Genomic DNA, 57,671 nt, shown 5'->3' with positions numbered 1-57,671 from the left:
ATATAAGGTACCCGGGGCCATCCTTACTCTTACTTAAATCTTTCTATATATAAGGCATTCATTCTAAAACGAACGGAGGAGAGCGATATGGAAGAACGGCAGGCGCTGGCAAAGCTTGTCATTATCACGGGAATGTCGGGAGCCGGCAAAACCATCGCGGTCCAGAGTCTCGAGGACCTCGGCTTCTTCTGCGTCGATAATCTTCCGCCGGTTCTCATTCCGAAATTTGCGGAGCTGATCGAGCAGTCGAACGGCAAAATCGGCAAGGTGGCGCTTGTCATCGACTTGCGGGGCCGGGAATTCTTCCGGGCCCTGTCGGAGTCGCTTCGCTTCATTCAAGACAACTACACCCTTTCCTACGAAATACTGTATCTGGACGCCACAGATTCTGTTCTGGTCCAGCGTTACAAAGAAAGCCGCAGGCGGCATCCCCTTGCGCCAACAGGAGCGCCTCTAGAAGGCATTCAGCAGGAACGCAAGCTGCTGGAGGAGCTGAAGGGGCTCGCGACCCAGGCGATCGACACGAGCAATCTGAAGCCGGCCCAGCTGAAAGAAAAAATCACGGCCCGCTTTAACAACATTGAAGGGGACGGGTTGTCCGTCAACGTCATCTCCTTCGGATTCAAATACGGCATGCCGATCGACGCCGACCTCATCTTTGATGTGCGGTTTCTGCCGAATCCCCATTACGTGGAAACCTTGCGTCCCCACACCGGCCAGGACTCCGATGTTTACGACTATGTCATGAAATGGCCGGAAACCCAGGAGTTCCTGACGAAGCTTCTGGATATGCTTCAATTCCTTATGCCCCAATACAAAAAAGAAGGCAAAAGCCAGGTCGTCGTCGGAATCGGATGTACGGGCGGCAAGCACCGCTCCGTCGCCATTGCCGAATACCTGGGCAAAGCTTTGGGAACCAGCGAAACGGAGCAAGTGCGCGTCAGCCACCGGGATGCGGAACGCGACCGCCGATAAGAGGGTGATAAGATGAGCCGCAAGGCCACAAACCGCATGAGCCCGCCCCGGATCGTCGTTATCGGCGGCGGAACGGGTCTATCCGTAATGCTGCGGGGACTGAAAGAGAAGCCCGTTGCCATAACGGCCATCGTCACAGTGGCGGATGACGGGGGGAGCTCGGGGATTTTGCGCGACGAGCTGCAGATTCCTCCACCCGGAGACATCCGCAATGTGCTCGCGGCCTTGGCCGACGTGGAGCCGATGCTGTTCAAGCTCCTTCAGCACCGCTTCAGCACCGGCAACGGATTGGCTGGCCACAGCCTGGGCAACCTAATTCTCGCAGCCATGAGCGAAATTACCGGAGACTTCGTGTCCGGTGTCAAAGAGCTTAGCCGCGTCTTTGCCGTACGGGGCCGGGTGCTTCCGGCGGCCGACCGCGGAATTCTTCTGAAGGCGGAGATGGAGGACGGGAGCATCGTTGTTGGGGAATCAAAGATCCCGAAAGCGGGCAAGCGCATCAAGCGGGTATTCATCGACCCGCCGGATGTTCTCGCCTTGGATGATGCCAAGCGGGCCATCGAGGAAGCCGATGCCATCCTGATCGGACCGGGAAGCCTCTACACGAGCATTCTTCCCAACCTGCTCGTTCCCGATATTGCGAAGGCGGTACTGGAATCGCAGGCCGTCAAAATCTTCATCTGCAACGTGATGACCCAGCCGGGAGAAACGGATAACTACTCGGTCGGGGATCATCTTAAGGCGATCCAGGAGCATGTGGGCCACCCCCTCTTCGATTACGTGATCGTCAACAACGGAGAAATCCCCATCGGGGTTCAACAGCGGTACGCCGAGGAAGGGGCCAAAGCCGTTCATCTGGATATCGAGGACGTGACGCGCCAAGGCTTCCGGGTCATAGCCGACCGATTCGTCCTCTTCCGCACGTACCTTCGGCATGACGCCGAGAAATTAAGCGACCATATCCATCAGCTGGTGGAAAGCTGGATGATCGAGAAAAGGTGAGTGCCATGTCCTTTGCGGCAGCAACCAAAAAAGAATTAACGATGATGGAAAGCGAAGCGTGCTGCGAGAAGGCCGAGCTGGCCGCTTTGATCCGCATGAACGGGGCCGTTCAGCTTTCCAATCAGCGTGTGATTCTAGACATCTCCACAGAGAACGCCGCCATCGCCCGCCGGATCTATTCCTTGACGAAGAAGCTGTTCAACGTGCATACGGAGCTTCTCGTCCGCAAGAAAATGCGCCTCAAGAAGAATAATGTTTACATTGTGCGGGTGCCTCAACAGGTCCAGACCATCCTGTCGGATCTTCGAATCGTTTCGGAAGGGTTTCAGTTTACCCCGGGCATCGACAAGAGCCTGATCAAAAGCAACTGCTGCAAGCGGTCCTACCTGCGGGGAGCGTTTCTCGCCGGTGGATCGGTTAACAATCCGGAGGGTTCCTCCTATCACCTGGAGATCGCCTCCATGTACGAAGAGCACTGCCACGCCCTCGTGCAGCTGGCCAACAAGTTCGATCTGAACGCCCGCTGTATCGAAAGAAAGAAAGGCTTCGTCTTCTACATCAAGGAAGGCGAGAAAATCATCGAACTGCTCAGCTTGATCGGCGCTCACCAAGCGCTTCTGCGGTTTGAGGATGTCCGGATCATGAAAGACATGCGCAATTCCGTAAACCGGATCGTTAACTGCGAAACGGCCAACTTGAACAAAACGATCGGGGCGGCGGTCCGTCAGATCGAGAACATAAAGCTCCTGCAGAATGAAATCGGACTGGAGAACCTTCCGGAGAAGCTGAGGGAAGTGGCCGAGGTGCGTCTGATGCATCCCGACGTGAACCTGAATGAGATCGGCGATCTTCTGAAGGGATCCGTCAGCAAATCAGGAGTGAACCACCGGCTTAGAAAAATTGACGAAATGGCGGAAAAGCTTCGAAATTCCCGCGTTACGTGAAAATACATTAGTTTTTTCTAGTGTACTTTTGGGAAAAATGGTATAATGGATGAAAATTCGGATGCTATCGGTTCCAGAGGACATCATTTACGCAAACAAAAGTATGTAGGGGGTATAGATTCATGTCGTCCAAACGACCCGTTGTCGTTAAATTAAAAACAGGTCTGCACGCAAGACCGGCAGCATTGTTCGTTCAAGAAGCCAATAAATTTTCTTCGGAAATTTTTGTAGAGAAGGATGAGAAGAAAGTGAACGCCAAGAGCATCATGGGGATCATGAGCCTGGCGATCAGCACGGGGACCGAGGTATATATCAGTGCGGAAGGCACCGACGCAGATCAGGCTGTAAACGCTTTAACCCAGCTAGTCAGCAAGGAAGAGCTGGAGAACCAATAAGAGGCAAGCTTCCGGTTCCGGGAGCTTTATTCATATTACCTTTACATAGTTTTGGACAGAACGAAACCTTTTTCCTTATTCTTGCGTCTAACGTGAGGATATCCCGAAAAGGGTTTTTTTGGTGTTTATCTGGAGAGGGGAAGAGAGAACATGACACTGTGGAGAAAATGGGGGGCGGCGGCCGGGGCGGCACTGATCCTCCTGGGGGCGGGAGGGAGCCAGACGAAGGCGGTCTCCACCACCACCATGCAGATTACGCTCGGGCTGGACCAGCCGGAAGCCGTGGTGAACGGCGCGGCGGTCCCGGTAGACCCGCCGGCCGTTATTTTGGAGGACAAGACGTTCGTCCCCGCTAAATTTCTGGGGGACACGATGGGCGTCAAGGTCGAGTGGAACGCCAAGACGGGCCGGGTGGAGATGGACGTGCCGAAGGTAAAGGTGGAGTTCGATCTCGCCCGGAAGCTCGTGTTCGTTAACGGGGTGCAGAGCCCGTTCGAGCAGGTGGCCGCCCTGGTGAACGAGCGGCTCATGGTGAAGCTGTCGTGGTTCGGGGACTTGGTGGGGGCCAAATACTCCTATGACCATACGACGAGATCCATCGGAATCGTATACGTTAAGAAGCCGGACGACCTCTACAATGGGGAGCTCGACAACTCGCGGCCGGTGGCGAAATTCACGTTTGCCAAGCCGAGCTACCGGCTCGGGGAGCCCGTCAAGTACGTGGACCTGAGCTACGATCCCGATGCGGAAGGGATTGTCTCCTACGAGTGGACAGGCAAGCAGGAGGCCTTCTTCACGCCGGGCACCTATCCCATCTCCTTGAAGGTGAAGGACAGTAAAGGGCATGTCAGCGCGACCTATACGCGCCAACTCATCATCGAGCCGACCCCTTACCTGGATGAGCTGTCGTACAAGCTTCAGTTCTGGCCGGCCGGCTCCCGGATCAAGACAGACTGGGGAATGATCTACAGCCATTTCTACGGCCTTCCCGCGCTCCCGGCACGGGTGGCGGAGGATCGCTCCCGCCCGCTTATTGTGAGTGACAGCCCGGAGAGCATCAAGGAGAAGGGCATCCTGTACCAGGAGAAGGTGCACGGCAAAGCACGGCTCTATGCCGATCATGTCAACGAGATGGCGGAGAAGGTGCAGTTCGTCATCATGGCGAAGAACACATCCGGCAGGCCGGTCAAAGTGACGACGACGAACAAGGGCGAGGTGTTCCCGTCCAGCTATGCGAACCTCATCGGGCATGAGGCGTCGGTGGATTTTATGCTGCATGATCCGATTCGTGAGGAGCTCGTCATTCCGGCTGGCCAAAGCTATGTTTACGTGCTTATGCCGGATTTCTATCCCGGGCAGGGGGTCAACGTATTCTACGATGTGGAGACCGACGGGGAGGTCGAATTCCAGTTCATCGCAATGGACAATATCGCGAGCCCCAACGCGTACTCGGTGTCGATCTACCGGCCGCTCGATTACGTGGCCAATGTGCGCGGAACGTTCCCGGTCTCCGAGAAGACATGGAACGTCAACCTGAACGGCCTGGCCAAGCCGGCCCGCCTGACGATCGGCGACGGCAAGGAGGATCCGTTCGACAAGGGCTACGACAACCAGCGCAAGCAGGAGGTCTACAACGAAGGCAATTACGGGATGATCTACAAGATTCATGCGGAGCGTCCGGGACGAATGGCGGTGCTTCTGCTGCCCCGGGGAGGTCCGTTCAAGGGGCCATTCAAGGTGAACGGCGAATTCACGATGGCTCCGACCTCCGGGGTGCTGGGCGCCTTCGAGCAGGTCCAGCTGCTGGCCCGGACGACGGGCGAGGAAGAGACCTTCGAGATGGAATTCACCCCGCCGGCCGGCTCGGCCTTTCCGGTGGATCTGATCTTCTACCCGCTGGACGAAGTGAAGCCTTAGAAGACAGGCGGCTTGCCGCTTACCAACCGAAGGAACGAGGTGGGAAAATGAAAGAAGTCATGTTAGGGGAAGAACGGGCCTTCGGCGAGCTGCCGGCGGAGATCGAGATCGACAACCGGCCGTTTTACCTGCTGAAGGACGAGGAGGGGTATCGGCTGCTGTCCCGGACGTGCCCGCATGCCGGCTACCCCGTTGAATTCGAGGACGGGGAGCTGGTGTGCCCGCTGCACGGCTGGACCTTCGAGTATCACTCCGGGAGATGCCAGAACGTGCCGAGCACGGGCTTGGACAGCTATTCCGTCACGATAGTAGAAGGACGCCTGGTAGCCCGCCTGGAGGGCTGACCGCCCTTGCATAAAGCGAAGTAAGCAACAAAAAAACCCGGGGTGCCGGTCCGCTGATAGCGGTTCCGAATCCCGGGTTTTTGTTTTGGCTTGCCCTTGTCCCGTGAGTTTGTTGTCTCGGATATGGGGGCAAGAGGAGAGTAAGGCCTCCAGCTTCTTACAGAACGTCCTTATTGGCCGTTTCGATGACCTTGTCGATACAGCCGTAAGCCAGAGCTTCCTCGGCGGTCATGAAGTAGTCGCGGTCCGTGTCCTTGTCGATGCGCTCGATAGGCTGTCCGGTACGCTCGGCCAGAATCTTGTTCAGCTTCTCGCGAAGCTTGATGATCCGCTTGGCCCGGATTTCGATGTCGCTCGCCTGGCCTTCCGCGCCTCCGAGGGGCTGGTGGATCATGACTTCGCTGTTAGGCAATGCGAAGCGCTTGCCTTTGGCTCCGGCGGTCAGCAGGAACGCTCCCATGGAAGCGGCCATCCCTACACAGATCGTGGAGACGTCGGGCTTGATGAATTGCATCGTATCGTAGATGGCCATTCCCGCGGTGATCGAGCCGCCCGGGCTGTTGATGTAGAGATGAATGTCCTTCTCTGCGTCCTGAGCGGTCAAGAAGAGGAGCTGGGCGATGATCGCATTCGCTATCTGGTCGTTGATGGGGCTTCCGAGAAAAATGATCCGGTCCTTCAGAAGACGCGAGTAAATGTCATAGGCGCGTTCACCGCGTGCATCGGGTTCTACTACCATTGGAATGAAACTCATGAACATGTTCCCCCTATCGTTAAAATATAGTATTGTCAAGCGGGTCCGTTTCTATAAGGCGAGGAAACGGGAAAGAGCAAAAACCTCTGTAAACCATATAACCATAATAACGGATAATGGAACAAAGGTCAAGAAAGGTCAAATGAAGGGACAAAAAAAATCAGCCTACGCTGATCATTCCGGCTTCTTCTTTATGTAAGTGGCGCGCCCGCGAGGAATCGAACCTCGATCTCAGGCTCCGGAGGCCTACGTCATATCCATTGGACCACGGGCGCACAATGCAGTCATCCGATTCAAGAAGAACGGAAGAAGCAAGCAAGAGTTATTATATGATACCCCAAACAAAATTGCAAGACGGAAATTTCAGGAGAGAGAAACAGGCCCCGCGGTTCGCTTTCCGGGTCCGCTGCCTATATAATAAAGGATGAAGGACAACAGTACTTTATCCGCAACAAGATTACCGGATAAGGCACCAGCTTGGAGGGAATGGATTGAAACGCTATCCTCTATTGATTGCCACTGTCATAACCTCTGCCTATCTGCTTGCCGGGTGCGGACAAGCCGATAAGCAAGCCGGTCATGATGATCATACGGTGCATCTCTCGAATCCGGACTCCTCCGGAGCCGGAGCGGTGCCGCTGAAGGCAGGCCAGGTCCAGCTTCCTAACGGCGACCTGCAGGAGAAAACGGCTTCGGCCGACCAGCTTCCGGCCTTCCTGAAGGGACAGCCCGACCGGATGGTGAAGGCCTATCAGGCGGCGGCGAAGAACACCGACCTGCTCCGCTATATCCCCTGCTACTGCGGATGCGGGGAAAGCGCCGGCCACGGAAGCAACCAGAACTGCTTCGTGAAGGAAGTGGCCGCCGACGGCTCCGTCGTATGGGACGATCACGGCACCCGCTGCGGCGTCTGTGTGACGATTGCGGAGACCGCCGTTAAAATGAAGCAGGACGGCAAGCCGGCGAAGGAGATCCGGGCCGCCATCGACAAGGCCTACGGCAAAGGCTTCGCCCCGCCGACCAAGACCCCTCTGCCTTCTTAAGGAGGGCCCCACGGATAGAGACGGAGCCACGTTATCCGGTAGAGGAAACCTGGCTTTCATCGCTTTCGGCCGAGGCCGCCAGAAGCTCTGCCTTAGGGCAGGGCTTCTTTGCTTTCATAAAGGAACCAAAGGCCGGGACAGGCTTCCGGGAGCAAGGTCTGAAAAATATTTTGAAAGAAACCGTTTCCGAAGGCGGCTGCGGTTTGCAATTCATGCCAGGATTCGCTACAATAATGGTGCAGCTAATTTTTTTTGCTCTACCTGGGACTTAAAATGTGTATGCGGGACTTTTCGTGTCCAGCCTATCGCAGGAGTGATGGATGATGAGGGCGATTCTAAATATTCAGAAGCAGCTTATGCCCGATCTGCTGGACGTCATGAAGAAACGGTACACGATTTTGCGTCATATCGCGGCTTCCCGGCTTATCGGAAGGCGCACCCTCGCCGCTTCGCTCAACATGACGGAGCGGGTGCTGAGGGCGGAAGCGGATTTTCTGAAGGAGCAGGGGCTGGTGGACATCGACCCGGCGGGCATCCGCCTCACGGAGGCGGGCCAGAAGGTGCTCGATGAGATGGAGCCGATGGCGAAGGAGCTCTTCGGGCTGTCCGAGCTCGAGGAGAAGATCCGTGACACGTTCCATATCAGCCAGGTGATCATCGTACCGGGCGATTCTGACACTTCTCCTTATACGAAGAAGGAGATGGGCCGGGCCGGCGCTTCCGCCCTGCGCCGCTATGTAAGCCAGGAAACGGTCATAGCCGTTACCGGCGGCTCGACGATGGCCGAAGTAGCGACTCACCTGTCCCCGACAACGGCGCTTAAAGGCAGCTGGTTCGTGCCGGCCCGGGGCGGATTGGGAGAAAGCGTGGAGTTCCAGGCGAACACCATTGCCTCGACGATGGCGAAGAAGACCGGCGGCCAGTACCGGCTGCTGCACGTCCCCGACCACCTGGGGGAGGAAGCCTATCAATCTCTTATCCAGGAGCCGAACATCCGCGAGCTGATCGAGGTGATCCGCTCGGCACGGATTGTCCTGCACGGAATCGGGGAAGCTAATGTTATGGCCAAACGCCGCCGTGCGGACGAGGCCACTTTTAGCGCGCTTGCCCGGGAAGGGGCTCTCGCGGAAGCTTTCGGCTACTATTTTGACAGAGACGGTGTCGTGGTACATAAGATGCCCACCGTCGGACTCCGGCTGGAGGATATCCAGCAGACCGAAACGGTCATTGCGGTGGCCGGAGGGAAGAGCAAGGGGGAAAGCATCGCTTCCGTGCTCCGGTTCGGGCACGAGGATGTGCTGGTCACCGATGAGGCGGCCGCACGGGAGATGCTGAACTACACTTAAGTGATCTTGACGGTCTTTTGCCGTCTTGAGATAAATGCAGCATACAAAACATTTTCTAGGAGGAATTTACTCATGGTTAAGGTTGGTATTAACGGTTTTGGACGTATCGGTCGTAACGTATTCCGCGCCGCACTGAACAATCCCGAAGTGGAAGTTGTAGCGGTTAACGATTTGACGGACGTGAAAATGCTTGCTCATTTGCTCAAATATGACACCACTCACGGCAGACTGGACGCAACGGTAGAAGCAGGCGAAGGCGAGCTGATCGTTAACGGTAAATCCGTTAAAGTTTTTGCTGAGCGCAATCCGGAAAACCTTCCTTGGGGCTCCCTCGGCGTTGAAATCGTAGTAGAATCCACGGGGATCTTCACGGACAAGGCGAAAGCCGAAGCCCACAAAAAAGGCGGAGCCAAGAAGGTTATCATCTCCGCACCGGCTACGAACGAAGACATCACGATCGTTATGGGCGTTAACGAAGACAAATACGATGCGGCCAGCCACGACATCATCTCCAACGCTTCTTGTACGACGAACTGCCTGGCTCCTTTCGCCAAAGTTCTGAACGACAAGTTCGGCATCGTAAAAGGCATGATGACGACCGTTCACTCCTACACGAACGACCAAAGCGTACTCGACCTGCCGCACAAAGACGCCCGCCGTGCCCGTGCCGCTGCCGAGAACATCATTCCTTCGACGACCGGTGCCGCGAAAGCCGTATCCCTCGTCCTGCCTGAGCTGAAAGGGAAGCTGAACGGGATGTCGTTCCGTGTTCCGACTCCTAACGTTTCCGTAACGGATCTGGTTGTTGAAGTCAGCCGGAACGTAACGGTGGACGAAGTGAACAGCGCTCTGCAGGAAGCGGCTAACGGCCCGCTGAAAGGCATCCTGAACTACTCCGAAGAGCCGCTCGTTTCGAGCGACTACAACGGCGACCCGGCTTCCTCCACGATTGACGCTCTGTCCACCATGGTGGTAGGCGACAACATGCTGAAGGTCGTTTCCTGGTATGACAACGAATGGGGCTACTCGAACCGCGTGGTTGACCTGGCTGCGTTCATCGCCAAGCAAGGCCTGTAATTCATAACCGGCGGCAAAAGGGAGAAGCGATTCTCCTTTTTGTCGTTCCATCCATCCCCACTATCACGAGGAGGTTCCCATGAACAAGAAGAGTGTACGCGACGTGGAAGTAAGCGGCAAAAAAGTGTTCGTGCGCGTGGATTTCAACGTTCCCCTGGAGAACGGCAAAATCACCGACGATACGCGGATCCGTGAAACGCTTCCGACGATTAAGTATTTGTCCGATAACGGAGCGAAGGTTATTCTGGCGAGCCACCTGGGCCGTCCGAAGGGCCAAGTCGTGGAAGAGCTGCGCCTGACACCTGCGGCGGAGCGCCTGTCCGAGCTGCTCGGCAAGCCGGTGGCGAAAGCCGACGAAGCAACGGGCGACGCCGTTAAGGCGCAGATCGCGAAGCTGAACGACGGCGACGTGCTGCTGCTCGAGAACGTCCGCTTCTACCCGGGTGAAGAGAAGAACGATCCGGAGCTCGCAAAGCAGTTCGCGGAGCTGGCGGACCTGTACGTGAACGATGCGTTCGGAGCGGCTCACCGCGCCCACGCTTCCACGGAAGGGATTGCGCACCACCTTCCGGCAGTATCCGGTCTTCTGATGGAGAAGGAGCTCGAAGTGCTCGGCAAAGCGCTGAACAATCCGGAGCGTCCGTTTACCGCCATCATCGGAGGAGCGAAGGTTAAGGACAAGATTGATGTCATCGAGAACCTTCTGAACCTCGCAGACAACATTATCATCGGAGGCGGTCTCTCCTACACGTTCCTGAAGGCCCAAGGCTATGAAATCGGCAAATCTCTCGTGGATAACGAGAAGCTCGACCTGGCCCTCGGCTTCATCAACAAGGCGAAGGAGAAGGGCGTAAACTTCCTGCTGCCGGTTGATATTGTTGTGACGGATGATTTCAGTGCCGACGCGAACACGAAGATAGTGGGAATCAACGAAATCCCGGCTGACTGGGAAGGCATCGACATCGGACCGAAGACGCGCGAAATTTATGCCGACGTCATTGCGAAGTCCAAGTTGGTTGTATGGAACGGGCCGATGGGCGTATTTGAAATCGAGCCGTTCTCGCACGGAACCCGCGCGGTAGGCGAAGCCTGTGCCAGCACCGAGGGCTACACCGTCATCGGCGGAGGAGACTCTGCGGCGGCAGCCGAGAAGTTCGGCCTGGCCGATAAGATGGACCACATCTCCACGGGCGGCGGCGCCTCGCTGGAGTTCATGGAAGGCAAGGCCCTTCCGGGCGTTGTGGCGTTAAACGACAAGTAAGCCGACAAGCTGAACGGATAGATTATAAGGTAGGGAAGGAGCCGTCATCCATGAGAAAACCGATCATTGCAGGTAACTGGAAAATGTTCAAGACGAACAAGGAAGCCGCTGCTTTCGCCGAAGAGGTGAAGGGACAGGCCGCGGTAGAAGGAGTAGAGAGCGTGATTTGCGCTCCGTACACAGCCCTGGCCACACTGGTCGAAGCGGTTAAAGGAACTGGGATCCAAGTAGGCGCCCAGAACATTCACTGGGAAGACAACGGGGCGTTCACAGGCGAGATCAGCGGGGAAATGCTGAAGGAGCTTGGCGTCACCTACGTCATCATCGGCCATTCCGAGCGCCGCCAGTACTTCGGCGAGACCGACGAGACGGTGAACAAGCGCACGAAGGCCGCCTTCAAGCACGGCTTGACGCCGATCGTCTGCGTTGGCGAGAAGCTCGAGGAGCGCGAAGCGGGCCGCACGAAGGACGTCTGCCGCGAGCAGACCGTGAAGGCACTCGAAGGCTTGAGCGCGGAACAGGTGGCGCAGGCTGTTATCGCGTATGAACCGGTATGGGCCATCGGAACGGGCAAATCCTCCACGGCGGAAGACGCGAACGAAGTCATCAGCTACATCCGCGAGCTGGTCAAGGAGCAGGCCGGTGCGGAAGCGGCCGCTGCGGTCCGCATCCAGTACGGCGGCAGCGTGAAGCCTAACAACATTAAAGAATACATGGCCAAAGAAGACATCGACGGCGCATTGGTAGGCGGAGCGAGCTTGGAGCCGGCTTCTTATCTGCAGCTGGTCGAGGGGGCTAAGTAACATGGCCAGACCAAAACCGGTAGCCCTCATTATTCTGGACGGCTTCGGGCTGCGCGGCGACGTTCAGGGCAATGCCGTGGCGCAGGCGAACAAGCCGAACTTCGACCGTTATTGGGCCGAGTACCCCCACACGACATTGACGGCATGCGGAGAAGCCGTCGGTCTTCCGGCGGGGCAGATGGGCAACTCCGAGGTGGGGCACCTGAACATCGGCGCCGGCCGGATCGTTTACCAGGACTTGACCCGGATTACGAAGTCCATCCGGGACAGCGATTTCTTCGACAATGAGACGCTGATCGCCGCCATCCGGCATGCCAAGGAAAACGGCAAAAAGCTTCACCTGTACGGCCTTCTGTCGGACGGCGGGGTGCACAGCCATATCGACCACCTGTTCGCCCTTCTGGATCTGGCGAAGAAGGAAGAGTTCTCGGATGTGTACATCCATGCCTTCCTCGACGGCCGCGACGTGGCTCCGGACAGTGCAAAGGCCTATATGGGCAGCCTGCTTGCGAAGATCAACGAAGTCGGCATTGGCAAGGTGGCCACTGTTCAAGGGCGCTATTATGCCATGGACCGCGACAAGCGGTGGGAGCGGGTGGAGAAGTCTTACTGCGCGATGGTATACGGGGAAGGGCCGAAATATACGGATCCGCTCGAAGCCATCACCGAGTCTTACGAGAAATCCGTCTTTGACGAGTTCGTCATTCCGACGGTCATCGTGAACGAGGATCAGTCGCCGGTAGGTCTTGTGGAGTCCGGGGACTCCGTTATCTTCTTCAACTTCCGTCCCGACCGGGCCATCCAGCTTTCTCAAGTATTCACGAATGAAGACTTCCGCGGCTTCGACCGGGGTGAGAAATATCCGAAGGACTTGTATTTCGTCTGCATGACCCTGTTCAGCGAGACGGTCGGAGGGCTGGTCGCCTACAAGCCGAAGAACCTCGACAACACGCTCGGCGAAGTGCTGGCCCAGAACAACCTCACCCAGCTGAGAACGGCCGAAACGGAGAAATACCCGCACGTCACGTTCTTCTTCAGCGGCGGCAGGGAAGCGGAATTGCCGGGGGAAACGCGCGTGCTGATCAATTCGCCGAAGGTGGCGACGTACGACCTTAAGCCGGAGATGAGCGCGTACGAGCTTGCGGAGTCGACGGTGAAGGAAATCCAGTCCGGCAAGCATGACGTCATCATCATGAACTTTGCGAACCCGGATATGGTGGGACACTCCGGCCTGCTAGAGCCGACGATCAAAGCGGTGGAAGCGACGGACATCTGCCTCGGCGCCGTAGTGGAGGCCATCCAGGCAGCCGGCGGGGTTGCGCTGATCACGGCCGACCACGGCAACGCCGACATCGTCCGCGACGAGCAGGACCGTCCGATGACGGCCCATACGACCAATCCCGTCCCCTTCATTGTGCTGGACAAACATGTTAAACTTAGAAACGACGGCATTCTGGCCGATATCGCCCCAACCATGCTCGATCTGCTGAGCGTAGAGAAGCCGAAGGAAATGACCGGCTTCACCTTGATTGACAAACCCAATGATAACCAAGGAGTGGTAAAAGCATGAGCATCATCACCGACGTATACGCACGCGAAGTACTGGACTCCCGGGGCAACCCGACCGTAGAGGTGGAAGTTTTCCTCGAATCCGGCGGCAAAGGAACCGCGATCGTTCCTTCCGGCGCCTCGACTGGAGCTTATGAAGCGGTAGAGCTTCGCGACGGCGACAAGAGCCGTTACCTCGGCAAAGGCGTACTGAAAGCCGTAGAGAACGTAAACGAGATTATCGCACCGGAAATCATCGGTCTGGACGCCCTGGATCAAGTGGCCATCGACAACAAGATGATCGAGCTGGACGGTACCGAGAACAAAGGCAAGCTCGGCGCCAACGCGATTCTGGCCGTTTCGATGGCGGTAGCCCGTGCGGCGGCTGATGCTCTGGACATTCCTCTGTATGTATACCTGGGCGGCTTTAACGCCAAAACGCTGCCGGTTCCGATGATGAACATCATCAACGGCGGAGAGCACGCGGACAACAACGTCGATGTGCAGGAATTCATGGTTCTGCCGGTTGGCGCACCAAACTTCAAGGAAGCCCTCCGCACCGGAGCGGAAATCTTCCACAGCCTGAAATCCGTGCTGAAGGAAAAAGGCTTGAACACCGCTGTAGGCGACGAGGGCGGCTTTGCTCCTAACCTGAGCTCGAACGAAGAAGCGATCACCACGATCCTTACCGCGATCGAGCGTGCCGGCTACAAGCCGGGCGAAGATGTCTTCCTCGGCATGGACGTCGCCTCCACCGAATTCTACAAAGACGGCAAGTACCACCTCGAGGGCGAAGGCAAGTCCTTTACGTCCGCTGAGTTCGTCGACTTCCTGGCTGATTGGGTAAGCAAATACCCGATCCTGACCATCGAAGACGGCTGCGCCGAAGACGACTGGGAAGGCTGGAAGCTGCTGACCGAGAAGCTGGGTGACAAGGTACAGCTCGTGGGCGACGACCTGTTCGTTACGAACACGAAGCGCTTGTCCACCGGCATCGAGCAGGATATCGCGAACTCCATTCTCGTCAAAGTGAACCAGATCGGTACCCTGACCGAGACCTTCGACGCCATCGAGATGGCGAAGCGCGCCGGCTACACGGCCGTTATCTCCCACCGCTCCGGCGAAAGCGAAGACAACACGATCGCCGATATCGCGGTAGCCACCAACGCCGGCCAGATCAAAACAGGGGCACCGTCCCGTACGGACCGCGTAGCGAAATACAACCAGCTTCTCCGCATCGAAGACAACCTGCCTAACGCGCAATACGCCGGCAGAAGCGCCTTCTACAACCTGAGAAGCTTCAAGAAGTAGCATCGATACAGCATTCTCGCCATAAACTAGGACGAGGAGGGGATTCCATGGGAAAATGGGCGAAAACCATCACGATTTTACTCGTATTGGCTTTTATCACTCATTCCCAATGGGTCCCCTTTTCTTCTTTTTTCCGCAATGTGGACACGATGATTCATGAATTCGGCCATGCGATGGTAACGCTGATGCTCTCCGGAACCGTCATGAACATCGACCTTTACGCCGATCACAGCGGGGTCACGCGGTCGCTCGTTTCGAACCGGGCGGCGATGATTCCCATCGGGTTGTCCGGTTATGTAACGGCTTCGCTTTTTGCCTGGGGGCTGTTCAGCCTGTACGCCCGCCGCCGGCAGACCCTCGGACTGCTGCTAATCATGGGGGTCGCGGTGGGGTCGCTGCTGCTTTTTGTCCGGAACGGGTTCGGCATGGCCTGGCTCGCCGGCTTTATCGTCCTGACCGCCGTTGTGATGCTGCTCGCCCCGAAGACCGTCGTTAAATACTACTACCTCTTCATCGCTTTTCTGACGCTGGAGGAATCCGTTACCGGCTCAGTCACCATTCTTCTGGCGGCTTATCTGCACCCGGGCCAGGCGGGAGATGCCTCGGTGCTGGCCAACGTATCGCCGGTTCCGGCTATCGTCTGGGGGGCCGGATTCCTGGTGTTCTCCCTCTGGTGCGCCAAGCAGGCGATTACCGCTTTTGCGGGGCGCCGCAAGGAGACGAGGCAGACCGGCCGGTTTAACTATTAAGGATGCAAAGGAGACCATCTCGATGGCTAATATTCCGGTAGGTTTACAATTGTATACATTAAGAAACGAAACGGCAGAGGACTTCTTAGGGACCTTGGCAAAGGTAGCCGACATGGGTTACAAAACGGTGGAATTCGCCGGCTACCGCGACATCCCGGCCAAGGAAATGAAGAAAGCGCTGGACGATCTCGGCCTGCAGGCGGTCTCAAGTCACGTTGGCCTGCAGCTGCTCGAAAGCGAGCTGGAGAAGCAGATTGCCTACAGCCAGGAAATCGGCGCGCAATATATCATTTGCCCTTGGCTGGACGAGAAGCTTCTGAAGAACGAGGGGGACTTCAACAAGCTGATGAGCGATTTCCGCAAGTACGGACAAGCCATTAACGAAGCGGGGCTGACGTTCCTGTACCACAACCATGCCTTCGAATTCGAGAAGGTGGATGGGGAGTACATCCTCGACCGCATGTACCAGTCGGTAGACCCGCAGCACCTGCAGGCGGAGCTGGATCTGTATTGGGTCAAAAAAGGCGGGCTCGATCCGAAGGAGTACCTGCTCTCCTACAAAGGCCGGGTGCCGATCGTTCATGTGAAGGACATGGCCGACGACGCCGAGCAGTCCTTTGCCGAAGTGGGCCACGGGGTAATCGATTATCCCTCCGTTCTGGAAGCCGCGGTGGAAGCGGGAGTCCAATATTTCATGGTGGAGCAGGACGTCTGCAAACGGCCGCCGCTCGAGAGCGTTAAGATGAGCATCGATTACTTGAAATCGATCGGTATTGCCTGATCTTGGCCCATGTGATAAACTGGGTGTACTGTGTCCGAAATAGGTCGGCCGGCTGCAAGGGGGTGGGAACATGGAAATTGCATTCAAAATTTTATTGATCATTGCTTCGTTAGGCTTGATAACCGTCGTGCTTCTCCAGAAAGGTAAGAGCGCAGGGTTGTCGGGCGCCATCTCCGGAGGTGCGGAACATCTCTTCGGCAAGCAGAAAGCGCGTGGGCTGGATTTGTTTTTGTCCCGCTTGACAATGGGACTCGCCGTTGCTTTCTTCATCCTTTCGATCGTGGTGGCCTTCTTCGCGAAGAGCTAGCCTCCTAATGAAATGAGACAAGCGGCAGAACTTAGGTTCTGCCGTTTTTTTTGTGCGTGGATTCAGGGGCAGCCAGTAAGACAAGGCGTCGCGGCGGCTTCCTTTTTGTGGGAGGGGTGTAAGTCCCTTGCTGCTAGGTCTTCGGTTACGGAGATTTCGGGCGTGGACGGAGGGAAGCTTTTTGTGTTCGCCCGTTTCTTCCTCTATACTAAGGGTTAAATAGATTGGTATAAATACCCTCGGGGATAAGATAAGCCTCACGTGTCTATACTGATACAGAAGAAGGTGATGCCCATGGTTACGGAGCAGGAGCTATTGGAGCTTTTGCATGATGAGCAATATAAACCGAAAACGTACCAGGAACTGGAGAAGCATTTCCATATCGACAGCGCTCAGGATTTCAAGGATTTCCTTAAACTGTTGAATGGGTTGGAAGAGAAGGGACTCGTTTACCGGTCTCCTAATGAAAGATATGGAATCCCCGAGCGGATGAACCTGCTGAGAGGCAAGCTTCAGGCGCATGCCAAGGGGTTCGGTTTTCTGCTGCCTGAAGACAAGAACCACCCGGATGTCTACATCAATGCGAACGACATGAACGGGGCGATGAACCGGGACGAAATCCTCGTGCGCATTACGACCCGGGGACCGGCAGGGGGAAGGCTGGAGGGCGAGGTTGTCAAAATCGTTCAAAGGGCCACGACCCGGCTCGTCGGGACGTTCCAGAACAACGAAAGCTACGGCTTCGTGCTTCCGGATGACAAGCGGATCGTGCGGGATATTTTTATCCCGAAGCATGCTTTCCTTGGGGCGGTGGACGGCCAGAAGGTCGTCGTGAACATCGTCAACTACCCGGAAGGGCGCTCCGCGGCGGAAGGGGAAGTCATCGAGATTCTCGGGCACAAGGATGACCCGGGTGTGGACATTCTGTCCATCATCCGCAAGTTCCAGCTGCCGGAGAGCTTCCCGGAGGAAGTGATGGAGGAGGCCGAAGCCGTTCCGGATACGATCCGGGAAGAGGAGCTGAAGGGCCGCCGGGACCTGCGGGCGAAGCGGATTGTGACGATCGACGGCGAGGACGCCAAGGACCTGGACGATGCGGTCAACGTGGAGAAGCTGGAGAACGGCAACTACCTGCTCGGCGTCCACATTGCGGACGTGAGCTACTATGTGCGCGAGAACTCGGCTCTCGACCGGGAGGCGTACAACCGCGGCTGCAGCGTGTATCTGGTGGACCGGGTGATCCCGATGCTGCCGCACCGGCTGTCTAACGGCATTTGTTCCTTGAATCCGAAGGTGGACCGTCTGACGATGTCGTGCGAGATGGAGATCGATACGAACGCGAATGTCGTGCGCCACGACGTCTTCACCAGTGTGATCAAGACAACGGAGCGGATGACCTACACCAACGTCCGCAAAATCCTTACCGGGGAAGAGCCCGAGCTGCTTGAGAAGTATGCTGGTCTGGTCGACGACTTCAAGCTGATGGAAGAGCTGGCTATGAAGCTTCGCAACAAGCGGATTAACCGAGGCGCCATCGATTTCGACTTCCAGGAATCCAAGGTGATCGTGGACGAAGAAGGCAAGCCGGTCGATATTGTCAAAAGGGAACGTTCCATCGCCGAGATGATTATCGAGGAATTCATGCTGAAGGCGAATGAAACGGTGGCCGAGCATTTCCATTGGCTGAAGGTTCCGTTCCTGTACCGGATTCACGAGGATCCGGACGCCGAGAAGCTCATGAATTTCATGGTGTTTATTAATAATTTCGGCTACACGGTGCGTGGAGCCAAGGGAAACACGATTCATCCGAAGGCATTGCAGTCCGTTCTGGAGGATATCAAGGGAACGAAGGAAGAAACGGTCATCAGCACGGTACTGCTGCGTTCGATGAAGCAGGCCCGTTACGATTCCCAGAGCACGGGGCACTTCGGCCTTGCGGCGGAGTTCTATTCCCACTTCACTTCGCCGATCCGGCGTTATCCGGACCTGATCATCCACCGGGTGATCCGGGAGGTGCTCGAATCCGGCACGCTCTCCGAGAAGCGGATCGAGTATCTTGCCGGACGCATGGAAGACATTGCGAAACAGTCCTCCGAACGGGAGCGGGTAGCCGTCGAGGCGGAACGGGAGACCGATGCGCTGAAGAAAGCCGAGTTCATGCTCGACAAGATCGGCGAGGAATTCGAGGGCATCATCTCGAGCGTCACCAACTTCGGCATGTTCGTCGAGCTGCCGAATTCGGTGGAAGGGCTCATCCGTCTCGCGGATCTGACGGACGATTACTACCACTACCATGAGAACCAGCTCGCCTTGATCGGGGAGCGGACGTCGAAGATCTTCCGCATCGGAGATGAGGTTAAGGTTCGCGTGGCGAAGGTGAACCTGGACGAGCGGACCATCGATTTTGAGATGGTCGATATGAAGCCGCGGCGTGCCAGCGGGGGGGCCGGCGGGTTCGGCGGCCCAGGAGGCAACCGCGGCCGCCGCGGAGGCGAAGGCGCCCGCGGCGAGGCCGGGCGAGGCGGTGCGCCGGGCCGCAGGCCGCGCAGCGCTGGAGCCGGCAGCGGCGAGGGCGGCCGGCGCAAGGGCGCAGCGGGCGGCGGCAAAGCCGGCGGCGCGAAGGGCGGAGGCGCAGCCAAGCCCGCAGGCGCCGGAGCCGGCAAGCCGGCCCGCGCGGGCGGCGTAGCGCCGGCTGCCCGCAAGCGGCGCAAGCGCAAGTAGCGCGCGGGCTGGTTGCGTGATGGTGCGGTTTCGGGCCGTTCGGCCCCGTGCGCTGCTGGGCAGCGAGCTGCGGCGTGCCGATTGGCCCGCGAGGCATGGGGTGGGCGATAACGACCAGCGGCTTCGGGCTGAAGGTCCATTTAGGCTACTGCTAATGGCGCAACCGGGAAGGGCCGAGGATCCGCCGGACGGCCTCGAATGCCGCGGTTTAACAAGAGGAGGCCTGACCGCAAATTGCGGCAGGCCTCCTTTTTTATAATCAAACTGGCCCAGGGGGTTCTCTTTCTTTTGCCCGGTATTTTTGATAAACTATTCACCTAGGGACGTTGAGAGAGAGGTGGTCGGCATGGCCAAGAAGAACAACGACCGGGTGCTGGCCCAGAACAAGAAAGCATCCCACGATTATTTCATCGAAGAGACGTACGAGTGCGGCATGGTGCTGACGGGAACGGAGATCAAGTCGATCCGGTCCGGCAAGGCCAACCTGAACGACAGTTTTGCTACGATCCGCAACGGCGAGGTCTTCCTTCATAACATGCATGTCAGTCCGTTTGAGCAAGGCAACCGGTTTAACCCCGAGGACCCTACGCGAGCGCGTAAGCTGCTGCTGCATAAGGTTCAGATCGCGAAGCTGTTCGGCGCTTCCAAGGCGGAGGGCTACACGTTAGTGCCGTTAAAGATTTACGTGCGTAACGGATACGCCAAGCTGCTGCTGGGACTGGGCCGCGGTAAGAAGAACTACGACAAGCGCGAGACTCAGGCAAAGCGCGATGCGAACCGCGACATCCAGCGGGCGCTGCGGGAGAAGCAGAAGGTCGCTCGTTAGAAGAGCGGATGGCCGATACCTTGATCTTGTTCGGGCGCAGCGGGTAGCCAAGCTTATCCTGGATTGGTTACAGTTTTGTGGGGTTTTCCTGCTCGGGAAACGAGCATTTTCTTTAGATTTATGCTATACTAGAAGTACGGCTGATGAGGCCGGAACTACTTAAGGCTCGATGTCTTATCTTAATCCTTGCATCCCTTTACCATGGGGGCGTTTATGGATTCGACGGGGATAGTTCGAGCATGAGTAGCGGGTAGTGGGGACGCGTCCACTTCATCAACGCTAAAGCCTATTAAACGGCAAACAACAACAAACCTACGCAGTAGCTGCCTAATAACAGCTCTCGTGCTTCTACCCTCCATCGCCCATGTGGCGGGATAGGGGCTCAACCTTAGTGGGATACGCTGTCACATCTCCGCCTGGGGTGTGCTGAAGAAGACAATCAGGCTGACCCGACGAATAGCCGGTTACAGGGCGATTCCAGGGTGACATCAAAGCTGTAACTACACCCGTAGAAGCTTATGTGGCGTTATTTTCGGACAGGGGTTCAACTCCCCTCGCCTCCACCAAACCATCAGGACCTTGATCGCAAGAGATCAAGGTCCTGTTTGTTTTGGTGGATTTGCAGTAACGATCTGGTGTTAACCAAAAAAGCGATTAAGAAAGATTGATTTCTTTATCGCTTTTTTTTGTGCGCAAAAAAACCCATCCAAATTGGATGGGTGACAGAAGCCGGGTGAAGCGGACGACCCCTCACGGAATATGGTACGCCGACCTATGAAGTGATGAAGCTGTACGCCAACCGGAATCTCCGGCATATGCTTCCCGCATGAACGGAATGAAGGAAGTAACGGTCAAGCTTGACCTGCCGGCTTTAGAGTCTTCCAGCGATACGATCCTCCATGAAATCACGGGGAATTCCCCGTACGACAGCCATTCCGTATTCGAGCCGGACCGGATCAAGTGTCAAGCCCGCTCCGTTTCTGCCGAGCGGGTATGGGCTGCGCCCGTCATCCAATTTATGCAGTTGAGTCCCCTCCTTGCCTTTGAATGTACGATGGCTATGACCACTGGACAAGGCTAAACCATTAATTTAATATACTGAGTATAATGAGTATATAAACTTGAGGTGGAGCATACTTGAAAACCAATCCTTTATACAAACAAATTCAAGAGGACATTAAGGAACGCATTCGGGAAGGGAAATTAAGGCCCGGCGACCGTATCTCATCCGAGAAAGAATTGGCGGAGCAATACCATGTCAGCCAGATTACGAGCAAAAATGCTCTGGTAGGCTTGGCGGATGAAGGGATATTGGTCCGGCATCAGGGAAAGGGGACGTTTGTCAACAAAGACGTGTTGAACACCCATCTCACGAGCTCGCAGGGTTCCCAACTGGATGGTAGACAGAACAAAGGAATTATCGGACTGATCGTCCCAACCCTTAACACCAAGGTCGAACAAAAGATTGTGAATTATATCGAACAATATGCCGTACAGAACGGCTATCAAATCATTCTGCGGATCTCCAGGGAATCGCAGCTCACCGAGAGCGAAGCGATCGAATCGTTAATCGGCATAGGAGCCAAGGGGATCATCATCTTCCCAACAGAAGAAGAAACTTATAACGAAGATATTTTGCGGCTTTCGTTGAACAAATTCCCTCTGGTTCTCATTGATCGCTATCTCAAAGAAATCCGCACCTACAGCGTCAGCTCCGACAATATTTCCGGGACGTTCGAAGCTGTCACCTACATGCTGGATCAGGGGCATGAGCATATCGCCTTGATTTCCCCCGAAATTACAAATACCGTTACAGAGGACCGGGTAAGCGGGTTTGAGAAAGCTTTTTATAACCAAAAACTCCCGATTCACAAAAATTCGTGGTGTATTATCAACATGGCGGAAGTACACGACCGCAATTGCAGCAATCTGCTTTACGATTTTTTCGCCGCGAGACCTGAAATCACGGCGGCCTTCGCCATGAACGCTGAGCTAAGCAATTTCGCTTTTCAAGCCCTGAAGGGACTGGGGAAATCGATACCGGGTGACTTCATGCTGTTTGGCTTCGACGATCCGGAATGCGCGGGAGTCTGCTATGTGGAGCAGGACGAAAAATCGATGTGCGAGCAATCCGTGTCTCATTTACTTGAACAGCTTGAAGGCGTTTATAACCCGCAAAGGACTACGATTCCCATTAGATTAAAAAAGTAAGTATAATATATACTAAATTTATTATATAAAAATATATTGAATAAACGTATACTGATTTTAGTAAAGCGGTTACAACATCGTTTACACGATGTACCTTCGGAAGAGAAAAACAGGGAGGTTGATGTTAAGTGAAAGTCAAGCATTTCGCATTAGGAGCCGCATTTTTGGTGGCGCTTACAGGCTGTTCCTCGAACAGCGCGGGCTCTAACGGCAATTCACCGGCAAACAATACGGGGACAAAGAATGCGGATAACACGGCTTCGAACGCTCCGGCCGAGAAAGTCGAGCTTTCCTTCATGGGCCATGGCGATCCGAATGAGAAGAAGATCTTTACCGAGCTTATCCAGTCTTTCGAAACAAAATATCCGAACATAAAAGTCAATTATACGAGTGTCCCTCCGGCTGAATATGATCAGAAACTGACGACACTGACGGCAGCGGGCAAATCGCCGGACGTGTTCTATGTCTCTGGACCGGCTTTCTACCGGTATGCGGAGTCCGGCACGATTTTGAACATTCAGCAATATCTGAACAAAACCGACCTGTTCAAACCGGACAACGTATGGAAGCAAGCGACCGACCGTTACCGCTATGACGGCAAAAGCCTCGGTAAGGGCGACCTGTACGGGCTGCCGAAAGACGTAGGCCCGTGGGCGCTTGCCTATAATAAAGATCTGTTCGATAAAGCGAACGTTCCATATCCGCCCTCTGAAGCAGGAAAATGGACGTGGGACGATTTTCTGAATACGGCCAAGAAACTGACGCAGGACACGAACGGAGACGGGAAGACGGATATCTACGGCGCGGCCAACTTCCCGCTGGAAGGCGCCGTTTGGGCGAACGGCGGCGATTACGTCGATTATTCAACAGGTAAAATCAAAGTGGATACGCCTGAGTTTGCGAATGCCATGCAATTCGTCGCCGATTTGGGGCTGAAACACCATGTTACGCCTTCGCCAGAGGACGCAAAAGCGATGAACAACTATGCCCGTTTTGTCGCAGGGAAAATCGGTATGTTCCCTATGGGTCCTTGGGATCAGCCAGCTTTCTGGAAACTCCCGTATGGATGGGATCTTGCCGCATGGCCGTCCAGCCCGACGACGGGCAAGACGGCGACCTGGCTCGGATCGATGGGCTTCGCGATATCCAGCAAATCCAAGCATCCTCAAGAAGCGTTCAACCTGGCTGCTTTCCTTTCTCTCGACAAAGACGGCCAGAAGCAGAACATGGAAATGGGTCAAGCCGTACCGAACCTGATCGACATGGCCAAGAACGATTTTCTGCAGAATGGAAAAGCGCCGGAGCACAAGCAAGTGTTCTTGGATATTATCGAGAATTACGGCCATCCGACCGTCGAATTCGGTTCGAAAGACACGCAATGGCTGGATACTTTCAATCAAGACGCCAGCAAAGTGTGGACAGGCAAGGAAACGGCAGCCGCTTGGCTGAAGGAAATCGCGCCTAAACTGCAGGAGCTCTACGATAAAGGGAATAAATAAAGGACTGGCGATAGAAGGTGAAGGTGGCGAATCCCTTCACCTTCTATCTCATCTAGGAAGGAAGAGCACGTTGAAAAACAAAATGATCAGCTACAGGCGAAAGGAAATAGGGTGGGCGTATGGCTTTGTGGCCATTCCGGTTCTTGGCTTTCTCTTGTTCGGATTGCTGCCTTTGATAGCTTCAGGGATTTTAAGCTTTACGAAGTGGGATATGGTGACTTCCCCGAAATTTGTCGGTTTCACGAATTATGTCAACCTCTGGAAAGACGAAAAGGTACACAAAGGTTTATTCAATACCTTCTTCATGCTCATTCATATTCCGCTCGGAATGTTTATTTCTCTGCTGCTTGCGATGCTCATGAATCAGAAAGTCAGAGGGGTCTCCATCTTTCGGACGATCTTTTACATCCCGGTGATTTCCCCCGTTGTCGCGGTTTCTCTTCTGTGGATGTGGATGCTGAACTATGACTTCGGCCTCGTAAACCAGTTTCTGTGGGATTGGTTTCATATCAAAGGCCCGAACTGGCTCGGCGATCCTCATTGGGTGAAGCCTTCCTTGATTCTGATGGGATTATGGGGAGGCGTCGGAGGGAACATGGTGCTGTATCTGGCCGGTCTGCAGTCGATTTCGTCGACTTATTACGAGGCGGCTGAAGTAGACGGGGCCAATGCCTTTCAGAAGTTTACGCGCATTACCGTTCCGCTGTTGTCCAATATTCACTTCTTCGTCGTGGTTATGGGCGTTATCGGCACCTTCCAGGCTTTCAGCCAAGTTTACGTAATGGTACCGGACGGAGGTCCGGAATACAGCGCCGCCACCGTCGTATTTAATATTTTCCAGCATGCGTTCGAATATTTCGACATGGGATACGCGAGCGCCGAGGCCTGGATGCTTGGCGTAATTATATTGATTCTCACTATGATTCAATTCCGCTTGTCCAAGAGATGGGCCTACAACGATTGATCGGATGATAAGGCAAGCAAAGACATTGGAGGAGTGTATATGGGTTTAAAGCGCAATCTGACGACGGGCTTCACGCTCCTGTTTCTTATAGTAGGTTCGATCATTACACTGGCGCCATTTTTCTGGACGATCTCGACCTCGCTAAAGAACCAACAGAACGTGTTCGATCTTCCGCCGAAGTGGATTCCGGATCCGGCCACGTTTGACAATTATAGAGAAGTCTGGAGTGCTGCGCCGCTCCTGCAGGGGTTTCTGAACAGCGCGATTATCGCCGTATTCGTATTGAGTATCGGACTCTTCGTATCGTCCATGGCCGCTTATGCATTCGCAAAAATCGACTTTCCGTTCAAAGAAACGATTTTTCTTTGCCTGATGGGGACGATGATGATCCCGTACTCGGTCATTATGATCCCGCAATTCATCGTATTTTCCCGTATAAATTGGGTCGATACGCTGCTGCCGCTGATCGTTCCGGGGTTGTTCGGCAATATCGTCGTTATTTTCTTTCTGAGGCAATTCATGCAGGGCGCCATTCCCAGCGAGCTGATTGAGGCGGCAAAATTGGATGGCAGCGGCTTCTTCCGGACATTCGCTACGATTGCCCTTCCGATCGCCAAACCGGCCATTGCCGCCCAGGCCGCATTAGGCTTCATGGGCGTCTGGAACGACTTCCTCGGCCCGTTGATCTATTTACATACGCCCGAGAAGCAAACGATCCAAGTATTGATCGCTTCCTTGCAGTCCATGTATATCAGCAGCTCGAATTATCCCTTGATTATGGCGGCCTCCTTCATTGCCATGATTCCGGTCATCCTTGTCTTCTTTTTCTGCCAGAAGTACTTCGTCGAATCGCTTGCCATCAGTGGTCTTAAGGGCTAGGAGACATGCGGAGAAAAAGGAGGACCGCCCGAAGCCTGCTCTGGGGTGTTTTGCTTTTGGCCGCCGCGGCCGCATCACTCGTTTTCGTACCCAGGACAACCAATGAGGAGGAGAAGGCAATCTTGTACAGCGATCAGGAGCCAACTTATCAAAATCCGCTGACGTTGCCCGAGGAATGGGAGGATTACGGAATTGGAGATCCTTATATTCTACGGTTTGACGGCAGGTATTATCTGTATTGCAGCACCAAGGACAACCGCTCCGGTGTCAAGGGCTGGAGCTCGGATGATCTGGTTCATTGGAAATACGAAGGACTTGTCGCAAGCGCCCCTCTGACAACAAGCGCGTATGCACCCGAGGTCGTCTACTGGAACGGATATTTCTACCTGTATACCTCGCCGGCAGGCAACGGGCATTATGTGCTGCGCAGCGAAAGTCCGACCGGTCCTTTCGAGGTCCAAACCGGCAATTTGGGACTAAGCATCGACGGTTCGGTATTCATTGGCGACGACGGCAAATGGTACTTCAGCCATGCGGGCACCGAAGGGATCGCCATGCACCCGATGAAGGATCCTTATACGATGGAGCCGGGCAAGACGCTGCCCGCCGCATTTCTCGGAGGCTGGACGGAAGGTTCTACTCTAATCAAGCGGAATGACGTGTACTATTTGACGTTTACGGGCAATCATGTGTTCAGCAAAGGCTACCGGGTTCAGTACGCGGTGTCGCATGACGGTCCGCTTGATAAATATCGGGTTCCTGACAACAATCCCGTGCTCATCCACACGGCAGGCGATTTCTTCGGCCTGGGACACAGCTCGACATTTCTGGGACCCGATCTCGATTCCTACTATATGGTTTATCACAATCTTGTGGGCAGATCAGCCGAAGGGCCGCCGGTCCGGCAAATGGACTTCGATCGTCTGGTCTTTAACGGTGACCGTATGGACGTGCTGGGCCCGACGAATACCCCTCAGCCGGTGCCGAAGCAAGCCGATTTCCAGAGCCGGTTTACCGAATCGAATGCCATGAAGGATTGGGAGCGGATCGACGGACCCGACGGAATCCGTTCATTCGTCAGCAAGTCGAAAACAGCGGAGGTCTTCACCGCAGAGTATAATTTCCGGTTATCCAGTCCGTCACCGGTTCAGAACGCGTGGGTCAAGCTCCTATTCGCTTATGAAAGCGAGGACCGTTACTGGTCCGTGCGCTTCGACCCCGCCTCTCATCAACTGGCCGTCATGCAGCGGGACCATGGAACGGAGAAAACGTTGTCGAGTCTCGACCTTGGCTCCGCCTTCGACATGACCAAACTGCACACCGTTCGCGTCGAGAACGACGGTGCCGTACTGCGGGTCTTCTTCGATTCGATGCAGAAGGTTAAGCTTCCGGTCAAGCTTGCGACCCCGGGCAGTATTGGTTACGCTTCCCTGCACGCCGAACCGCACTATTCCTATACGGCATTTTCGAACGATGCAGGCGGAAGCAGCGATTATGAAGCGTATAAAACAATTCCCGGAACGATAGAGGCCGTACATTATTTGAAAGGCAGCGACCGCGGATTTTCCGTGGGCAGCAGAGCCCAAGGGCAAATTCGATCCGAGGACGGGGTTGCGACGCAGCTGGAGGACGATGGCAGCTACTCGGCAACGCTCCCGGATCAGGGGGATTGGCTGAATTACAAGATTCACGTCGCCGAGGCGGGAACCTACGGCGTGCATCTGACTATAAAGCCGCAGGAAACCGATGCCCAAGTCGAGATTTCGTCTGAGGGCGCCAAGCTTGTATATTCCATCGGACGTTCGCCGCAGTCGGACTGGCAGGATGTCAAGGCAGGCACGATCGAACTGCCCGCCGGCTATCACACGCTGAAGATTAAGGTGAAGAAGGGAAAGCTTTCCTTCACCCGCCTCGGCTTGTACCGCTCGCAGACGTTGGAAGCGCAGGACGTCCTGCTAACGGTCCGAGAGGACGATTTGTCAGGCCAGTTCCGAAGCCTAGAGGGCGGGTACCAAGGCAGCGGGGGCGAAGAGGACCGATTGTTTGCCGGGAACTCGGCCTGGGATGATTATGAGCTTTCGGTTCGCGTAGGAATTCCTCAGGATTTCACCGGAGAAGGCAGTGTCCTGGTGCGCACGACGAACGAATCCGTTTTTCCCCACCAGGTCACCGAGTCCTTTATGGGATATTCCGTAACCCTATCGGATGGTCAAGTTCAGCTTCAGAAGGTGAACTACGACACAATGACGGTAGACAGCGCATCCATTGATACGAAGCCCGGCACAAGCTACCCGCTGCGCATCCAATTAAGCGGTTCGCATATTCGGGTATACTGGAACGATTCTTCCAAACCGGTGATTGATTACACGGACCAGCAGGCTTTTTTCCATGGTCGGGTTGGACTGAGAAGCCGTCAATCGAACATTACGTTTACGGAAATGAAAGTTAAACGATAACAGAGACAATAAGGGAGCAGACCATGACTACACAAAGCTATATTAAGGATTATCCCAGACCCCAATTCGTACGCGACAACTGGACGAGCTTGAACGGGGAGTGGGATTTCCGTTTTGATGACGACGATCTGGGAGAACAAGCGAATTGGCCACAGGGACTTCAAGCCGATCGGCGTATCAGGGTGCCGTTCACCTATGAAACCGAAGCCAGCGGGATTTGCGATCCCTCTTTCCACCCCCAGGTCTGGTATGAGAAAGAAATCGACTTGCCAGCGCATGTCTCGGAAAAGCGCGTGCTCTTGCATTTTCAAGCGGTCGATTATGCCGCCAAAGTATGGATTAACGGTCGTTATGTCGGGATGCACAAGGGCGGTTATGCCGCATTTGCTTTCGATATTACCCCGTACGTTACTTTCGGCTCTTCAAACCGGGTGACGGTGAAGGCGGAAGACAGCATGGATTGCGCGCAGCCCAGAGGGAAACAGCGTTGGCAGAAGGACAGCTTTGAGTGTTTCTATGTCCAGACGACCGGGATCTGGCAGACCGTGTGGCTGGAATACGTGGAACCTACACACATGGAATCGGTCAAAATTACGCCCGATTTCGATCAGCGTTCGGTCAGTTTCGAGTATCACGTTCCGGGAGCCGGGCAGGCGGGGCAGGAATTACAGCTTAAAACCGTAATCCGTATGAAAGGCAAAGTCGTCAAAACCTTTTCTATAGATATCGACCGGGCCTGGATGCAGATGTCGGTCAGCTTATTGCATGAGGCGAATGGCCCCTGGAAATTCATCGCATGGGCGCCTGAGCATCCGAACCTGTTCGACGTTGAGTTTATTCTATACCGGCAAGGTGTGGAAATCGACAGGGTCCTCTCCTACTTCGGCATGCGGAAAATTTCGATCGAGAACGGAAAAGTGCTGCTTAATAACGCTCCCATCTATCAGAGGCTGATCCTGGACCAGGGGTATTGGAAGGATTCCCATCTCACACCGCCTTCTGAGGAAGCCATTCTGGAAGACATTGACTGGATATTCGCGATGGGCTACAACGGCGTACGGAAGCATATGAAGATCGAAGACCAACGCTTCCTGTACTGGTGCGATGTCAAAGGCTTGCTGGTATGGTCGGAGATGGCGGCAACGTTCGAATTCAATGATCAGGCGGTCGAGTCTTTCAAGAACGAATGGGTAGAGATCGTTCGTCAAAATTATAACCATCCGAGCATCGTCACCTGGGTGCCGTTTAACGAATCGTGGGGTATTCCCAATGTGCTGCGCAACAAGCATCAACAGCAATTTACCGAAGCCATTTACCACTTGACCAAATCAATCGATCCGTATCGACCCGTCATCGTGAACGATGGCTGGGAACATACCGTATCGGACATCCTCACGCTTCACGATTACGAAGAAGACGGAGAAAGGTTCTTGCTGCGGTATCGAGACAAGGAGCAGGTCGTCGGAAACCGGATAGCATTCAACAACCTGAAATATGCATTGGCCGAAGGGTACGGCTATCGCGGTCAGCCGATCATCATCAGCGAATACGGCGGCATCGCGTTTCAATCGGACAAGGGCTGGGGATATGGCAATCAGGTGGGATCCGAAGAAGCGTTTCTAGAGCGGTTCCGCAGCATCACCGAGGCGATTCAAGCGTTTGATTACATTAGCGGCTACTGCTATACGCAGATCACCGACGTACAGCAGGAAATCAACGGACTCTTGACGGAGGATCGGAAGCCAAAGGTGAATTTGGAGACCATTCGCAAGATTAATCTGTCCAGCCGCTAAAAAAGTTCCATGATGCGGGAGTTGAGAACCTGATATGTCACCTCAAACTTTTATGAACCCCCAATTGGAAGAAGGGCCGGATCCGTGGGTGCTGCGGCATTCGGACGGAACCTACTATTTGACCTTTACGCTCCGGGATAGGATCGAGCTCCGCAGAAGCACGTCGCTGACAGGGCTGGCGGCGGCCGAGCCGAAGGTCATTTGGAAGCCCGAGCCGGGCGGCCGCTATTCGTATAACCTGTGGGCACCGGAGCTGCACCGCCTGGATGACAAATGGTATATCTACTATACGGCAAACGACGGCGCGGGCGGCGATGATACGAGAAGAATCTGCGTACTGGAACAAGCTGCAGCAGATCCGCTGGAGGATGGGTGGATATTCAAAGGGGCCGTGAATACGGCTTATCCCGGACTGGACGGAACCGTGTTTCGACATCGGGGAGAGCTTTATTTCTTCTACTCTGGCTATGGATATTTCCCGGACTACGGCTCCGCGATCTACGGGGCGCGTATGGTGAACCCTTGGACCATCCAGTCTCCTGACGTGCTGATCAGCGCACCGACCGCCGATTGGGAGAAGCAGGGGGGGATGGCGATAAATGAAGGCCCGGTCTTCCTGGAACGAAACGGAAGGATTCATCTGATCTTTTCAGCAAGTGCCACGTGGTCCGACGATTATTGTCTCGGCATGAACTCCATTCGGGAAACGGAGGACCTGCTTGACCCGTCGGCCTGGGAAAAACACCAAGGGGCGGTATTCGCCAAGCATCCGGCAAACCGCGTTTTTGCGCCAGGACATAACAGTTTTACGATTTCTTCTGACGGTAAGGAGGACTGGATCGTGTATCACGCCTATTCCTACTCCGAGCGGGAGCAATCGCGCGAGACGGGAAGCAAGCGCAGCATGCGGATACAGAAGTTCCGGTGGAATGCAGACGGTACCTCTGATTTCGGCGTTCCTTGCCCCGCGGGAAAAGCTTTTCCCGTTCCTTCGGGTGAGTACCGGACGGATTAATGCGTGCCGCAGCCGTATGGAACTGATTGGAAGGAATTGAGAAGCGATTAAACAATTTTCTTAAAGGAGCATGTCGGCCATGAAAAATCAAAGAATGAGTCGTCTATCTTGGAAAATCGGTTTGCTCGTTGTTGTCCTGCTTTTTCTCCCGGTCGTTCAGGCATTCGCTTCAACAGCGGGTATGTCGTGGAAAAGCGGAACCGTCACGATATACACCCCTGCGCAGGGAGGTGTCTGGTACCCGCGACTGGTAAAGCTGGCGGACGGAACCTGGCTGTCAACATTTGACTCTAATGTCGACGGCGGCCATGTCAAAGTCAAATTGTCCAGAAGCACGGACGGCGGAAGCACCTGGTCGCCGCCGATTGATGCCGCGAGCGATCCAAGCGGGGATTGCGCCAATGGGCAAATGCTGCAATTGAACAACGGAACCCTATGGCTTGCTTATCGAGTCATCGTTCAATCCGGGAGCACCACCTCAAGTTATTTGAGGGTCCGGCAAAGCAGCGATGGCGGAAACTCCTGGAGCGACGTGCCGAACGGACAAATCGCTTCGGAAACGGCCAATTCATTCAAAGGGGTTTGGGAACCGCATCTGGGTTATATCGGCGGCACGATTGCCGTCATGTATGCCAATGACAGCCCCAGCGTTGCCGGATCGTCCGGCAGCCAGAATTTATATATGAAAACATGGAACGGTACCGCCTGGAGCGCTGCCAGCCTTGTGAGTGACGGCGTTGCGGTTGGTTCCAGGGACGGGATGCCGGTATGGACCCGAACGGGAGACGGCAAATATATCATGGTTTTCGAAGCGACTGATCAAGCGGGACATCCGTTTGGGATCAAGTATAAAATCTCGAATGATGGCTTCAACTGGTCTGTGCCTCGCCAAACGCTTTACATCCCTTCAGTAGCAGGAAAAAAGGCAGGAGCCCCCTTTATTGCCAAACTGAATGACGGCCGATTAATGGCATCGTTTCAGACAGACGAGGACAGTCCCAATACCGGTGACGATTACTCCTCCATGAGGACCATGATCAGTTCGGACAACGGCGCGACCTGGTCTTTTAAATACGATACGTTTCCCGTTTCCGATACGAAAAACTCGAACTGGAACGCACTGATGGCGATTGACACGACTCAAGTTGTCGCTGCGACCAGTTCCAATTTCCCGACTCCTGGCATTTATCTTCGCTTCGGCAGCGCCGGCACTCCCGACAACGTAAATTTGGCGAACAACTGGAGCTTTGAGACGGCGAACGTCAACGGGTGGACGACCTACGGAGATGATTATCCGGCGCGGATCCATGTGCATGGTTTGAACGACGGGATCAGTCGTGCGCCCGGCGGCGGAGACTATTTCATAGGCCTTGCAGGGACCAGCGGTGCCGGAACCGCCTATGTAGGCCAGACTGTCACCGGTCTGGACAACGGTACGTACACCATGCGGGCCTATATGCGCAGCTCCGGGGGACAATCGAGCGCCTATATGGAAGCGAAAGATTACGGGGGAAACGCGCTGACGGCTAATTTCCCCGTAACGTCAACCTGGACGCAGGTGACCATCCCGAATATTCAGGTGACGAACGGCCAGGCGACGATCGGTTTTTACGCTGCGATGAACAACGCAAACCAGTGGGCGGATTTCGATAAGGTCGAATTTATTAAAAACTCGTCCACGACTCCGCTGAACGTAAATTTGGCGAACAACTGGAGCTTCGAATCGGCAAACGTCAACGGGTGGGCGACCTACGGAGATGACTATCCGAATCGTATTCTGATCCATGGCATAAACCACGGAATCGCCCGGGCTCCAGGCGGGGGCAATTATTTCGTCGGGCTCGCGGCCCCTAACGGAACCGGTACGGCATACGTTGGGCAAACGATTACGGGATTGCAGAGCGGAACGTATATGATGAGGGCGTATATGCGCAGTTCCGGAGGACAGAGCAGCGCCTTTATGGAAGTCAAAGATTATGGCGGAACCGCGCTCAAGGCTAATTTCCCGGTTACGACGACGTGGACCCAGGTCACGATTCCGAATGTTCAGGTCACAAATGGCCAAGCGACCGTTGGTTTCTATGCATCGATGAGCAGCAGCGGTCAATGGGCGGACCTGGACAACGTGGAGTGGATTCGCACCAATTAATCCGATAATAGCCTCCTTTATCTCTCTCATTTCTTCAAGCTGGCGCCGTTCCTCACACGGCGTCAGCTTGTTCAGGTTTGAATGGGGTATTCGTTCCAGCAACAGGGATATGCTTCAATTCCTGGTTGTATCTCTCGGTTGGAGCAGATATTATAGGGGGTAAATCGACCTTGATCGCAAGAGATCAAGGTCCTGTTTGTTTTGGTGGGAAAGCCTTGGAGGCGAACCCCTGGGGTTCAGTCCGCACGACTCTAAACCGTATAATAGTAAAGAACCGATTTTGTTAGGGAACTAATCAGATATTACCTAGAACAGGGGAGGGGAACAAGAATGATTCAGACCAAACGCATCTACGAGCCGATTCAGGAATCGGATGGAAAGCGGATTTTGGTGGATCGGCTCTGGCCAAGAGGCGTCTCCAAGGAAAAGGCGGCGATCCACGAATGGATGAAGGAAGTGGCGCCAAGCCACGAATTGAGGAAATGGTTTCACGAGCAGGCAAACTTCGAAGAGTTTAAGGAAAGATATCGGAAAGAGCTCCTAGAGGACGAATCGAAGATTTTGTTGGTAAAGCAATTACTGAAATGGGCCGAAGAAGGCGTGGTAACGCTGCTCTTTTCGGCGAAAGCAGAGGAGAAGAATCAAGCGGTCGTTCTCGCTGAAATCATCCATGAAATGAAAAACGCTGGAGGCGGGTCCTCGAAATAAAAAAATCGGAGAGAGGGGCCAATCCCCTTCCTCCGCCAGGTAAATCCACATCCGCAGGAGGATGTGGACGTTTTGCGTTAGTTACCATTCATTAGCCCCTGTCAACGAAAGTCCTATAAAGCTGCTCCAGCATCGCTTCCGGGGAGTAGCCGCGAGTGTCCCGCTGGAATAGATAGGAGTCGCTGCTCAGGGCGGCCAGCAGCATATCGGCGCGGAAGACGCTGTCCGGAGGTCTCCGGTCGACCCCGCTTGCGGTCATCTCCTCATACAGTCCAACGAGCAGCTTATGTAATTCATGGTAGATCGGGCCGTGCGTGCGGGTCTTCGAGCGATTGGGCGATAGGGATTCCTCGACACCGTTCAGCAGCTGCAGCTTCTTCTCCCGAAAAGCCAGGAATATCCGAAGGATGCCTTTCAACCGAAGACTCGTGGCCTCCGTCCGGTTCAGCTCCAAATAAGCTTCCATATCTTCGAACAGAAGATCGACATGATCCTTGATCAGGTCCAGGCACAGTTCGCTCTTGTTGCGGTAGCGGCGGTAGAGCGTACCCGGACCGAGCTGGGCTTCGGTGGCAATCTGATTCATGCTGACCTGCTCGACGCCATACTGCTCGAACAACCGGATGGCGGCGTTCAGGATACGCTGTCGATTCTCCGCGGCATCGCGCCGCTCCGCACGAAAGGGGGGGATCTCGGCCTCACTCATGATTCACAGCCTCCTTTCCATTCCTCATACTCTGCCATTGACATGCGGAGAATTCTCCGCTTAAATAAAGAGGAGAGGTCTCCGCTTTATCCTACCATACGATAGAGGAAGTGTTCAATATATGACAAGTGGGCTTCGATGCACGGCTCTCCTGGTTATGGACCTGCAGAACGGCATCGTGTCGCGGTTCGTTTCCAAACCGGAGCTGCTGCTTCCCTTCAAGCAGGCGATCGAAGCGGCGCGCGTCCACGGCGTCCCGGTCATCTATGTGCGCGTCGCCTTTCGTGAGGGCTATCCGGAAGTCAGCCCGAACAACAAGTCTTTTGCGGCGATCACCCAAGTGGGGGGCATGACGGAATCGGACGAGGCGACACAAATTTACAGTGCGGTTCAGCCGCAGCCGGGGGAGCTGCTGGTGACGAAGCGCCGCGTGAGCGCCTTCACCGGCAGTGACCTGGAAGCCATTCTCCGCGCTCGCGGAATCGACACGCTGGTGCTCACCGGCATCGCAACGAGCGGCGTCGTGTTGTCGACGCTGCGGGAAGCAGCCGATAAGGACTTCGCCCTCCAGGTACTCTCGGATGCGTGTCTGGATGCGGATCCCGAGGTGCATCGCGTGCTGATGGAGAAAGTATTCCCCCGTCAGGCCGACGTGATGACGGCGGAGGCTTGGATCGCAAGTTTGAATGAAGGAAACGGCTGATGAATTGGAAACGAACGTTATGGATTTTATGGGCATCTAATTTCATTGCGGTGGCGGGGGTCAGTTTGATCATCCCCTTCCTGCCGTTGTATATCGAAGAGCTAGGGGTTCATCAGCTGAAAGATGTTAAGCTATGGTCCGGATGGATCTTTGCTGCGCAATCGGTGACGGCCGTCATTTTCCAACCTATCTGGGGGTCGATGGCCGACAAATACGGACGCAAAGTGATGCTTTTGCGGGCGGGAATTGGCATGGCGATTATGACCATCCTCATGGGATATGTCAGCGCGCCCTGGCAGCTGCTTGTCTTGCGGCTGATCAACGGCGTTTTTTCCGGCTTTATCTCCATGTCCATCTCTTTGCAGGCGTCGGTGACCCCGGATGAACATGCCGGAAAGGCCTTGGGTACCTTACAGACAGGCCAAATGGCAGGAAGCTTGATCGGGCCACTGATCGGAGGCATTCTAGCGGAAGCCTTCGGGTTTCGCTATGTATTCGTCTTGACCGGACTGATTCTTCTTACGGCAAGCATCGTCGTGATGCTCTTCGTTGATAATACGGCTTCCGGACGATCCCAAGGAAAAGAGCTATCACGCGGAACGGGCCATTGGCAGATGATGACTCCGCTGATCCCCATCTTTGTCGCCACCACGGTAACTCAAATCGGGATGATGTCCATTCAGCCGATTCTATCCATCTATACGAAGTCGCTCTATCATGGCGGGCACCTTGAATTTATAGCGGGGCTGGTTGTCTCCATCACCGGTGTCGCCAATTTGATCGGTTCTCCCTTGCTCGGGCAATTCGGGGATCGGATCGGCCAGAGGCAAATCCTCATTTTTTCCCTGGTGATGTCGGGTCTGACGTTTATCCCGCAGGCTTTAACCGACAATATCACGGTGCTTCTGATCGGGCGATTCTTCCTTGGCCTGTTTGTCGGCGGGATGCTGCCGTCTCTTAATGTCCTCGTGAAGAAGCTGGCTCCGCCGGATGTTCAGGCCCGGGCTTTCGGCATCAATTCGTCCGCCCAATTTCTCGGGAACCTGATCGGCCCTTTGTTGGGAAGTACGGTGTCTGCACTGTACGACATGCATTACGTGTTCTATATAACCATGAGCATCCTTTTCGCGAATGCCCTGATGCTGCTGTTCAACCGCAAGCTAGAACAAACAATCGCGGATAAAGCACGAGCCGGCATAGTTTTAAGAGAAGAATAGGTTACCTTCAAGCAAGTGGGATCGGTATAGAGATACTCCCAGCTACTCTGCTAACAGAACTCCATCCGGCATCCGGATGGTGTTTTTGCTTTATCCTTTTTTATAAATTTTCCAAAAAACGGTTATGTGAGGGTTGGTATGAATTATTAAATGAAAAACGATATTCCCGCAAAATAGGGCGCATGGGCAATGGCAAGAGGGTAAGCTTGCCCAAGAGGTTGGCTCAAAAATGGAATGTCACCCAAGGGGATGAGATCGAATTTTCAAGCCGGTATCGACAAATGAGAATGGCAGGATGTCCGTTCATCCTACTGCCCGGTGGGATAAAAAAGCGGCTTGGAGGTTTCCCCCCCAGCCGCTTCGATTCCATTAAGTTGATTCTCCGTGTGGCGTAAGGGCCATCTTCTAAGGAAGGGGCCTCATGTTAATGGAAGGGCATTGGATTTCTTGAAGATTAACTATCGCCGGCACGCCCATCCTCCATGCAAGGGATCGATAAGAAAGTGCTGAAACGGGCGGAAACAAAGACATTCGGTTCAGGCCTCGTTGTTCTGACTTATCTTCCGGAAAGGTAAGATTGATCAGGAAATCAACTACGTGCTTGCGGGAAAACCGTCCCGGCAACTGTGCTAAAAACGATAATCTGTTATAATAAAAGTATTCGGCCCAGAAAAGCACGGGGCTGCGAATAGAAAGGCGCGAAAACTATGCCGGTGTTCGAAGACTGGAATCTTAAAGTAAAGAAAACCTTTAATGCTACTAATCTCGATGCGGTATTAACGGTTACAGAAGCCGGACGGTTACTGGGTCTTTCCAAGGATCAAATGAAAACCTATGTCGATAAAAGCAACCTGACCAAGGTTCCGATCATGCGAAGTGTTCATCGATATCTGTTATTGAAAAGCGAAATCGATCCTATCGCAAAAAATGTATAACCCTGCTCTTCTTGAATCGGCACCCTGCGCGGTGCCGATTGTCATTTATCGCACCAGAGGGATTGTAACTATTATAAAAGTGTGGTAAGATGAATCTATTGGAATTTTGACCTGAATTCACATATCGCAGAGGGTTACTATTTTAAGTACTAACCTTGTGCAATATGTGATTTTTTTATTTTTAACCGAATAAGAAGCTCATGTAAAATTTGGAGGTGTTTCTATGCAAACAGGAACAGTTAAATGGTTTAACGCAGAAAAGGGATTTGGTTTTATCCAGGTGGAAGGCGGCGAAGATGTATTCGTACATTTCAGCGCGATTGCAGGGGACGGGTTCAAGTCTCTTGATGAAGGGCAGCGGGTAGAATTTAACGTGGTTCAAGGCAACCGCGGACAGCAAGCTGAGAACGTCGTAAAAACTTACTAAGTAAGACCATCCCCAAGCCTAACGTTTGGGGATTTTCTTTTAACGGCAATTTTAAGGGGGAAAGTCCGATGTCTTATTCATGGAATAAACCGCTGGAGAATTTACCCGAAGAAATGACCATCATCTGGTCCTGTGTGGAAGAGGAATGCAAGAGCTGGATCAGGGATAGCTTCTCGTTCAAAGAGCAGCCCGTATGCCCGTTATGCAAGACGTCCATGATCAGCAGCGTAAAAATTCTGCCGATCCTCATCTCCTCGGATCAAGAAATAAAACTGTACAGGAAGAGACAACGAGCAGCCGAGATTTCATAGCATGACGGCGGTGCGTTTGCCTCCCCATTACCATGTGAAAAGACACCGAGCAGGTGTTTTTTTGCTTTGCAGCCAACCGCCTAAGGTTGGGTTTTCTTGAGTTAGCCGATCGTCCGCATCACATTGCCGTCCGCGTCCCGGATATCGGTCCGGACGATCCGGATCTCCAGCTTCGGCAGGGATGGCAGAACGACGGTCCCCTCCCGGGGGACCAGCCGTTCCGCGAGCTCCTCGGCCGTCCGGCTGTCCAGCGCGATCCGGATCTCTTCCTCTCCCGCCTCCCAGCCGGGAGCCGCTCCGGGCTCCAGGACGACCCGCGTCTCGGGGCCGACCAGCCGCAGCTCCCGGTCTTTGGGGATCCGCCCGCGGAGGATCTTGGCGATAATCCCGGCCTGCTTGGCCCCGAGCGAGAGCGTATCCGGCTTGCGGCCGAACAAGCCCCGGCGGCCCGGCTCCCAGCCGAGCTGGTCCACGTACAGAAAGCCGGTGCTCGAGCCGGCCTGCGCCATGCCCTCCCGGATCGCGGCCGCCACCGCTGCCTCCTCCAGCAGGGAAGGCCGGCTCAGGTCGGTCAGGCAGGAGGGCAGATGCTCCGAACCGGCCTTCAGCACGCCCCTCGTGTTCCACGCCTGCATCGCTTCCAGCTCATCCCCCGTCATGCCGACCATCTGCAGAAAGTCGACTCGGCCGTTCGGCGTATCGATGCCCGGCAGCTCCGGGTCCTCCACGAAAGCCAAGGCTGTCAGCTCGGTGTCGGCTCCGAGACAGATGGGGCCGTTCGCGTCGAGGTAGTCGCCGGCCCGGAACACGTTGCCGCTCCGGAAGACGTAACGCCCCATGTTCTGCAGCAGGTTGAGCGCCCACGCGGGAGGCTCTTCCTCTATGGGGTCCCGCACAAGCCGGGACGTCAGCTCGAAGCCGTACCCGCTGCAAGCGGGATCATCCGATTCCTTCTCATACAGCTCGGAGAAGCCGTACGTGACGAAGTGCCAGTGCGGACGGGGCTCCTCGGCCCGGTACGCGCTGATGCCGGTCAGCGGATCCGGCCCTCCCAGGGCGTAAGGAACGAGCGTCCCGTAAACCTTAGGCTCCTGCCCTTCATACAGCCTCTCCAGCTCTCGGTCTATCGCTTCCCAGCCGGGGGCCTGTTCTTCTTGATGGTTCATCGTTCTCCCTCCAGTCGGTTCTCTATTTATAAGTTATCCTTATCCATTGTACCGGATGGCGTCTTCTTTTTCCTCCCCGTGGAAAGAGGTAAGCAGAACTTCATTTGCGGATAGGGCCACAGGAGCTATAATGGCATTACGATGGCTCATACAGAGAGGCAGGGAGATCCATGGAGAGCGTAGTCGGCAGAAGTCTGCTTTGCGAGTGGCTTCGATACGATGTGGTCAATTATGCCATGCAGCAAAATTATGTTCCGGTGGTCCGGAAGATCGCGTTGACCAACGATTCGGCCGCGGACCTGCACCAGGTGCAGGTGAAGATCAAGAGTGAGCCCGAATTCGCGGCGGACTGGACCAAAATAATCGAAGTGATTCCCGCCGGGCAAACGGTTGATCTGGGCCCGGTTTCCATAAACGTGTCAGGTGCTTATTTAGCTGGCCTGACGGAAAGACTGGCGGGCAGCCTTACCCTGGAAGTGATAAACGAAGGAGCGCTTATTTATCGGGAAACCTCCCCTATGGCGGTTCTGGCCTATGACCAATGGGCGGGCTTGGCGGTGATGCCCGAGATGATCGCGGCCTTTATCCTTCCTAACCATCCGGCGGTTGCGGGAATCCTTAAGGAGGCTTCCTCTTTCCTGGAGAAATGGACGGGAAGCCCCTCCTTCGATGCTTACCAGAGCCGCAACCCGAATCGCGTCCGTCATCAGGCGGCCGCGATCTATTCCGCTATTCAGTCCCGCCAGCCCACCTATTGCGTAGCTCCGGCCAGCTTCGAGGAGATCGGCCAGCGGGTGAGGCTTCCGGATGCCATACTGAGTAAGGGGATGGGCAATTGTCTGGATCTAACGCTTTTATATGCTTCTTGTCTGGAGGCGGCAGGCCTGCATCCCCTGGTTATCTTCACGAAAGGCCATGCCTTTCCGGGCGTGTGGCTGATGGAGGAAACCTTCTCCGAATGCGTGCAGGACGACGTGTCGCTTCTTACCAAAAGACTGGCTGCCGGCGTCCATGAAGTGAGCCTCGTGGAGGCTACTTTGATGAATGCCGGCAGCCAGTCGCCGTACGGGGAGGCGGAAGCCGCAGCCCTCCTTCATCTGGCCGAGCCCGATGAATTCTTCGGCTTCGTGGACGTGCGGCGCGCCCGCTTCAGTGCCATCCGGCCCTTGCCTATCCGGATCCCGACTCCTGACGGGTGGGAAATCGTTTCGGAGAACAAGGAAATCGCGGCCGCCGCAGAAGCGCCGAAAGAGATGGTGATCCAAAACCGCCCCGAAGAGGTGCGGTCCATTGCCGTAACGAAGCAGAAGCAGTGGGAGAGAAAGCTGCTCGACCTTACCCTGCGCAATACGCTTCTTAACTTCCGCATGACGAAGGCGGCGCTGCCTCTGTTAAACACCCGGCTCGGAGAGCTGGAAGATGCGCTCGCGGAGGGGCAGGAGTTTCAGCTGCTGGCGAAGCCGTCGGATTGGGACCAAACGATCCGTAGTGCAGATCTATTCCCGAGCGCGACCCCGAATCATCCCTTGACCCTCCTGATCCACCAGGAGTTTCTTCACAAGCGCTTGCGGGCCAATGCCAACGAGAGAGAACTTGCGGACAAGTGCATCCATCTTTATCGCTCGGCCCGGTTGTCGCTGGAGGAGAACGGCGCCAATACCTTATACCTCGCCCTGGGCGTTCTGAAATGGTATGAGTCTGCTGCCAGCGTTATGCCCCGTTACGCTCCCATCGTGCTCGTGCCGGTCGAACTGGTCCGCAAATCGTCCAGTGCAGGTTTCGTGCTGCGGGCAAGGGACGAGGAAGCTCAGATCAATATTACGCTGCTCGAAATGCTGAGACAGGATTTCGGGAGTCATCTCGACGGGCTGGACCCCTTGCCCCGCGATGAGAAAGGGATCGATCTAAGCGGAATCTTCACCACCGTCCGTCATGTCGTGATGAATCTTCCCCGATGGGATGTCCAGGAGTCCGCGATTCTCGGGCTGTTCTCCTTCAGCCGGTTCGTCATGTGGAACGACATCCGCAGCCGGGCCGATGAGCTGGCGAAGAACAAGGTGGTCGCGAGCCTCATGACCGGACGCCTGGAATGGGAACCGGGGGAAACCTTCCCGGAGGCCGGAGAGCTGGATGAGCGGTTTCCTCCCGATCAGCTGCTGCTGCCCATCTCGGCGGACTCCTCCCAGATTACGGCCGTGAGCGCGGCGGGCAAGGAGAAGAGCTTTGTTCTTCACGGACCGCCGGGAACCGGCAAATCCCAGACGATCACCAACATGATCGCGTCTTCCTTGGCAAGCGGCAAAACGGTTCTATTCGTCGCGGAGAAGATGGCCGCCCTAAGCGTGGTCCAGAAGCGGCTGGAGCAGATCGGCCTGGGCTCCTTCTGCCTCGAGCTGCATTCCAACAAAAGCACCAAGAAGGCGGTGCTCGAACAGCTGCGCCGCACCTTGGAATCCGGTCACCGCGCTTCCCCTGAAGAGTGGAGAAGGCAGGCCGATCGTCTGGCCGCTTCGAGAAGCGAGCTTAACGGGTATATCACCTCTCTGCATAAAAAGCAAGGCTTCGGCGCCTCGCTGTACGAAGCCATGGCCCGATATGGAGCGGTGAAGCAAGCACCGGAAGTGGTTTCCTTGGAACCGGCGGTGGTAGGGGCCAAGAGCATCGAGGACTATACCGTCTGGTCCGATCTTGTCCGCGAGCTTCGCGTCGCGGGAGAGGCAGCCGGGCATCCGTTTAAGCATGTTTGGTCCGATGCCGCCCTCGAAACGTACACACCGTCGCTTAAAGGACAGGTAGAGGAAGCGCTGGCTGGTTATCTGGACAGCCTCACGGAATGCCAGGAGGCTTATGAGGCAGCAGGCCCTTTGCTGGCTTATTCGACGGATGAACCGACGGCCGAGAAGCTTGCCGGAATGGAAGCCGTCCTAAAGCTGCTGCATGAGCTGCCGCCGGTCCTCCCCGTTGGGCTGCTTCGCGCGGCAGATATGGATTCGGCAAGGGCCCAGCTCATGAGGGCCATGGGGCACGGCCATGCCCGGGAGGAGGCCCGCGCCCGGTTGACGGCTCATTTTAGAGAGGAAATCCTGGCCTATGACGCCGGCCTCGCCCTTACCGAGTGGAAAAAGGCGGACCTCCAGTGGTTTCTACCCAAAGTGCTCAAACAAGGCCGGATTTATAAAACGATTAAAGGCATGGCCCTCCCGGGCTCCGTCCCGCAGAAGAGCGAGACAGCCCACACCCTGTCGCTTATCCTGCAGTACCAGACGGAGTCGGCTGCTCTCCTGGAGGCCGAAGGGGAGCTTGCTCCTCTGCTTGGCCAGGCTTGGAACAGGGGGGATACGGATTGGGCAGCCGTGGAGGCATCCAGGAAATGGGCGGATGAGCTCAGCGGGAAGCTGCTTCAGCTGTTCCGGGAGCCTCCTGCGGCCGCGAAGGCAAGAGGGCAGGCGGCGGATCGGCTTGCGTCAGGAAAGGAGGCTTTCGAGGCTGCCTACGGGTCTGTCCTGGAACGGTTTCTTACCGCCTGGAGCACATTCCAGGACTTGGAGGAGCGGCTGGCCCGGCTCCTTCAGCTGGATTTCGCCGCCTTGGATGAGAGAAGAGGCGGGGGATCCTGGTTTGCGTACCGCACCGGCCAGGCGCGGCTCTGGAAGGAGAATATAGATTCCTTACGGGAGTGGTGCAGCTGGAGGCAGGTCCGCGGGCGGGCAGCGGACGCCGGGCTGGACTCGGTCCTGTCCGCCTATGAAGGAGGCCGGCTGCAGCATGCGGAGGTAACGGCCGCCTTCGAACGGGGCTGGTGGAAAGCGGCTATCCAGTATGGGCTGGAAGCCGACCCGCAGCTTGCTTCCTTCTCCGGGCGATTGTTTGAGGAGAAGATCAAAGCGTTCCAGGAAACGGTGGATACCTTCGAGCAGCTGACGAGACAGGAGATCTCCGCCCGTCTTGCCGCCAACCTCCCGCCGCTTCACAGCCAGGCGGCCGCGAGCTCGGAGGCGGGCATTCTGCTTCGGGCCATCCGGAGCGGAGGCAGGGGCCTGTCGCTCCGCAAGCTGTTCGAGCAGATTCCGAACCTGTTGAGCCGACTCTGTCCCTGCGTCTTGATGAGCCCGATGTCGGTCGCCCAATACTTGGACCCGAAGCACCCTTCCTTCGATCTTGTACTTTTCGATGAAGCCTCGCAGCTTCCGACGAGTGAAGCCGTCGGCGCGATGGCACGGGGAAGGAACGTGATCGTGGTCGGAGACCCGAAGCAGCTGCCGCCGACCAGCTTTTTTGCCCATAGCGGGGCAGAGGAAGCCGACGAAGCCGTGGTTCCCGAGGATCTGGAGAGCATTCTGGATGACTGCCTGGCCCTCGGCATGCCTGAGGAGCATCTGCTGTGGCACTACCGCAGCCGGCACGAGAGCCTGATCGCCTTCAGCAACCGGCATTTCTATGAGAACAAGCTTCTGACGTTCCCTTCCCCGCTCGAGCGCAAATCGAATGTAAGGTGGCATCCGGTAGACGGTTTCTATGACCGGGGCAAGACCAAGCAGAACCGCGCGGAGGCGGAGCAGGTCATTCAGGAAATCATAAGCCGGTTGAAGGATCCGCAGCTTCGGAGACGGAGCATCGGGGTCGTCACCTTCAACTCCATTCAGCAGACGCTGATTGAAGACTTGCTGGATGAGGCGTTCCGTCAGGATCCCGAGCTCGAGCAGCTCGCTTCCCGTCTGCATGAGCCCTTATTCATCAAGAACCTGGAGAATGTACAGGGGGATGAGCGCGATGTGATCCTGTTCTCCATCGGCTATGGACCGGATGCTTCCGGCAAGGTCGTGCTTAATTTCGGTCCTCTGAACCGGGATGGAGGGTGGAGAAGACTGAATGTCGCCGTCTCCCGGGCCCGGTATGAAATGCACGTATTCTCTACTCTGCGGGCGGAGCATCTGGATGTCTCCCGAACGCGGGCGGAGGGGGTAAGCGCCTTAAGAGCCTTCCTGGAGTACGCGGAGAAAGGCCGGACCGCGCTTGGTCTGGATGCCGGTCAGGCGGAAATCCGAGCCGGAGGGATAGAAGAACAGATTGCCGCGGCTCTTAAGAAGGAGGGGTACCAGGCCGACCTCCATGTCGGATCGTCCGGTTATCGGATGGACCTCGCGATCGTGAATCCCGGCAACCCGGATGCTTACCTCCTGGGCATTCTGTGCGATGGCGAGGGCTACAAGACCGGCCAAACCGCACGGGACCGGGAGGTTCTCCGGGAACAGGTGCTTCGCCAATTGGGCTGGTCCCTTCACCGGGTATGGTCGATGGATTGGCTGGATAACCCGGGCAAGGAAATCCAGCGGATTATGGAAGCCGTGAAAACGGCCGAGGAAGCGGAGCCTTTACAGAGCCTGGCGGACCTCAAAGGGACGGAGACGGGTTCGGGTATCATCATGGATAGCCAGTCCGTGTCCGTGCCCCAACCGGATAACGAACCGGAACAAGGGAACCCGGCCCCTCCTTCTTGGCGTTCGGTTTATAAAGCCGCTTCCCTGGAGGCCGTCCCTCTCTCCTCCGAAGAATTCTATCTATCCAAGAATGAGGGCCTGCTGAAGAATCAGCTTCTTCAGGTAATCCGGGAAGAAGGGCCGGTCAGCCGGTCCCTGCTCAGCAGGAGAGTCTGGCAGGCATGGGGAATGACAAGATCGGGGGCGCGGATCGAGAGGCACCTCGCAGCGCTATTGGCTGATCTGCCCGTTAAGAAGACAGTATGGGAGGAGATCGACTATTACTGGCCGGATACGGAGCAGCCGGAGAAGTACAGCCTTTATCGGGTCGGGGAGAACGACCAGGACCGCCGGAGCGCGGAGGAATGGCCTCCTGAAGAAATCGCCAATGCGGTAAAGGAAGTGCTGTTTATTCAAGGAAGCCTGCCTCTCGAGGATTTGACCAAGGAGACGGTTAAGCTGCTTGGTTACGCGAGAGCCGGCGCCGCGCTCGATAAGGCGGTGAGGAACGGCCTGCAGGAAGCCCTCAGGCGGGGAGACGCTGAGTTAGATAAAGGCAGGGTGACTTATAAAGCACGCTAATCAAACTACCCAGTACCTAACCGGTACTGGGCTTTTTGTGCGAGAGGAAAATGGAAAAATCGTGATATAGAATAAAAGCGGACATTGATATAAAGTTGATATGTCTTGACTCCAAGATAAGGGGAATGTTTAGAATTTATAAACCAAAACGGATTCTTTATATATTCTTAATGACTTATGTCATTGAATATGTCAGTGACATCCTTTAAGCTCGGGTTAGATCACGAACAGGGGTGTGATTCTCAGCCGCAGAGGAAACTAGAGTAAAACGAGGGATAGACACAATGAAGAAGTCACACGCATCCAAGAAACCCAGTTTGTTGTACCTGCAAATAGCCGATAAGGCCGTAGGCCTTATTCAAAGCCGGAAGCTTCAGCCGCATGATCCCGTTCCCTCGGAAGGAGAGCTTGCGAAGCTGTTCGGGGTAAGCCGAATGACGAGCAAACTAGCGCTGGAGCAGTTGGTTGAGCAAGGGTTGGTGTACCGTTTGCCAAGAAGGGGGACCTTTCTTTCCGAACAGCCGGGCGGAGCGCCGCGTAAGGAAGTGCCTCGGTCTGATAGTAAAGCGCTTCCAGCTGAGGAAAAGAAGAGGAAGCAGGTGGCTCTCATCGTGCCTCACCTATCCGATTACACGTCCAAAATAATGGCGGCAGCGGAGTCGGAGGCACGAAAGCACGAATGCGACCTCATCCTGAAAATCAGCAAAAGCAAAGAGGATGAGGATCAATGCCTGCAAAGTCTTGTCGAGGGGGGTGTAAGCGGCATCATCTTATTTCCCCAGGGGCGCAAGACCTGCAGTGACCAAGTGCTGCGATTGAAATTACAGCAGTTTCCGATTGTGATTATCGACCGCATTTTTCGCGAGGTTCAGATCGATTGCGTGTATCACGATCACTTTCGGGGCTCTTACCAGATGACCCGGTACTTGATTGACAAAGGGCATCGGGAAATCGGCTACATTTCGAACCCGGTCGATAATATCACCAGCCGGGAAGAGCGGTACCAAGGGTATATTCAAGCGCTGCTCGATCATGGGATTCCCGTTAAGAACCAGTACATTCATTTTAAAGACTTCCATCCGAGCCGTATTAACGAGAGTGACCCGGAAGCGGAACAGTTTGTTCAGGATAACGCGGAGATGACCGCCCTTATGTGCGGGGATGATCATGTGGCCGTCGCCACCTTGTATACCGCCTTGCGTGTAGGGATCCCGGTTCCGGATAAGCTTTCCATCGTGGGGTTCTCCGATATTCAGCTGTCGGCGCTGTCCCCGATCCCTCTGACGACGGTCAGGCAGGATACCGGTCAGCTTGCGCAATCCGCCTTTACTCTTCTTACGAAGCGCATCAATCACTCTCATGAGAAACCCATTACCATCAAAATTCAAACGACCATCGTAGAAAGGCGATCCGTTCTTTAGGACGGGCGGAAGGAGTCCTATGAAACTTCATTTTCTCGGAACAGCGGCTGCGGAGGGCTTTCCCAATGCCTTCTGCCACTGTGAGTACTGCTTGAAAGCACGTGAGCTCGGAGGGAAAAACATCCGAACCCGAAGCTCGGCGATCATTGACGATGTCATCAAATTCGACTACTCGCCGGATTCTTACATGCAAGCGCTTCGCGACAACATTGATCTGGGGGCGATTGAGCACCTGCTGGTCACCCACACGCACTCCGATCACTACAATGCCTATGATTTGGAATGCCGCCGAAAGGGTATTGCCCATAACCTGGAGCATCCGCTGCATATCTACGGCAATGATGCCGTGATGTACCATACGCGCGTCGCCATCGGCCGGTTTGAGGGAGAACGGTATGCTTTTCATCTGCTCCGCCCCTTCGAGACGATAACGGTGGGCGATGCCCGGGTTACCCCGTTATGGGCCGATCATGACCGGATGGAAACGTGCCTGGTGTATGTCATCGAAAGAGGCGGCAAAAAGCTGCTCTACGGGCATGATTCGGGCTGGTTCCCGGAAGCGACATGGGCCTGGCTGAAGGGAAAAAACCTGGACGGGGCCATTCTCGACTGCACGCACGGCTACACGGGCAAATCCCACGACCGCAATCATATGTGCATTGAGACCGTGCTGGAAGCCCAGCGGGAGTTTCGGAAAGAGAATATCCTGAAAGAAGAAGGACAGATCTTCGTTACGCACTTCAGCCATAATTCCAAGCTTCTCCATGAGGAATTTGTAGACATTTTTAAACCCGCCGGGGTCGTAGTGGCCTATGACGGAATGGTTGTCCACCTCTAAAATAGAATCCCATACCCTAAAGGAGTGTCAAAAAGAATGGTCAGAAAAATGGCAGGCGTCTCTTTGTTGTCGATGATGTGTTTGGCTGTAACGGCTTGCGGTGGAGGTAATACCAAGGAAACGGCGGGAACGACCGCCCCGTCCGGTACGCCGGCCGCATCGGCCCCGGCATCCGCAGGCAAGAATGAAAAGCTGATTGTGTACACGAACTCCAACTCGGACGGCCGGGGGGATTGGCTGGTCCAGAAGGCGAAGGAAGCCGGCTTTGAAATCGAAATCGTCGGAGCGGGCGGGGCTAATTTAACCAGCCGCTTAATCGCTGAGAAGAATAATCCGGTGGCGGACGTCATTTACGGCCTGAATAATATGCTGTTCGAAAGTTTAAAGAAAGAAAAGGTTCTGGCCAAATATGTTCCAGCCTGGGCACCCGAAATCGAAAAGGGCTTGAACGATCCGGAAGGCTATTACCACAGCCTGGTCAAGCAGGCCATTCTGATCGGGTATAACCCCAAGTCGTTCACAGCCGAGACGGCACCGAAGGATTGGGCCGATTTGTATACGAATCCGCAGTTCAAAGGGAAATACGAGGCTCCTACCCAGCTGGATCAAATTACGCCGCAGCTGGTCGTGGCCAGCATCTTGACCAAATACAAAGACGACAAAGGCGAGTACGGGATTTCCAAGCAGGGCTGGGATGAAATCAAGAAGCTGTATAACAATGGCGTTCCCGCGGTAAAGGGAGAAGACTTCTACCAGAATATGGTCAATGGCAAAACGCCGATCGGAGCCGTTGTTTCCGGTACGCTTCAAGCCAAAGAAAAGCAGTACGGGGTTAAGGCGGGCCTTGTAAGTCCCGGTACCGGAGTTCCGATGATTGTGGAACAGGCCGCCATCGCGAACGGGACGAAGAAGATGGAGACGGCTAAGAAGTTTATCGACTGGATCGGCTCGGCCGACGTGCAGGGGCAGTTTGCCGCTCAATTCAATGCCATGCCAGCGAACCAGAAGGCTTCCGATAAAGCCAACAAAGACGTGAAAGACCTTTACGCTTCCATCAAGCCGATCGCCTTTGACTGGGGATTTGTTTCCGAGAATCTGGGGAAATGGGCGGAAAAGATTCAGCTGGAGATTATGAAATAAGGTAACATTGTCAAACAGGCTGCACGCGGGAATGTCCATGCTTGCAGCCTGTAAAAATAAATTTACATGACAGAGGTAACCATGATCACATTCCAAGACATTCAAATCAAATTCGGTGACTTCCATGCCATCAAGAACCTCAATCTCCACATCAAGGAGGGGGAGTTCTTCACCTTTCTCGGTCCCTCGGGATGCGGGAAAACGACCATTCTCCGCAGCCTGGTCGGCTTTATTAAGCCAGACAGCGGGCAAATCCTGCTAAACGACCGGGACATCTCTCACGTGCCGATTGAGAAGCGGGAAATCAGCATGGTCTTTCAAAGCTATGCGCTCTTTCCAACCTTAAACGTTTACGAGAATATTGCTTTTGGCATGCGGGTCAAAAAATTCTCCAAAGCCGAAGTGGATGCCCAGGTAAAGGAGATCGCCAGGAAAGTCGATTTAAGCGAGGAACAGCTGGTCAAGAAAGTGTCCGAGCTATCGGGAGGGCAGCAGCAGCGTGTAGCCATTGCGAGGGCTCTGGTGCTGAAGCCGAGCATCCTTGCCTTGGATGAGCCGTTGTCCAACCTGGATGCCAAGCTGAGGGTTCAATTGCGCAACGAGCTGAAGGATCTTCAGAAGAAGTTTGGGATCACGACGGTGTATGTGACGCATGACCAGGAAGAAGCCTTGACCCTCTCGGACCGGATCGCGGTATTCAACAAGGGAACCGTGGAGCAGGTCGGCACGCCCCGGGAAATTTACAACGAGTCCCAAACGGAGTTTGTCTGCAACTTCATAGGCGATATTAACTTTATCCGGCCGGAGATTGTTGTGGCGAACAGCGCTTTAACGAATTTGATTGACCCAAGCAAGAAATCGTACATCCGCAACGAGAAAATCAGCCTGGTTCCGATTGCGGCCGAGCCCCATGCCGTCCAGCTGAGAGGAAAAATAGTGGAACAGGAATTTTACGGAATCTACACCAAGTATTCGATTGCCGTTCCAGGCGGAATTCTGAAAACCGTGGAGACCGAACGGGGACACGATCTGTATCAAACGGGGGACGAATTGGATATCTATATCGACACCAGGGATATTTTGCAATATTAGGGGGAACACCAGTTGAACACGCGGACTTTAAAAAAAGGACTGACCTCGGTTCCTTTGCCTTCTTTGATCTTCTATCTTGCCCTAGCATGGTTTGTAATCGCCTTCTTGATTTATCCGAATCTTAACATTTATTACCAAATATTCTTCAGCAAAGGGAGTTTCTCGCTGGAGCCTGTTCACAAACTGTTATCCTCCGCCCGGGCGATGAAGAGCTTGTACAACAGCTTTATTTTGGCGGTTTCCCTGATCTTTACCGTGAACATCGTCGGAATCTTCCTCGTGCTGGTCGTCGAATATTTCGATATCAAGGGCGCGAAAATCCTCCGGCTTGGTTATTTTACCACCTTGATCTACAGTGGTGTCGTCTTGGTTTCCGGCTATAAATTGATCTACGGGGACACCGGACTAATGACGAAGGTCCTGGCGTATGTCTTCCCCTCCTTCCCGACGGGGTGGTTTCACGGCTACTGGGCGGTTCTCTTCGTAATGACCTTCGCCTGTACGTCCAACCACGTTCTATTTCTAAGCAATGCTATGCGCAAGGTGGATTTCCAAACGATAGAAGCAGCAAGAAACATGGGTGCGTCTACTTTCTATATTCTGAGGCGCGTCGTCCTTCCCGTTCTGAAGCCGACGATTTATGCTTTAACGATCCTTCTCTTTCTGACCGGATTAGCGGCAACCTCGGCGCCCCTGATCTTAGGGGGAACGGAATTCCAAACCATTACGCCCATGATTCTTGCTTTCTCCAATAGCACCTATTCCAAAGATTTGGCCGCTCTGCTGGCGCTTGTTCTCGGCTTGGCAACCATCGTCCTGCTGTCCGTCATGATCCGTTTTGAACGCAAAGGGAATTTCATGTCGGTATCGAAAGTTAAGTCCGAGATGGTTAAACAACAAATCCAGCATCCGCTGGCCAATATGCTTACTCATGCGGCCGCCTATTTCTTGTTTCTGATTTATATCATCCCGGTTGTCCTTATTCTTGTTTTTTCCTTTACGGATGCCCAAAGCATTGCCAACGCCACGATCTCCTTCAGCAAATTGACCTTGGCCAATTACATTCACGTCTTCTCGAGCCTGTCGGCGTTTAAGCCCTACTTGGTCAGCGTATGCTATGCGGCGGGGGCCTCTCTTACCGTTGTGGCCTTGGCTCTAATGGCTTCCCGGATTCTGCACAAATACAGGAACGTCTGGACCAATCTGTTGGAATATTCCCTGCTGATTCCGTGGATGCTGCCTTCTACCCTGATAGCCATCGGTTTGATCGTCACCTTCGGCACCCCGAGGCTGATTATCGGCAATAACGTGCTGGTCGGCTCCGTATGGATGTTGTTCCTGGCTTATGTCATCGTCCACATTCCGTTTACCCTTCGGATGGTGAAGGCTTCCTTCTTCGCCCTGGACAACAACCTGGAGGACGCGGCCAAAAATCTGGGCGCCAAAGCCTTCTACACCTTCCGGAGGGTGGTGCTGCCCATTATCCTGCCGTCTACCTTGGCGATCTTAGCCTTGAACTTTAACGGGATTCTGGCCGATTACGACTTGACGGTGTTCCTGTATCATCCGCTATACCAGCCGCTTGGCATTGTGATCAAAAACAGTACGGACGCCGAAGCGGTGGCGGACACCAAAGCCCTTACCCTGGTCTACTCGGTCATCCTGATGATTATGTCGGCCCTTACTTTATATTTTGTTTACGGCAGAAGAAGCAAAGACTAAAGCCACTAACGATCTTGTGCAAACAGAAGGGACTATCGGAGCATGGATATAGAACTTTTGGTGAAGCTGGGCCTTTCGGCTGTGCTTGGGTTGGTAATCGGGCTCGAAAGGGAATTGAAGAGCAAGCCGCTCGGGCTGAAAACCAGTCCGGTTATTGCGGTCATCAGCTGTTTGTTAACGATCATATCCATACGAGCGGCTTATACTTACCCCAAAAGCCATGACATCATCATCCAAATGGACCCGCTCCGGCTTCCCGCTCAAGTGGTTTCGGGAATCGGCTTTCTGGGAGCGGGAGCTATCCTTAGAAGAGGGAATGACCGCATTTCGGGCCTGACGACGGCTGCCATGATCTGGGGGGCGGCGGGCATTGGCATTGCGGTGGGCAGCGGCTTCTATGCGGCAGCGGCCGTAACGGCCGCCCTGCTGATTATCAGCGTGGAACTTGTTCCTTTTCTGCTGGGCAAACCGCTTAGAGGGCTCCGAAAAGAACATGTCATCAAACTAACCGTCCGCCGGAGTGCGAACGTAACCGAGATCATGAAAACCATGGAGGCCAGTGAAATCCAATTGTCTCAAACACGCATCAAGGATTCCAAACAGGACTCCTTCTATATGCTGGAATTGAGAACGAAGGTCCATCCCAAAGTAGGGATCACCGACTTGTACCACCTCCTTTCCGGCATGGACGATGTGGTGGGAGTAGAAATCACGAATTGATCCTTTCCGGTACGACTGGCTGGGAGCCGCTCTATGCCTGGCCGGTGTTTCGGTTATGCTGTGGGCCCCGAGAAATTGAGGACCCAAGGGGCCGTTATGGTTGACAGAATACTCCTCCGGTGCTACTCTACAGCAGGTAAAGGTTCCCCTGCTAAGAAACCCTCTGCCGGACGAAGGGCAGAAGGCCGGACAAGCTCCAAACAGGGGAGACAGCCGAATCGACTTTTTTGAAAGCTCTTCGCCTGAAGAGTTTTTTCCTATTTTATGCAAAGAATGTGATGAAGAGTGAAGCAGCTAGGGTTAAGACGAAGGGGACGCAGCTGGCTGGAGAAGCATTTATCGGGAGAATCGATGGATTACCGGCAGATTCTCGCCCTGTTTCTTCCGATTCTGATTGACCAGGCCTTTATCGTGGGTCTTAATCTGGTGAATACCGCCATGATCAGCTCCTCGGGAGTGGCGGCGATCAGCGCCGTGAGCACGGTGGATTCGCTGAATATTTTTCTGATCAATGTCTTTGTGGCGGTGGCCACCGGCGGGACCGTCATTGTGGCGCAGTACAAAGGAAGCGGAGACCTGCCGATGGTGTCAAAAGCCGCTTCGGCCGCCGTGGCGTCGGTCTCCCTGCTGGCCCTCGCGGTCGGGCTGCTCTTGATCGTTCTGCAGCATCCGGCCTTGAATCTGCTGTTCGGGTCGGCGGACGAAGAGGTGAGGGCCAACGCCAAAATATACCTCACCGGCAGCGGGCTGTCGTATCTCGGCATCGGCATCGTTCAAGCGGTGAGCGGGGTCATGCGGGGTGTCGGTCGCACGAGGGTGTCGCTTGCCCTGTCGCTCATCATGAACGTCATCTACGTCCTGCTGAACGTCGTGTTCCTCTACCTGCTCGACATGGGGGTGCTCGGCATGACCATCGCCGTTAACCTGGCCCGCTACACGGCGGCGCTCTGCGCCCTTGTCTATGTGCTGCGGATGGAGGTAACCCTGCATCTGCGCCTTCAGGAGCTCTTCCATGTGTCTTGGTCGATGCTCAAGCGGATTCTGTACATCGGGCTTCCATTTGCGGCGGAGCAGATGTTCTTCCACGGGGGCAAAATCCTAACCCAGGTCTTCATCGTCAGCCTCGGCACCTATGCCATTGCGACGAATGCCATCAGCAACACCATTGCCATGCTGTACCAGATCCCGGCGGGCGCCCTGTCCTTGACCATCGTAACGGTTGTGGGGCAGTGTATGGGAGGACGCAACGTCGAGGACGCGCGCAAATTCATCCGGGTTTTTCTTTGGCTCGGGTCGTTCTCATTCGTTATCATGCTGGCGATCCTTATGCCGCTGTTTCATCCGCTGGTCAGCCTGTTTCACCCGCCGGCGGAAATTCTCCACGACCTGTATTGGGTTATTCTAATCAATGCCCTGGCGCAAATTCCGCTCTGGGCGATCAGCTTTATCCTGCCTTCGGGGCTTCGGGCCGCAGGCGATTCCCGCTTCACCTCGCTTACGTCGATGCTCACGATGTGGCTCTTCCGCATTGTGCTCGGGTACGTACTAGGCATCGTACTCGGCTTCGGCATTATCGGGGTATGGGCGGCGATGAACGGAGAGTGGGGAGTGAGGGGCCTGCTGTTCCTGTGGCGGTTCCGGGGGAAGAAGTGGTACGCGCATAAGCTCATCTAAAATAGAGCGAAAACGAGCAATAAACGGCATCTCTAGAACCTGGACCCTTTGGGGGGATGGGTTCTAGAGATGCCTTTTTATATAGGCCAGGGGGCTTGTTAGCCCTCCACAAAGCTGGCAGAGGTTCATCACAGGTTCGCAACATTCCCCTGTTACACTAGGTCTCATTAAGGTTCACATGGGGGAAACGAACATGGAAGATAATCTTTACCGCTTCATTCTGCTTCTCGCTCTGGCCGGAACGATCCTTGGGTTGATTTCCGGAATTACCGCCGCCTGGCTTCCCTATCTTAGAAGCGCCAAGTCGGTGCGGAGAGCCTCGTCTTTTCTGCTTCTGTTGGCGGGGCTCGCCCTGGCCGCCGGCCTGCTGACCGATGCCGCCTATATCGGGATCGGAATCCGCGGCAGCTGGTGGGCGGTGGAGGGCATGGCCTTAACGGTCCTTCCGCTTCTTCTCGCCGTCCAGCTTGGCGTCGGGCTGCTGACGATGCCCCGGCTGGCCCGGCTGAGACGGATGCCGGAAGAGGAGATTGTCCGGTCGGATGTGCTGGCGGATCCCTGGTTAACGGTGCCGCTGCTCGCCGGTGCGGCCGGGTCGGGCCTCCATCTGGTCCGCCAGCTTTTTGCCCAGCCGGTCCTTCCCGGCTTGACGGAGATCATCCTGAGCCAGGGCCTGGCGTGTCTTCTGGCCGGGATCCCGCTAATCATGGCCCGCCGCAGGCACCGTCTGGTTCTCGCGGGACGCGGAAGGAGGAAGGCGTGGCAAAGACTTCTTAAGCATACCGGTTTTGTGGTTGCAGGGGCGGCCGTCGTGATGGCCGTCTTCGTCGTCTATGTGGTCGCGGGAGGCTCGGCGTCCAAGCTTCCGGAAGCGTACGACATGATGAATCATGACGGGCTGGACGAAGGGGGAGGTCCTCCGACGCAGTTGGCCGCCAGGGGAGAGCATGCTGGGCACGGAGCCGCGCATAGCGGCGCCGGGGTGGAAGTCGCCGAGCTCACGGGGGACATCTCCGCTCCGGCGGATGTCCGCTTCGAGCTGACGGCCCAGCGGACCGAGCTTACTCTTGCTTCGGGGGCCAAGGTCGAGGCGTGGACCTATAACGGGGAAGCGGTGCCCGAGCTTCGGGTGAAGGAAGGGCAAATGGTCGAGGTGGTATTGGCCAACCGGGATGTGGAGGCGGGCGTTTCCATCCACTGGCACGGTTATGATGTGCCCAATGCAATGGACGGCATTCCGGGCATGACCCAGAACGCCGTCAAGCCCGGCGAATCGTTCCGCTATAAATTCCGGGCGAAGCAGACCGGAACCTACTGGTTTCACTCTCACCAGCAGTCCTCCGAGCAGGTGGAGAAAGGGCTGTTCGGCAGGCTGATCGTCGAACCGGCCGAGGAGCCCTCCCCGTATGACGTGGAAGAAACGATTGTCCTTCACCGGTGGAAGACGGACCGGGGGTATCGGACCGCTTTTGGGCTGGAGGATGGGACGCGGACGCTTCCAATCCCTTCCGGGCGAACGGTCCGGCTGCGGATAATCAACACGGATAACCTTTCTGCGGCTTATCTGCTTCAGGGAACGCTCTATGCCGTGACGGCGATAGACGGGACGCCGATCCGGCAAGCCGCCCTCCTGCCGGAGAACACGTCGTTTCAGATCGGCTCGGGAGGACGGTACGATCTTACTTTCCGGATGCCGGGAGGCCCGGTTTATTTGAAGGCGGGGGCGGCGGACGACCCAGAGGGGCCGGTGCTGGTGCTCTCGCCGGACAACGATGCCCCGGCTCCCGTATTTCAGCCGCCCTCCGGAAGCTTCGATCCCGGCAGTTACGGGCTTGCGGCGGAGAACGGAGTGACGACAAAGACCGCAAAGTTTGACCGCGAGTTCCGGATGATCTTCGGCAACCGGATGGGCTTTTATAACGGGGTGTTTCATTTCCTGTGGACGATTAACGGCCGGGTGCTTCCCGATACGCCGACCTTCGTCGTCAAAGAAGGGGAGAAGGTGAAGATGACCTTCGTGAACCGCAGCCTGGCGGAGCATCCCATGCATCTCCACGGCCACCATATGACCGTGCTGAAGCACAACGGGAAGCGGGTCGCGACTCCCTGGATAACCGATACTTTAAATGTGGCCCCGGGGGATACGTACGAGGTCGGGTTCGTCGCCGATAATCCGGGCATGTGGATGGATCACTGCCACAACCTCTATCACGCGGCCACCGGCATGATCCTTCATCTCATGTACGACGGGGTGCGGCCTTCCTATGAAGCGGGGACGCGTTCCGGCAATTTGCCGGATTGACCGGCTCTGCGAGCGCCGAATAGACCCCGTACCGCCCCGAATGAAACCGCGTCAAATGGCATACGCTAAGCCTGTCCCGATACGGACGGGCTTTTTTTGGGCAGGTTCCCCTTGCGTAAAGCAGAGAGCGAAGCTGCCAAAAAAAGATGGTGATTTTTTTGCGGAAAAGAATGAAAAGTTTAACGTTTAGGTATACAATGGAAGGAGTAGCGATCGTGTTCACCGCTGATCATGTGAAAGCTTCTTCTTGTAAGATGTGAAGTTTTTCACTTGCCACTATATGTGAATGGATTCACTAGATGGAAAAACGGCCTTGCGACACGGATAGGACCCCATTCGCTGCACATCACGAGTTGATTGAGGAGGAGCGTTGACATGTTGGAAACGAAAGAAAAGGAAACGGAAGCCGTAGCCGCAACCGAGCCTGCCGCCGCTAGACCGGATGTTCTGGAACAGCTGCTGAAGCCGGAGGTTCAAGAAGCGCTGACGGTTCTCGTGGATCAGCTGCCGAAGCTGGCCGAGATGATGACCCTCATGACCAAAACCTATGACCTGGCCCAGAAGGTAGCTTCGGACCGCGTCCTGATCCAAGATATGGTCGGAGGCTTTATGGAAGTAGCCAAGCCGATTGAAGAGAAGGTCAAGCACCTGGCCTCCGCCGCGATCGAAGCCAACGACCGGGCCGAGAAGAGCGACGAAACGATCGGCCTGTTCGGCATGCTGCGCCTCTTGAAGGATCCCGAGTTGCAGAAAATGCTGCGCTTTGGCCAATCCTATCTGGACATCCTAAGCGAGAGAAAACGGGGGGAGGACCACCATGAGTAAGCAAATTCTGATTCTGGGCGCCGGCTACGGCGGCCTGCTGAGCGCGCTGTCCGCCCGTGCCAACCTTTCGCCGCAGGAAGCGACGATTACCGTGATCAACCGGGTAGGCTCCCACCAGATCATCACCGAGCTTCACCGTCTGGCGGCAGGCAACGTCGCTGAGAAGGCGGTGGCTCTTCCTCTGGAGAAGCTGCTTAAGGATAAAGAGATTAACCTGAAGGTCGGCTCGGTTCAAGCGATTGACGTGGAAGGACGCAAGGTTACCCTCGAGGACGGCACCTTCTACCGCTACGATGCCCTCGTGATGGCGCTCGGCAGCGAAACGAACTACTTCGGCATCCCGGGCTTGCAGGAGAACAGCCTCACGCTGAAATCCGTTGCCGATGCGAACCGCATCTTCGCCCATGTGAAGGACCGCATCCGCGAATACAGCGTGAGCGGCAACAAAGCCGACGCAACCTTCGTGATCGGCGGCGGCGGCCTGACGGGCGTCGAGCTGGTCGGGGAGCTGGCGGACGAGCTGCCGGGCATCTGCCGCCAGTACGGTGTGGACTTCGCCGACGTGTCCCTTTACCTCGTAGAGGCCATGCCGACCATTCTGCCGATCTTCTCGGCGGATTTGATCCAGCGGGCCA

General features: G+C 55.2%; 48 protein-coding genes, 1 tRNA gene and 1 other RNA gene (1 of these 50 cut by a window edge). 46 read left to right on the top strand and 4 right to left on the bottom strand.

The window, feature by feature from the left end; genetic code table 11:
- The first annotated feature begins 87 nt into the window (after positions 1-87).
- The 6 genes from rapZ to MJA45_RS25935 all read left to right on the top strand — a co-directional run bounded on the left by rapZ (position 88) and on the right by MJA45_RS25935 (position 5,577).
- Positions 88-975, top strand: a complete 888-nt coding sequence (gene rapZ / locus MJA45_RS25960) for an RNase adapter RapZ (RefSeq protein WP_315604796.1) — start codon at positions 88-90, stop codon at positions 973-975.
- Positions 976-987: 12 nt separating this feature from the next.
- A complete protein-coding gene (locus MJA45_RS25955) occupies positions 988-1,977 on the top strand; it encodes a gluconeogenesis factor YvcK family protein (RefSeq protein WP_315604795.1) in 990 nt (329 codons plus the stop codon).
- 5 nt (positions 1,978-1,982) lie between these two features.
- Positions 1,983-2,921 carry a DNA-binding protein WhiA gene (whiA, locus tag MJA45_RS25950; RefSeq protein WP_315608106.1) on the top strand — a complete coding sequence of 313 codons (939 nt, stop codon included), beginning with the start codon at positions 1,983-1,985 and terminating at the stop codon, positions 2,919-2,921.
- Between the two features lie 122 nt (positions 2,922-3,043).
- Positions 3,044-3,316: an HPr family phosphocarrier protein gene (locus tag MJA45_RS25945; protein ID WP_315604794.1), complete on the top strand. Its 273-nt coding sequence runs from the start codon at positions 3,044-3,046 to the stop codon at positions 3,314-3,316.
- A gap of 150 nt (positions 3,317-3,466) precedes the next feature.
- Positions 3,467-5,233, top strand: a complete 1,767-nt coding sequence (locus MJA45_RS25940; protein ID WP_315604793.1) for a stalk domain-containing protein — start codon at positions 3,467-3,469, stop codon at positions 5,231-5,233.
- Between the two features lie 47 nt (positions 5,234-5,280).
- Complete coding sequence (locus tag MJA45_RS25935) at positions 5,281-5,577, top strand: Rieske (2Fe-2S) protein (protein WP_315604792.1); 297 nt, start codon at positions 5,281-5,283, stop codon at positions 5,575-5,577.
- A 157-nt stretch (positions 5,578-5,734) separates the two neighbouring features.
- Here the strand turns inward: MJA45_RS25935 and clpP are convergent, their stop codons facing one another.
- Both clpP and MJA45_RS25925 read right to left on the bottom strand, forming a co-directional pair.
- A complete protein-coding gene (gene clpP, locus MJA45_RS25930; RefSeq protein ID WP_315604791.1) occupies positions 5,735-6,331 on the bottom strand; it encodes an ATP-dependent Clp endopeptidase proteolytic subunit ClpP in 597 nt (198 codons plus the stop codon).
- Between the two features lie 200 nt (positions 6,332-6,531).
- A tRNA-Arg gene (locus MJA45_RS25925) sits at positions 6,532-6,606 on the bottom strand.
- A gap of 216 nt (positions 6,607-6,822) precedes the next feature.
- On the opposite strand from MJA45_RS25925, the gene MJA45_RS25920 reads away from it, so the two are divergent.
- The 23 genes from MJA45_RS25920 (at position 6,823) to MJA45_RS25810 (ending at position 33,778) form a co-directional block, all read left to right on the top strand.
- Positions 6,823-7,374: a PCYCGC motif-containing (lipo)protein gene (locus MJA45_RS25920; protein WP_315604790.1), complete on the top strand. Its 552-nt coding sequence runs from the start codon at positions 6,823-6,825 to the stop codon at positions 7,372-7,374.
- Between the two features lie 323 nt (positions 7,375-7,697).
- Positions 7,698-8,720, top strand: coding sequence for a sugar-binding transcriptional regulator (locus MJA45_RS25915; RefSeq protein WP_315604789.1), 1,023 nt, complete (start codon positions 7,698-7,700; stop codon positions 8,718-8,720).
- A gap of 72 nt (positions 8,721-8,792) precedes the next feature.
- Positions 8,793-9,797 carry a type I glyceraldehyde-3-phosphate dehydrogenase gene (gene gap, locus MJA45_RS25910; protein WP_315604788.1) on the top strand — a complete coding sequence of 335 codons (1,005 nt, stop codon included), beginning with the start codon at positions 8,793-8,795 and terminating at the stop codon, positions 9,795-9,797.
- A gap of 79 nt (positions 9,798-9,876) precedes the next feature.
- Entirely contained in the window at positions 9,877-11,058 is a 1,182-nt protein-coding gene (locus MJA45_RS25905) for a phosphoglycerate kinase (protein ID WP_315604787.1), read from the top strand.
- A gap of 50 nt (positions 11,059-11,108) precedes the next feature.
- Positions 11,109-11,861 (top strand): triose-phosphate isomerase, encoded by a 753-nt coding sequence (gene tpiA, locus MJA45_RS25900; protein ID WP_315604786.1) that lies wholly within the window; start codon positions 11,109-11,111, stop codon positions 11,859-11,861.
- A 1-nt stretch (position 11,862) separates the two neighbouring features.
- The gene (gene gpmI / locus MJA45_RS25895; RefSeq protein WP_315604785.1) at positions 11,863-13,431 is read left to right on the top strand and encodes a 2,3-bisphosphoglycerate-independent phosphoglycerate mutase; all 1,569 of its coding nucleotides are present in this window, start codon (positions 11,863-11,865) and stop codon (positions 13,429-13,431) included.
- Positions 13,428-14,720 (top strand): phosphopyruvate hydratase, encoded by a 1,293-nt coding sequence (eno, locus tag MJA45_RS25890; protein ID WP_315604784.1) that lies wholly within the window; start codon positions 13,428-13,430, stop codon positions 14,718-14,720. The genes gpmI and eno overlap by 4 nt, the downstream gene beginning before the upstream one ends.
- 47 nt (positions 14,721-14,767) lie before the next feature.
- Positions 14,768-15,469, top strand: a complete 702-nt coding sequence (locus tag MJA45_RS25885) for a M50 family metallopeptidase (RefSeq protein WP_315604783.1) — start codon at positions 14,768-14,770, stop codon at positions 15,467-15,469.
- Between the two features lie 22 nt (positions 15,470-15,491).
- Positions 15,492-16,250 carry a sugar phosphate isomerase/epimerase family protein gene (locus MJA45_RS25880; RefSeq protein ID WP_407083084.1) on the top strand — a complete coding sequence of 253 codons (759 nt, stop codon included), beginning with the start codon at positions 15,492-15,494 and terminating at the stop codon, positions 16,248-16,250.
- 70 nt (positions 16,251-16,320) lie between these two features.
- A complete protein-coding gene (gene secG / locus MJA45_RS25875; RefSeq protein WP_315604781.1) occupies positions 16,321-16,557 on the top strand; it encodes a preprotein translocase subunit SecG in 237 nt (78 codons plus the stop codon).
- A gap of 294 nt (positions 16,558-16,851) precedes the next feature.
- Positions 16,852-19,278 (top strand): ribonuclease R, encoded by a 2,427-nt coding sequence (gene rnr, locus MJA45_RS25870; protein ID WP_315604780.1) that lies wholly within the window; start codon positions 16,852-16,854, stop codon positions 19,276-19,278.
- A gap of 346 nt (positions 19,279-19,624) precedes the next feature.
- A complete protein-coding gene (gene smpB, locus MJA45_RS25865) occupies positions 19,625-20,104 on the top strand; it encodes an SsrA-binding protein SmpB (protein ID WP_315604779.1) in 480 nt (159 codons plus the stop codon).
- Positions 20,105-20,307: 203 nt separating this feature from the next.
- Positions 20,308-20,670, top strand: a transfer-messenger RNA (tmRNA) gene (gene ssrA / locus MJA45_RS25860).
- Between the two features lie 260 nt (positions 20,671-20,930).
- The gene (locus MJA45_RS25855; RefSeq protein ID WP_315604778.1) at positions 20,931-21,185 is read left to right on the top strand and encodes a hypothetical protein; all 255 of its coding nucleotides are present in this window, start codon (positions 20,931-20,933) and stop codon (positions 21,183-21,185) included.
- Positions 21,186-21,241: 56 nt separating this feature from the next.
- The gene (locus MJA45_RS25850) at positions 21,242-22,315 is read left to right on the top strand and encodes a GntR family transcriptional regulator (RefSeq protein ID WP_315604777.1); all 1,074 of its coding nucleotides are present in this window, start codon (positions 21,242-21,244) and stop codon (positions 22,313-22,315) included.
- Between the two features lie 128 nt (positions 22,316-22,443).
- Positions 22,444-23,814, top strand: a complete 1,371-nt coding sequence (locus MJA45_RS25845) for an ABC transporter substrate-binding protein (RefSeq protein ID WP_315604776.1) — start codon at positions 22,444-22,446, stop codon at positions 23,812-23,814.
- 82 nt (positions 23,815-23,896) lie between these two features.
- Positions 23,897-24,778 carry a carbohydrate ABC transporter permease gene (locus MJA45_RS25840; protein WP_407083175.1) on the top strand — a complete coding sequence of 294 codons (882 nt, stop codon included), beginning with the start codon at positions 23,897-23,899 and terminating at the stop codon, positions 24,776-24,778.
- A gap of 39 nt (positions 24,779-24,817) precedes the next feature.
- On the top strand, positions 24,818-25,657 hold the full coding sequence (locus MJA45_RS25835) for a carbohydrate ABC transporter permease (protein ID WP_315604774.1): 840 nt from the start codon (positions 24,818-24,820) through the stop codon (positions 25,655-25,657).
- A 122-nt stretch (positions 25,658-25,779) separates the two neighbouring features.
- Positions 25,780-28,113, top strand: a complete 2,334-nt coding sequence (locus tag MJA45_RS25830; protein WP_315604773.1) for a family 43 glycosylhydrolase — start codon at positions 25,780-25,782, stop codon at positions 28,111-28,113.
- 23 nt (positions 28,114-28,136) lie between these two features.
- Positions 28,137-29,906, top strand: coding sequence for a glycoside hydrolase family 2 protein (locus tag MJA45_RS25825; protein WP_315604772.1), 1,770 nt, complete (start codon positions 28,137-28,139; stop codon positions 29,904-29,906).
- Positions 29,907-29,958: 52 nt separating this feature from the next.
- Positions 29,959-30,921, top strand: coding sequence for a glycoside hydrolase family 43 protein (locus tag MJA45_RS25820; RefSeq protein ID WP_407083083.1), 963 nt, complete (start codon positions 29,959-29,961; stop codon positions 30,919-30,921).
- Between the two features lie 79 nt (positions 30,922-31,000).
- Positions 31,001-33,070, top strand: coding sequence for a sialidase family protein (locus MJA45_RS25815; protein ID WP_315604770.1), 2,070 nt, complete (start codon positions 31,001-31,003; stop codon positions 33,068-33,070).
- Positions 33,071-33,400: 330 nt separating this feature from the next.
- On the top strand, positions 33,401-33,778 hold the full coding sequence (locus MJA45_RS25810) for a DUF488 domain-containing protein (RefSeq protein ID WP_315604769.1): 378 nt from the start codon (positions 33,401-33,403) through the stop codon (positions 33,776-33,778).
- 91 nt (positions 33,779-33,869) lie between these two features.
- Here the strand turns inward: MJA45_RS25810 and MJA45_RS25805 are convergent, their stop codons facing one another.
- Entirely contained in the window at positions 33,870-34,484 is a 615-nt protein-coding gene (locus MJA45_RS25805) for a TetR/AcrR family transcriptional regulator (protein ID WP_315604768.1), read from the bottom strand.
- 121 nt (positions 34,485-34,605) lie between these two features.
- On the opposite strand from MJA45_RS25805, the gene MJA45_RS25800 reads away from it, so the two are divergent.
- The 5 genes from MJA45_RS25800 (at position 34,606) to MJA45_RS25780 (ending at position 38,077) form a co-directional block, all read left to right on the top strand.
- Complete coding sequence (locus tag MJA45_RS25800) at positions 34,606-35,187, top strand: cysteine hydrolase family protein (RefSeq protein ID WP_315604767.1); 582 nt, start codon at positions 34,606-34,608, stop codon at positions 35,185-35,187.
- Positions 35,187-36,404 carry an MFS transporter gene (locus MJA45_RS25795; protein ID WP_315604766.1) on the top strand — a complete coding sequence of 406 codons (1,218 nt, stop codon included), beginning with the start codon at positions 35,187-35,189 and terminating at the stop codon, positions 36,402-36,404. The genes MJA45_RS25800 and MJA45_RS25795 overlap by 1 nt, the downstream gene beginning before the upstream one ends.
- Positions 36,405-37,111: 707 nt before the next feature.
- On the top strand, positions 37,112-37,339 hold the full coding sequence (locus tag MJA45_RS25790; RefSeq protein ID WP_315604765.1) for a DNA-binding protein: 228 nt from the start codon (positions 37,112-37,114) through the stop codon (positions 37,337-37,339).
- 223 nt (positions 37,340-37,562) lie between these two features.
- A complete protein-coding gene (locus tag MJA45_RS25785; RefSeq protein ID WP_315604764.1) occupies positions 37,563-37,766 on the top strand; it encodes a cold-shock protein in 204 nt (67 codons plus the stop codon).
- A 68-nt stretch (positions 37,767-37,834) separates the two neighbouring features.
- A complete protein-coding gene (locus MJA45_RS25780; RefSeq protein WP_315604763.1) occupies positions 37,835-38,077 on the top strand; it encodes a cold-shock protein in 243 nt (80 codons plus the stop codon).
- A gap of 101 nt (positions 38,078-38,178) precedes the next feature.
- Here MJA45_RS25780 and MJA45_RS25775 read toward each other — a convergent pair whose 3' ends face one another.
- Positions 38,179-39,243, bottom strand: coding sequence for a suppressor of fused domain protein (locus MJA45_RS25775; RefSeq protein ID WP_315604762.1), 1,065 nt, complete (start codon positions 39,241-39,243; stop codon positions 38,179-38,181).
- Between the two features lie 170 nt (positions 39,244-39,413).
- Here MJA45_RS25775 and MJA45_RS25770 point away from each other — a divergent pair, with 170 nt between their 5' ends.
- The 12 genes from MJA45_RS25770 to MJA45_RS25720 form a co-directional block, all read left to right on the top strand.
- A complete protein-coding gene (locus tag MJA45_RS25770) occupies positions 39,414-45,302 on the top strand; it encodes an anti-phage protein ProA (RefSeq protein ID WP_315604761.1) in 5,889 nt (1,962 codons plus the stop codon).
- A gap of 284 nt (positions 45,303-45,586) precedes the next feature.
- A complete protein-coding gene (locus MJA45_RS25765; protein WP_315604760.1) occupies positions 45,587-46,723 on the top strand; it encodes a GntR family transcriptional regulator in 1,137 nt (378 codons plus the stop codon).
- Between the two features lie 19 nt (positions 46,724-46,742).
- Positions 46,743-47,561, top strand: a complete 819-nt coding sequence (locus MJA45_RS25760) for an MBL fold metallo-hydrolase (protein ID WP_315604759.1) — start codon at positions 46,743-46,745, stop codon at positions 47,559-47,561.
- Positions 47,562-47,597: 36 nt separating this feature from the next.
- Positions 47,598-48,701, top strand: a complete 1,104-nt coding sequence (locus MJA45_RS25755; RefSeq protein ID WP_315604758.1) for an extracellular solute-binding protein — start codon at positions 47,598-47,600, stop codon at positions 48,699-48,701.
- An 81-nt stretch (positions 48,702-48,782) separates the two neighbouring features.
- A complete protein-coding gene (locus MJA45_RS25750; protein WP_315604757.1) occupies positions 48,783-49,793 on the top strand; it encodes an ABC transporter ATP-binding protein in 1,011 nt (336 codons plus the stop codon).
- A 204-nt stretch (positions 49,794-49,997) separates the two neighbouring features.
- Positions 49,998-51,515 (top strand): ABC transporter permease, encoded by a 1,518-nt coding sequence (locus tag MJA45_RS25745; RefSeq protein WP_315604756.1) that lies wholly within the window; start codon positions 49,998-50,000, stop codon positions 51,513-51,515.
- 42 nt (positions 51,516-51,557) lie between these two features.
- Positions 51,558-52,235, top strand: coding sequence for an MgtC/SapB family protein (locus MJA45_RS25740; RefSeq protein ID WP_315604755.1), 678 nt, complete (start codon positions 51,558-51,560; stop codon positions 52,233-52,235).
- Entirely contained in the window at positions 52,231-52,314 is an 84-nt protein-coding gene (locus tag MJA45_RS28695) for a YnfA family protein (protein WP_407083174.1), read from the top strand. Before MJA45_RS25740 ends, MJA45_RS28695 begins: the two co-directional genes overlap by 5 nt.
- Before the next feature lie 206 nt (positions 52,315-52,520).
- Positions 52,521-53,909, top strand: coding sequence for an MATE family efflux transporter (locus tag MJA45_RS25735; RefSeq protein ID WP_315604754.1), 1,389 nt, complete (start codon positions 52,521-52,523; stop codon positions 53,907-53,909).
- A 193-nt stretch (positions 53,910-54,102) separates the two neighbouring features.
- Positions 54,103-56,211, top strand: a complete 2,109-nt coding sequence (locus MJA45_RS25730; protein ID WP_315604753.1) for a multicopper oxidase family protein — start codon at positions 54,103-54,105, stop codon at positions 56,209-56,211.
- A gap of 375 nt (positions 56,212-56,586) precedes the next feature.
- On the top strand, positions 56,587-57,036 hold the full coding sequence (locus MJA45_RS25725; protein ID WP_315604752.1) for a DUF1641 domain-containing protein: 450 nt from the start codon (positions 56,587-56,589) through the stop codon (positions 57,034-57,036).
- Positions 57,029-57,671, top strand: partial view of an NAD(P)/FAD-dependent oxidoreductase gene (locus MJA45_RS25720; RefSeq protein ID WP_315604751.1) — the 5' portion only. The gene runs 536 nt beyond the window's last position; only the first 643 of its 1,179 coding nucleotides appear in the window; it begins with the start codon at positions 57,029-57,031; its stop codon lies beyond the right edge, outside the window. The genes MJA45_RS25725 and MJA45_RS25720 overlap by 8 nt, the downstream gene beginning before the upstream one ends.

It is taken from the genome of Paenibacillus aurantius, from assembly GCF_032268605.1.
Lineage (GTDB): Bacteria > Bacillota > Bacilli > Paenibacillales > NBRC-103111 > Paenibacillus_AO > Paenibacillus_AO aurantius.
Note: the sequence above shows the minus strand (reverse complement) of the source record. Positions and strands in the feature narration are given on the sequence as shown.

Bases quoted from the DNA above. Each gene is read 5' to 3' on its own strand.
- rapZ (WP_315604796.1), top strand. From the start codon at position 88: ATGGAAGAACGGCAGGCGCTGGCAAAGCTTGTCATTATCACGGGAATG.
- MJA45_RS25955 (WP_315604795.1), top strand. From the start codon at position 988: ATGAGCCGCAAGGCCACAAACCGCATGAGCCCGCCCCGGATCGTCGTT.
- whiA (WP_315608106.1), top strand. From the start codon at position 1,983: ATGTCCTTTGCGGCAGCAACCAAAAAAGAATTAACGATGATGGAAAGC.
- MJA45_RS25945 (WP_315604794.1), top strand. From the start codon at position 3,044: ATGTCGTCCAAACGACCCGTTGTCGTTAAATTAAAAACAGGTCTGCAC.
- MJA45_RS25940 (WP_315604793.1), top strand. From the start codon at position 3,467: ATGACACTGTGGAGAAAATGGGGGGCGGCGGCCGGGGCGGCACTGATC.
- MJA45_RS25935 (WP_315604792.1), top strand. From the start codon at position 5,281: ATGAAAGAAGTCATGTTAGGGGAAGAACGGGCCTTCGGCGAGCTGCCG.
- clpP (WP_315604791.1), bottom strand. From the start codon at position 6,331: ATGAGTTTCATTCCAATGGTAGTAGAACCCGATGCACGCGGTGAACGC.
- MJA45_RS25915 (WP_315604789.1), top strand. From the start codon at position 7,698: ATGAGGGCGATTCTAAATATTCAGAAGCAGCTTATGCCCGATCTGCTG.
- gap (WP_315604788.1), top strand. From the start codon at position 8,793: ATGGTTAAGGTTGGTATTAACGGTTTTGGACGTATCGGTCGTAACGTA.
- MJA45_RS25905 (WP_315604787.1), top strand. From the start codon at position 9,877: ATGAACAAGAAGAGTGTACGCGACGTGGAAGTAAGCGGCAAAAAAGTG.
- tpiA (WP_315604786.1), top strand. From the start codon at position 11,109: ATGAGAAAACCGATCATTGCAGGTAACTGGAAAATGTTCAAGACGAAC.
- gpmI (WP_315604785.1), top strand. From the start codon at position 11,863: ATGGCCAGACCAAAACCGGTAGCCCTCATTATTCTGGACGGCTTCGGG.
- eno (WP_315604784.1), top strand. From the start codon at position 13,428: ATGAGCATCATCACCGACGTATACGCACGCGAAGTACTGGACTCCCGG.
- MJA45_RS25885 (WP_315604783.1), top strand. From the start codon at position 14,768: ATGGGAAAATGGGCGAAAACCATCACGATTTTACTCGTATTGGCTTTT.
- MJA45_RS25880 (WP_407083084.1), top strand. From the start codon at position 15,492: ATGGCTAATATTCCGGTAGGTTTACAATTGTATACATTAAGAAACGAA.
- secG (WP_315604781.1), top strand. From the start codon at position 16,321: ATGGAAATTGCATTCAAAATTTTATTGATCATTGCTTCGTTAGGCTTG.
- rnr (WP_315604780.1), top strand. From the start codon at position 16,852: ATGGTTACGGAGCAGGAGCTATTGGAGCTTTTGCATGATGAGCAATAT.
- smpB (WP_315604779.1), top strand. From the start codon at position 19,625: ATGGCCAAGAAGAACAACGACCGGGTGCTGGCCCAGAACAAGAAAGCA.
- MJA45_RS25855 (WP_315604778.1), top strand. From the start codon at position 20,931: ATGAACGGAATGAAGGAAGTAACGGTCAAGCTTGACCTGCCGGCTTTA.
- MJA45_RS25840 (WP_407083175.1), top strand. From the start codon at position 23,897: ATGATCAGCTACAGGCGAAAGGAAATAGGGTGGGCGTATGGCTTTGTG.
- MJA45_RS25835 (WP_315604774.1), top strand. From the start codon at position 24,818: ATGGGTTTAAAGCGCAATCTGACGACGGGCTTCACGCTCCTGTTTCTT.
- MJA45_RS25825 (WP_315604772.1), top strand. From the start codon at position 28,137: ATGACTACACAAAGCTATATTAAGGATTATCCCAGACCCCAATTCGTA.
- MJA45_RS25820 (WP_407083083.1), top strand. From the start codon at position 29,959: ATGAACCCCCAATTGGAAGAAGGGCCGGATCCGTGGGTGCTGCGGCAT.
- MJA45_RS25815 (WP_315604770.1), top strand. From the start codon at position 31,001: ATGAAAAATCAAAGAATGAGTCGTCTATCTTGGAAAATCGGTTTGCTC.
- MJA45_RS25810 (WP_315604769.1), top strand. From the start codon at position 33,401: ATGATTCAGACCAAACGCATCTACGAGCCGATTCAGGAATCGGATGGA.
- MJA45_RS25805 (WP_315604768.1), bottom strand. From the start codon at position 34,484: ATGAGTGAGGCCGAGATCCCCCCCTTTCGTGCGGAGCGGCGCGATGCC.
- MJA45_RS25800 (WP_315604767.1), top strand. From the start codon at position 34,606: ATGACAAGTGGGCTTCGATGCACGGCTCTCCTGGTTATGGACCTGCAG.
- MJA45_RS25795 (WP_315604766.1), top strand. From the start codon at position 35,187: ATGAATTGGAAACGAACGTTATGGATTTTATGGGCATCTAATTTCATT.
- MJA45_RS25790 (WP_315604765.1), top strand. From the start codon at position 37,112: ATGCCGGTGTTCGAAGACTGGAATCTTAAAGTAAAGAAAACCTTTAAT.
- MJA45_RS25785 (WP_315604764.1), top strand. From the start codon at position 37,563: ATGCAAACAGGAACAGTTAAATGGTTTAACGCAGAAAAGGGATTTGGT.
- MJA45_RS25780 (WP_315604763.1), top strand. From the start codon at position 37,835: ATGTCTTATTCATGGAATAAACCGCTGGAGAATTTACCCGAAGAAATG.
- MJA45_RS25775 (WP_315604762.1), bottom strand. From the start codon at position 39,243: ATGAACCATCAAGAAGAACAGGCCCCCGGCTGGGAAGCGATAGACCGA.
- MJA45_RS25770 (WP_315604761.1), top strand. From the start codon at position 39,414: ATGGAGAGCGTAGTCGGCAGAAGTCTGCTTTGCGAGTGGCTTCGATAC.
- MJA45_RS25765 (WP_315604760.1), top strand. From the start codon at position 45,587: ATGAAGAAGTCACACGCATCCAAGAAACCCAGTTTGTTGTACCTGCAA.
- MJA45_RS25760 (WP_315604759.1), top strand. From the start codon at position 46,743: ATGAAACTTCATTTTCTCGGAACAGCGGCTGCGGAGGGCTTTCCCAAT.
- MJA45_RS25755 (WP_315604758.1), top strand. From the start codon at position 47,598: ATGGTCAGAAAAATGGCAGGCGTCTCTTTGTTGTCGATGATGTGTTTG.
- MJA45_RS25750 (WP_315604757.1), top strand. From the start codon at position 48,783: ATGATCACATTCCAAGACATTCAAATCAAATTCGGTGACTTCCATGCC.
- MJA45_RS25745 (WP_315604756.1), top strand. From the start codon at position 49,998: ATGAAGAGCTTGTACAACAGCTTTATTTTGGCGGTTTCCCTGATCTTT.
- MJA45_RS25740 (WP_315604755.1), top strand. From the start codon at position 51,558: ATGGATATAGAACTTTTGGTGAAGCTGGGCCTTTCGGCTGTGCTTGGG.
- MJA45_RS25730 (WP_315604753.1), top strand. From the start codon at position 54,103: ATGGAAGATAATCTTTACCGCTTCATTCTGCTTCTCGCTCTGGCCGGA.
- MJA45_RS25725 (WP_315604752.1), top strand. From the start codon at position 56,587: ATGTTGGAAACGAAAGAAAAGGAAACGGAAGCCGTAGCCGCAACCGAG.